The sequence below is a fragment of the Ruegeria sp. AI2 genome (assembly GCF_056541275.1).
This window is the reverse complement of record NZ_JBQFYB010000002.1, coordinates 167,133-224,459: the sequence shown is the minus strand read 5'-3', so window position 1 is coordinate 224,459 and position 57,327 is coordinate 167,133. Positions and strand designations below refer to the sequence as shown.

Sequence of the window (57,327 nt, the reverse complement as noted above, 5' to 3'; positions counted from 1 at the left end):
ATTCAGGTAATGGCCAGCGCCATAGGGGCGGATGATGATATAGCTGAACCAGGCCGGCGCATCGCTCGAGAAAAAGATATTGTCCGTGATGCTCATCGAACTGAACGAAAACCCGCTGGTATAGGTAGGTGCCGCATCGCGTTCGTTGGTCCATTCGATAAAGCAGTTGTCGACATAGTTCTCGGCAATGGTCGAAGTGTTGTAGGTGCCGATCATGATCAGCCCCGCGGTACGGACCCCCTGCGGGATGCCGTCGCCCTGAAAGAAATGGTTGCCCAGAACCAAATTAGTACCGCCGCCCAGAACGGCAAAATGCTTGAACCGTACCGCCCGATTGTGACGCAGCTTCACATCGTTCGAGTTGGTGTTCAGCCCGATGGAATTCCGGTCCGTCACGTCAAGCGCTTCTTCTGAGGACAAGAACTGGCAATTGTCGATCAGCAGCCCCTTGCACCCCGTCGCGGTCGAGGTCAGGCCCCGATCCTTCGGGCGACTGATAAAGCAATCTTTCAACGAAAACGTACTGCCCGAGGCCGCCAGACGAATGCCGCTGCACCGGCTGTTGCACTGAAACTCGATCTGTTCCATGCCGAATTTCCGCAACGTATCGAAACCGCTAAAATCCAGCAGGTATTTGAACGACTGAAAGGTAAAGGTCTGGGTACCGGCGGCGTCATAGATGGGCGCGCTCAGGGTCATCTCACCGGCACCTATGTTCTTCGAGCGCACGTAAACCTCACGCCCGACACCACTGCCCTCAACCAGCGATCCCACGGGAATATTGGCCACATTGGCGACATTGGTCAGGCGTGTCTTGTCCGACGGGTCATAAGTAGCGACAGAGGTGAAGGTTTCGGTGTCCCAGGCGGTACCGCTTTTGACATCGAACTGCCCGTTGCGGATCACGCGGCGCGTGGAAAAGCCGCTTTGCTTGTTGGGAACCGCAGCGGCCATGTCGATCGGCGCGGAAACGGAAATCTTGCGCCCGCCAAGATCCAGCGAGTCATGGTCCGAATTGTTCAGCAGAGCCTGAAACGCCTTCTTGAAAGCCAGCTCCTCATCTCCGAACGCCTCAATATATGCGGGCAGATGGAAATCCTTGGTCAGCAACAGCATCTTGTCATCCGGCATGGTGACGGTGCCTTCGAATTCAATCTCCGCATCGATGCTGGTGTTTTCCGCAAGGTGATAGATGCCTTGCGGAACAAAGACCCGGCGGCCACCGGCGGCCTGATCCGCCGCCTCAAACGCAACCGAGTCATCCGTCACACCATCACCAACGGCACCAAAGTCGCGCACATCGACCAGGCTGATCATCTCGCGCAGAAAGAACCCGGTGACATCGGTGATCTCAAGATCATCGACACGCACCAGCGCGCCGTTGGCCCCTTCGATATCCAGGCCGAAATGCCCGTAAAGGGCGGCAAGCCCCCAGGGCATGTCCACGCCCGGGCGCTGGCCGGTGCCGACAATCGCGGTGATCTCGTGAACCGTGCCATAGCCCGACAGCTGGGTGACAGGCCCCTGTTCCACAAGACCGGCCACATGCACATCGCCCGCGCCACCGGCCCAGGCTGCAATGCGTACCGACGGCAACGGGCCACTGATCGCCTTGACCCGGGCTTTGATCTGCAAATAGCAACCGGGCAGGATCGGCGTCTGCCCCATGTAACGCAGTTGCTGCGTTGTGTTGACCTTCAGGATTTCAAGGCAACCGGCAAAATCCGCATCCGCCGGAACAAACACCCCGGTGCCGGACCCGCCATATGTGGGCGACCCGGGCGTTCCGTCCCCCGCAGACCAGACGGTCAGACCATTCGCGAATTGAGGCGGCATGAACACGATGCCGTCGGTGATTGCCTTGTTCATTGAAAACCCTTTCCCAATCGCGTCGCGCAAATCCGGCGACGCGTTCAAACCCCGTGTTCAGGTCCGCCCCGAACGCGACAGTCTGGATATCTAAAAGGAATTAACCACGGCTCATCTCACCGTGACGGTGGTGTTGCCTCAGGCCGCAGGGTCAGCGGCACCCAACAGTTGCACCCCGTTGATCTTCCAGCCTTCCGTCAGCGGGATCATCTGATAGTCCAGAAGATGCACCCGCCCGTTACCGTCCGTAATCATCACCTTCTGCCACAGCGCGCCGTCAACCTCGCGCAGTTCCAGAAAACGCACATCGGCAGGACGCCAGACCATGGGATAGCCATTGCGCACCATCGCGCCGAAATTGTCGGGGTTTCGGAACAGACGCTGGATGCTGGGGCTGGCAAAGGTGAAGGCGGTCGCAAAGTCATCCGCCCGGAAGGCCTGTATCTGTGCCGCGATATTGGCCTCGATCTCGGCACTCTGCGCAAATGCGCCCGACGCCAGCCCGGCGCTCAGGGATAATGCAAGCAGTAGTCGACGCATGGGGCCACCTCCTGATCCAAGGATAGCCCCATGCCGGTTCAGGTCAAATCAGACCAGCTCTCCGGCCAGTGCCTTGTCGATCAGCGCGATGGTCTCGGGCACGCCGTAAAGCGCGATAAAGCCCCCGAAACGCGGCCCTTGCGAGGCCCCCAGCAGCACCTCATAAAGCGCCGAGAACCACCCTTTCATCGGATCAAACCGCTCGCGTCCGATGGCATAGACCACCGATTGCAACGCTTCATCCTCGGTCGGGCCATCATAGGCCTCAAGCGCCGCTTTCAGCGCTTCCAGCGCCTCGCGCTCCTGATCCGTCGGCGCGCGATGCTTGCGCGTCGGTTTGACGAAATCGTTGAAGTACCGCACGGCAAAACCGGCTGCCTTGTCCAGGTCGGGATGGCTCTCTGCCGTTGCCTCGGGCGCATAGCGGCGAATAAAGCCCCACAGCGCCTCCTTGTCTTCGGCACCGGAAACCGATGCCAGATTCAGCAGCATCGCAAAGGGAACGATCAGGGTCGATTCCGGCACGTCGCCGCCGTGGATATGCCAGACCGGGTTGTTCAACTGCGCCTTCAGGTCCTGCCCCGGATAGGCGCGCAGCTGCTGATGATACTCATCATAGGCTTTCGGGATCACGTCGAAATGCATCCGCTTGGCCGTCTTGGGCTTTTGGTACATGAAATAAGCCAGCGACTCGGTCGGTGCATAGGTCAGCCATTCGTCAATCGAGACACCATTGCCCGACGATTTCGAAATCTTCTGTCCGTTCTCGTCCAGAAACAGCTCATAGCTGAAATGCTCGGGCGCGCGGCCACCCAAGGCCCGGCAGATCCCGTCATAGATCTTTTCGTTGGTCGCGTGTTCCTTGCCGTACATCTCGAAATCAACGCCCAGTGCCGCCCAGCGTGCCCCGAAATCCGGCTTCCATTGCAGCTTCACGTTGCCGCCGGTGACGGGAACGGTCCATTCCTTACCGTCTTCATCATCGAAGGTGACGGTGTAGGTCTCGGCGCAGACTTTTTTCATCGGCACATACAGAACCCGCCCGGTTTCCGGGTGGATCGGCAGGAAGATCGAATAGGTCTGCTGGCGTTCTTCCCGCAGGCTTTTCAACATGATGGCCATCACGTCGTCATAGCGTTCAACCGCACGCTTCAGAATCTCGTCGAACTGGCCCGAGCGATAAAAGTCGCGCGCCGAATAGAACTCGTATTCGAACCCAAAGGTATCAAGGAACCGGCGCAGCATCGCGTTGTTGTGCTCGCCAAAGCTGTCATACTCGCCAAACGGATCAGGAACCGAGGTCAGCGGGCGCTGCAAATGCTCTTCCAACGCCTCAGGGTTCGGCACGTTACTGGGAACCTTGCGCATCCCGTCCAGATCGTCCGAAAAACAGATCAGCTTGGTCGGGATGTCCGACAGCGCCTCAAAGGCACGCTTGACCATCGTGGTCCGCGCCACCTCGCCGAACGTGCCGATATGCGGCAGGCCCGACGGGCCGTATCCGGTTTCAAACAACACATACCCCTTTTCCGGAGCACCTTTCTGATAGCGTTTGAGCAACCGGCGCGCCTCTTCAAAGGGCCAGGCCTTGGACGACATCGCGGTTTCGCGCAGTTCAGACATTTCAATGTGCTCCATTGGGGAAACGGTCGCGGCTGCACCACGCAACCCGACCGGCCCCTCCTATTGTGCCAGTGCAGCATGAGTCAATAAAGCACCGGTGTTTTCACCGCCCGGAACCCTGGAAAACCACCTTGTCACGGGGTTTTGCCGCCAATTGACTGTTCTGCCCGCCCTCAGCCTCTGATCCACGCCCCCTGCGCCGCCATCCCGCACCGGTTTTTCCATCCGCAGGCCTTACTCCAGCCACACTCATGGGGTGGATTTGGCGCGCGAAACATAAAAGACACGGGCGACAGGCTTTGACCTGACCCGGATATTTCGCGTGTTTGCACAGCGGTGCTACGATAGACAGACACCGGGAAACCTCCCCGGTCCAAAGGAAACGAGATGCGACGCGAAACCACCAACCTGATCCGCTTTGTGCTCGAGGATATCGTCCCGCCGATCCTGCGCGACAGCGCCGCCTTTCACTGGCTTGCGCGCCGTGTCTGGGGGGAACACATTACCCGGCTGGCGGCGTTCCGCGAACGCGCGCCTTTTCTAACGGACGAAGAATACGAAACGCTCTACCGGGAACACCCGCGCGTGCATGACGGAACCGACAATTCCGACGCTTGCATCGACCGGATCGCCAGCGACATTGTTGGCGACAGCATCTGCGACGTCGGCTGCGGCACCGGGGCCCTGCTGCAACGCATCCGCTCCCTGCGCCCGGGCATCACGGCCATGACCGGCGTCGATTTCGTTGTCGATGACGCTGAAGCCATCGAAAACATCAGATATGTTGCCGCCCGGATCGAAGACCTGCCTTTTGAGGACAACAGTTTCGACACGGTCATCTGCACCCATGTGATCGAACATCTGCTGGATTACCGCCGTGCCATCGCTGAATTGCGCCGGGTCGCGCGCCAGCGGGTCATCATCGTGGTCCCGCGCGAACGGGAATATCGCTACAGCTTCAACCCGCATTTCAATTTCTTTCCCTACACCCACAGCTTTCTGCGCGCCGTGCATCCCAGCCCCAGGTTTCACACCTGCGAGGATATCGGGCGTGACATCTATTACTGCGAGGATCGCCCGGCCGAAGAACCCACCGAAAAGCCCCTCAAGGATCAGGCTGCATGAGCGCAACTGCACCCACAGCGCTGATCTGGACCGGGCTGCTTCTCACACCTGTCATGATTTCGGTCGGACAGGTGCTGTTCAAACTTGCCGGCGGGCGGATCGACGGCCGCACCGCGACCGGGGCGATGGGGGTGTTGCATACCCTGCTCGATCCTTTCTTGCTCGTCGCTCTGGCGATTTACGGCACAGCAACGATACTCTGGATTTACGTCCTCAGGCATGTACCGCTGTCGCAGGCCTATCCGTTTATGGCCCTGAGCTTCATACTGGTTCCCCTCGCCTCGTGGCTGTTCTTCGGGGAAACGCTGGGGCTGCGCTATTGGATCGGGGCGGGCCTTTTGCTCAGCGGTATGGCGATTATGAACACCTGACCGGTTCAACCTGCCGCACAATGCGGATAAAACAAGATGTTGAACCTGCCCCGCCCCCCTTCTATCCTGCGCCATTGACGAACCCCAAGCAGGATGCCCCGAATGACCGAGCAAGTTCCCCACCCGATGTCCCCACAGGATTGCCTTGTGGCGATCATGGTTGCGATCTCGGCCTCCGACGAAACCATCCGAACCGCCGAGCTGGTCAAGATCGAGGTCGCCGTGAACATGTTGCCGGTTTTCGCCGGGTACGACATCGACCGGATGCGCCACGTGTCGCAGGTCGTGTTTGACCTGTTCGAACAGGAAGACGGGCTGGATGCGCTGTTCGGCCTGATCCGGGACAACCTGCCCGAACGCCTGAACGAAACGGCCTATGCTCTGGCCTGTGACGTCGCCGCCGCTGACGGAACGCTGGCCGAATCCGAACTGCGCCTGCTGGAAGAAATCCGGTACGAACTGAACATCGACCGCCTGCACGCGGCCGCGATCGAGCGCGGGGCCCGGGCGCGCCACACCGTCTGACGCCCGCTCCAGGCCGGTTTCAGGTTTCAGCTTCCGTAAAGTGATCCCCAGCGCTCCAGCAAGGCGCGCTGCAATTTCCGTGATCTGCTGTTCCAGCTGCGTGCGCCATCCGGGCGCTCACGCTGGGCGCGTGGGATCGTGGCGCGATGATCCACGTCGGCGGTGAATATCGCGAATGCCAGATCGACCCCGTCCGCAGTTGTCAGGAACCCACCCAACCCGGATACAAAGTTCAATGTCCCTGTCTTGGCATCAACCTTGATTGGGTGGTTCTTGACGGGCCGCCCGTTCCGGTCGGTCAGTGCAAAAGGTTTCATCAGGGGTCGCAACATCCCCGATTTCTGTGTAGCAACAAGGGCCGCAACCAAATCCGCCGGTACCATGCGCGAGGCATCGCTCAGTCCCGAATGATCGACCATGGCGATTCCGGTCACGCCGAAACGACTGGCGGCCCACCGGTTCATCTCGGCTGCTGATTCCGCCAAGGTGTGCGGGTCAACACCGCGCGCCCTGGTCGCGGCCAGCCCGACCATCTCGGCCGTCAGGTTGGTCGAGTATTTCAGCATCCCGCGCAGGACATGGTCCAAACTGTCGCTGCGATGCACCACAAGATCAACACCCCGCACGCTCTGGCGTGTCACCTGAACACGCTTCAAAACGATCCCGTTCGACCGCGCCAAGGTGCGAAACACATCACCCGCGTATAAAGCGGGCTTGCGCACCGGCAACCAGCGGGCCCCCCCATTGCCCAGCGCGCCCTTGGCCACGGTCCAGCGATCCTGCCGCGCGCTTGCCTGATAGGTATAGATCGGCAGGCTGCGATCCTCGACCCGCATGGCCGAGACATCCACCGCAGGCACATAACGCGCGCTGCGGGCATCCATGGTTATGTCATAGCCACTCCCTGCGCGTTTCCATTCGAAATGGACGCGGTTGAAGTTCAAGGAAATGCCGCTGACAGCCGGGCTATAGCCCACATGATCCGGCTGCCCGGGATCGATGCTGAACACATAAGGCAACGCCCCGTCGTAAACCCTGAACGCGCCGCGCACTTCGATAATCCCGGCCTCGCGCAAATTGGCCGCCATCGCGGCCAGCGCATCCGTATCCAGCAGCGGGTCGCCGCCCCCAACCAGAATCAAATCGCCGTGCAGAACGCCCTTCTCGATCCGGCCATCCGCCACCAGGCGAGTCTCAAACCGGTGTTCCGGCCCCAGAACATCCAGCGCATAAAGCGCGGTCATTGCCTTTCCAACGCTGGCCGGGGGCAGACTTGCGCCCTCGCCAAACACTTCCAGTTGCGCCCCGGTCGCCACATCCGCAACCGCAAACACAACTTCGCCTTTCAGGCCCGCTGCGGCCACCAATCGCTCGGCACCGCTTAATATGACCCCACGCGCCTGCGGCCTCAGCGATACAAGCGGCGCCTGCGCAAGGCCCGCTGCCGGGATCAGGGACGCCCCCAATCCCCCCAGAAACAAACGACGTGAAAAACGACCAGCCATAGCCGAATTAAAATCCCACAGATCAAAAGCACACAACCACTGTGTTAGATTATGCGCCCGTTGGGGCTATTCCGGCAACACTTCTGCGCCCCATTCGCCGCGCGTCCGGAGTTCGGTCGAACTGACATCGATCATCGGCACGTTCACGAAACACCACGCCGGGGCCTGTGCCTGCCCCAGAAGATGCCGCGCCTGCCCGTCGATCCGGTACTTCGCATAGACCCGCGCCGCAGGCGACATCCGGGCCGAGATCCGCTCGCCCGGCCGCGCCACCACGCCCACCGGCACAGTGTCCATGATCAGCCGCCAGTCTTTCCAGCGATGAAACTGCGCCAGATTATCCGCGCCCATCAGCCAGACAAACCGCACCTGCGGGTAAAGCCGCCTGAGCGCTGTCAGAGTGTCCGCCGTCGCCCGCGTGCCGACCAGCGCCTCGATATCCGTCACATCCACCTTCGGATGCTGCATCACCTGACGCGCCGCCGCCATCCGCCGCGCGATCGGCGCAGGCCCCCGCTCTTTCAACGGATTGCCGGGTGACACCAGCCACCACACCCGATCCAGACCAAAGGCCTTCATCGCCTCACGCGTTACATGCACATGGCCCCGATGCGGCGGATCGAATGACCCGCCGAACAGCCCAACGACCTGCCCTGGCCGCGCGTAAGGGATGTCGTACCGCTCCATAACCTGCTGATGTTCAGAACCGGGCCGCGTTGTCAATCAATCGGTTGCACGGCGTCGCCCAGCGCAACCCGCCCCGGCCTGACAACTTCGGCACACCATCCCCCATGCCCCCGCACGGCAGAATAGCCGCCCTTGCCCAGCGCCTCTTCCATCCGGCTGCACGGCGCACAGATCACGGTAAAGCGCAAAACGGCCTCGCCCACCTGCACCTCGCGCCCCTTGAGCGCGGCAAGGTTGATCCCCGAAACCACCAGATTGCGCCGCAGGATTTCGGGCGCAACCGGCCCCCGCCCCAAATAGGACCCAATCGCCCCCAAATGCTCCCGCTGGATCAGAGAAACCGCCCGCTTGCCCGCACGGCCCCGGTCGCCGTCGAGGCCATTGGGGGAGACCACCGCCTCCCTCACAACCTCCACCCCAACCCGCCGCTCGGGCCGGACGCCTATCCATTCGACACGTCCTGGCTGCGCCCAGCCTGATATCAGTTCCGCTAGTGCCACCACTTCATGCCCCTCATACAGCCCGGCAAACCTAGCCCATGCAGATACGGGACGAAATTCACAAAACCACCAGCTTGCCCCGCCCGCCCCGCTCGGATATCCAGCGTTTCAACCCAATTTCCCGACCCAGAGGACGCGACATGGCCGCCTATCAATATGTCTACCACATGCAGGGTGTCTCCAAGACCTATCCCGGTGGCAAGAAGTGCTTTGAAAACATCCACCTCAGCTTTCTGCCCGGCGTGAAAATCGGTGTTGTCGGCGTCAACGGCGCCGGTAAATCGACGCTGATGAAGATCATGGCCGGCCTCGACACCGATTTCACAGGTGAGGCATGGGCCGCCCAAGGTGCCAAGGTCGGTTACCTGCCGCAGGAACCGCAGCTGGATGAATCGCTCACCGTCCGCGAAAACGTGATGCTGGGAGTGGCCGCGAAAAAGGCCAAGGTCGACCGCTTCAACGAGATTGCCATGGAGATCGCCGAGAATTACTCGGACGAGCTGATGGAGGAAATGACCACCCTGCAGGACGCGATCGACGCGGAAAACCTCTGGGACCTCGACAGCCAGATCGACGTCAGCATGGAGGCGCTGCGCTGCCCGCCGGACGATGCCAACATCGCCAACCTTTCAGGCGGTGAGAAACGCCGCGTGGCGCTCTGCAAGCTGCTGCTCGAAGCGCCCGACATGCTGCTCCTGGACGAACCGACCAACCACCTGGACGCCGAAACCATCGCATGGCTGCAACAGCACCTGATCGACTACAAGGGTACCATCCTGATCGTCACCCACGACCGTTACTTCCTGGATGATATCACCGGCTGGATCCTCGAACTCGACCGCGGCCGCGGCATTCCGTACGAAGGCAACTATTCCGCATGGCTGGAACAAAAGGCCAAACGGCTGGAGCAGGAAGCCCGCGAGGACAAGTCCAAGCAGAAAACCCTGCAGCGCGAGCTGGAATGGATGCGTCAGGGCCAGAAGGCCCGTCAGGCCAAATCCAAGGCCCGGATCAACGCCTATAACGAGCTGGCCGAACAGTCCGAACGTGAAAAGCTGACCCGCGCCCAGATCGTCATCCCCAACGGCCAGCGCCTTGGTGGCAAGGTGATCGAGGTCGAAGGCCTGTCGAAACACATGGGCGACAAGCAATTGATCGAAGGGCTGGACTTCGCCCTGCCCCCCGGCGGCATTGTCGGCGTCATCGGCCCCAACGGCGCGGGTAAATCGACGCTGTTCAAGATGCTCACCGGTCAGGAACAGCCCGACAGCGGCACCATCACGCTGGGCGACACGGTCGAGCTGTCTTATGTCGATCAGTCCCGCGACGACCTGAAAGACAACGACACCGTGTGGGAGGCGATCACCGGCGGCGCCGAGATTATCCAACTGGGCGACGCGCAGGTCAATTCCCGCGCCTATTGCTCGTCCTTCAACTTCAAGGGCGGCGACCAGCAGAAAAAGGTCTCGCTGCTGTCAGGCGGTGAGCGCAACCGCGTCCACATGGCCCGCCTGTTGAAAGAGGGCGGCAACGTCCTGCTGCTCGACGAACCCACGAACGACCTCGACGTCGAAACCCTGCGCGCACTGGAAGACGCGCTGGTCGATTTCGCCGGCTGCGCCGTCGTTATCTCACACGACCGCTTCTTCCTCGACCGGATTTGCACGCATATTCTGGCCTTCGAAGGCGACGCACACGTGGAATGGTTCGAGGGCAACTTCGAGGATTACGAAGAGGATAAGAAGCGGAGGCTTGGACCGGACGCGCTGGAGCCCAAGCGGTTGAAGCATAAGAAGTTCGTTCGATAAATCGCAAAGCGATTTTCGAACGGGCGCGAGGCAGCGTCCGCATAGCGGGCGCGTTCGCGCTCCGTTGAATTGAGCGCAAGCGTAAACATCTATTGTAAATCCGCTGCACAGCTACTACATTTAGCGTTGGTAGCGGAGGTGCTCAAAACACCGCGTGGCGGACCTGAAGACCCACGGAGTGGACAACGTCAGCGTCTGCCCAGAAGCTGCAAGCGCTTAGCGGCGCTGTGTTGAAACCCTAGCGGGAAGTAAGCTAAGTCGGTCCGACAGGACTCGTGGCGGTGCCACGAATAATCTGAGCGGGTGGCCGTCGAAAGGTAGCTCCAAGTGATCATAGGAGCATACCAAACCGCTAAAAATTGGGGCGGTATATAAACACTGAGCGAAGTTTAACGCTCATCCGGATGAGCATCGCTGAGGTAAATTCCAATGCGGTTTTCATTCAAATTGAAAGGGCGAGTGTCTTATGCCGATGTTATTGGCACTATTGCACTCTTGCTAACGATACTCGGATTTTTCGTGTGACGTTGGGCGGTCTCTAGACCGCCCTTTCTTATTCCATAGCAAACGTAAGATGAGCACTCGCTCCCTTCACGCCAACTGGTAGGCCGGGCTTCAGCCCGGCACCCCTCAACACACCCACACCTTTACCAGCATCCGCCGATGAATGGCCTCAAAACCCTTCAATCGCCTTGAGGGGAATGGTGGATGCCGGGCTGAAGCCCGGCCTACGGGGGTGTTCTTTGTATCACGGCTCTCCGAATGCGCCGTCCGTCACACCGCCGCTCCATTCCGGATCAACCCGACCTGCGCGGATATCACGATGGATCGACGAATACGGCCAATCGGTTGGATGCGCCACCAACCCATGTTTGACCGGGGCTCCGCCCGTTCGTACCTCGAAACGTCCACCGGACGTTTCGCCACCTGCGGTGGATCGGCACTCACCCCCAACAATACGCCATATGATTACGATAATCCCGTTCGTCCCGAATGGTATGCTCCCAAAACCGACGCTGCCAAACCGCCCCTTCACGTTTGTTGGCCCGTAGGCCGGGCTTCAACCCGGCATATCTGCCAGAGGTCACAACAGGTAGATGCGTGAGTTCGGGTGCCGGGCTGAAGCCCGGCCTACGGTTTGCCTTGTTCACGCCCATGGTGAACCGCGCCTTGATCGCACCCCACCGTGTGGAATAATCCGCATCGCCCGGCGGCAAGGTCCACACCGCGTGCAGATGATCCGGCAACATCACAAACGCATCACACCAAAACGGGCGCTCCCGCTGCGCTTCGGCAAAAGCCGCGCGCAGATGTGCGACCTCGCGGGTCAACAGGTCCGATGACCGGTCGGCCAACGACACCGTAAAGAAATATCTGGCTCCGGGAATGCGGACGCGGCGATAATCACTCATGCGCGCAAGGTGGCGCAGGTATGACTACCAAGTGGTTAACACACGCCTTTTCAGGCCACTGCCGCAGGTCGGGTGGTCCGCCAACCTTCGGTGTCCCATATCACAGCATTCAAGGATGATTGCAGGTGCAGCGCTTATCCGAACCGGTTGCCGCGCAGCCGTCCGACACCGAACAGCCCTGTCAGCGCCCCAACCAGCAGCAGCCAACTGGCAGGAAGCGGCACGGCCGAGACGTTCACGTCCACCGGCGTTTCTTCGGGCCCTGGCTCATTGCACCACAGCTCGCAGAACTCGGGCCCGGAGTCCTCCACGACCTCCGTCCGTTCAGCCAGAATCTCGGGCAAACGCTTGGGTCCTCCTAGCTCGACAAGACGACGACGTCTTTCCTTACGGCGCGGCTTCTCCTTCGCGAAGACAGGTGTCTTCAACTCGTGTTCAACTTCGAACATGTTGTCGAATTTGAACCCGCCCTCACGCGCGCCCGGCATCGAACCCTCTGTCCCAAACGGAACAGTCAGGGCCTGCGCGGCTCCGGCCCAGCACAACAAGGTTATCGTACAGACAACTTTCATATCCGCCCCCACGGTTGCCTGAAAGTATAGCACCAGATCGCAAATTTTTCAAACATAGTGATTTATGAATAAAAACCGTCTGTTGTGAGCGGAACCCACGCTTAACCGGTCAGAACAACACTGGTCCTGAACACGTGCCTGCAACGAAAAAGTGTCACTCTCCCGCGCAGGCGTGGCACGTAGTGACCGCTCCGGATGGCTAACCGGGAAAGTGTGGGTCCGGGTTTTTCACCGCCGTCGCACGCGTCAACACACAGGGTGATCAGAGCGCCCGTGACGCTGTCAAACACCGCCAAATCAGCCTGAAACCCATCAGCGGATTCTTGTACAAATTGGGCTTTCTGCCCTCTGGCCTCTGTACAATCCGTACAAACCACTCTTGCCACAGGCTTACCTCAATGCCATATGCAAGGTGCTAACGTTTTTCTATTTCGACCTACTGTCTCCTTCTACGGCGCTCAGTCTATCGATCCAGACCTACGACGCCAGGCTGCCGCAACTCCGTGGGCAGCACCAAACAGGAGACACGGATATGCCAGCAGGCACCGTAAAATGGTTCAACACCACCAAAGGCTACGGCTTTATCGCACCCGAAGATGGCGGCAAGGACATCTTCGTCCACATCTCGTCCGTCGAACGCTCGGGCCTGACCGGTCTGGCCGACAACCAGAAAGTCACGTACGAACTGCGTTCGGGTCGTGACGGCCGCGAAAGCGCCGACAACATCCAGCTTGCATAAGCTGTTGAAAGGATGAGGGAAACCCCTCATCCTTTTGTTCAACCGCTGCCGTTTCGGTGGCTGTTTGATCACATCACGGATGCGTGATGCTTGCCCCAGAATTGACCAAATAACATATCATGATGAAACTGACTCTTAGGTTTCATTGGTCAATTGATGAGGGTTTCGATGTTTACACGCCGAGTTTTTCTGGCCGGAACAGCGGCCACGCTGCTGCCGGGCGTTGCCAGCGCCAAGAAGGCGGTCGAGTATGATCCGACACCGCAATTCGTGCGCATCAAAAAGCAGTTTCTGCCCGGGCAGCTGCTGGTCGCCCCCCGTTCATTCTATCTTTACTATGTCACCGAACCACGCAAAGCGATCCGCTATGGCTGCGGCGTCGGCAAGGCAGGTCTGGAATTCACCGGCACCGCTACCATCGATGTGAAGAAGGAATGGCCGACCTGGCGCCCGACCCAAGAGATGATCCAACGCGATCCGGTGGCCTACGCAAAATTCAAGGACAATGACTATGTCCAGCCGGGAGGTGGGGATAACCCTCTCGGCGCGCGCGCGATGTATTTGTTCCAGAACGGTGTCGATACCTATTTCCGAATCCACGGCACGACACAGCCACAAACCATAGGCAGGGCGGTGTCAAACGGGTGCATTCGGATGCTGAATGAACATGTCATCGATCTTTATAACCGGGTCCCCATCGGAACGGTTGTTACGGTCGTCTGATCGCTATCACGGGGATGGCTAACCTTCCCCGCCCGCCTGTGTCACGAGTTGCAGCACGGACGGACCCATTGCGTCGACGATCTTAGCCACCCCTGCCGCATTTGGATGAATGCCGTCCGATTGCATGAAGTGCGACACGGCCCCAGGGTCGCCCTCCGCTGCAAGCCCCTCGAAGAAACTGCTGAAAAACAGGACTTCAAACTCCTGCGCCAGCGCAGGGTACATGCCATCGAATGCCCGCTTGTATTCAGCGCCGTAGTTGCCCGGCGCATGCATTCCGATCAACAAGACAGGAATCTTCGCATCGCGTGCGACCCCAAGGATTTTGCGTAGATTGGCTTGCGAAACAGCAGGATCGATCCCGCGCAACACGTCATTCCCGCCTAAGGCAACGATCATTCCGTCCACATCGGGTGTCAGGGTCCATTCCACCCGTGCGGCACCACCCGCCGTTGTATCACCCGAGACACCGGCGTTGATAACCCGGACATCTGCGCCCTGCGCCTGCAACCAACGGTCAAGCTGGGGAACAAACCCGTTCTCCTCCACCAGCCCGTAGCCTTGCGTCAGCGAATCCCCAAGGGCTGCAATCGCCACCTGTTCGGCTGTGGCCGCAAAACCGCAGAAAACAAATGGACTTGCCATCAAAACCTTGCGCAATACGGTGATCACTCCATATCCCAAAAACCGCTCCTTTATCGGGAAGACCCATGACGCCTGCTGTTCTCGCTCTTCAGAATGCCGCTTTATCGCTGGATGGCAATGCCGGGCGGGTCGATATTTTGCATGATATTACGTTGACCGTGAACAGGGGGGAAACGCTGGGGCTGATCGGGCCATCGGGGTCGGGAAAATCGTCGCTGTTGATGCTGATGGGTGGGTTGGAACAGGCAACAAGCGGTCAAATATTGGCCTTGGATCAGAATTTGACAAGCATGGACGAGGACGCCCTGGCGCGGTTTCGGCGCGACAACATGGGCGTGGTGTTTCAGAATTTCCACCTGATCCCAACGATGACCGCGTTGGAAAACGTGGCGACACCACTGGAACTGGCAGGGCACAAAGATGCGTTTCACCGGGCTGAGACTGAACTGAATGCCGTGGGATTATCGCATCGCCGCGATCATTACCCAGCACAGTTGTCGGGTGGCGAGCAGCAACGAGTTGCCCTGGCGCGCGCATCGGCACCACGCCCCAAGATCTTGCTGGCGGACGAACCGACCGGGAATCTGGACGAGACAAACGGTGCCGCGATCGTTGATCTGCTGTTCGGGCTTCGGCGTAAATATGAAGCGACGCTGGTTCTTGTGACGCACAGCCGTTCACTGGCTGAACGATGTGACCGGGTGATCCGGCTGCGCGACGGCAGGATTGCCGACGAGATACGGCAGGAGGCCGCAGAATGAGCCTTCGGCTCGCCGCGCGGCTGGCCCGTCGAGAGCTGCGCGGGGGCCTGCGCGGGTTTCGCATCTTTCTGGCTTGTCTGGCCTTGGGCGTCGCAGCCATCGCAGCCGTCGGATCGGTGCGTCAGGCGATTCAGACCGGGCTGACCCGCGAAGGGGCATCCCTGCTGGGCGGCGATGCCGAGCTTGAGTTCACTTATCGTTTTGCCACTGAGGCCGAGCGCCTCTGGATGCAACAGGCATCCGAGCAGGTTTCCGAGATCGTCGATTTCCGCTCGATGGCGGTTGTGCCCCGAGCGGCTGGACCCGAACGTGCACTGACCCAGGTCAAATCTGTGGATAAGGCTTACCCGCTGGTCGGATCGGTCAAGCTGGAGCCGGACATCACGCTGGACGACGCCCTGAACGGCAGGGCCGGATTGCCCGGTGCCGTCATGGAACCCGTTCTGATAGACCGGCTTGGTTTGTCGGTCGGTGATCACTTCGCGCTAGGCACGCAAGAGTTCATTCTGATGGCCGCACTTCGGAATGAACCCGACAGCGCCGCGGCTGGTTTTGCCTTGGGGCCTCGTACAATGGTGCGTACCGAAGCGTTGCAGGCATCTGGCCTGCTGGAACCCGGAACGCTTTTTTCGACCAGGTACCGGCTGACCTTGCCCCAAAACGCGAACCTGTCGGAGGTGTCCGCGCGTGCCAGCGCGGCGCTTGAGGGCTCGGGAACGCGCTGGAGCGATGCACGCAACGGCGCGCCGGGCATATCGGAATTCGTCAACCGCCTGAGTGCTTTTCTGGTCCTTGTCGGGTTGTCAGGGCTTGCCGTCGGTGGCATCGGTGTGTCCGCCGCCGTGCGGGCCTATCTGAGCCAGAAAACGGAAACCATTGCGACATTGCGGACATTGGGTGCGGATCGCGCCACCATTTTTCAAACTTACATGATGCAGATCGGGGTGCTGTCCCTGACCGGCATTGTAATTGGGCTGGTGCTGGGCGGGGTGGCTCCGCTTTTGCTGGCGCCGCTGCTGGAATACCGGTTGCCGGTTCCGGCGGTGTTCTCGCTCTATCCGCGACCGCTGATCGAGGCCGCACTTTATGGCTTGCTGACAGCATTTCTGTTCACGCTCTGGCCGCTGGCCAGAACCGAAGATGTGCGCGCCGCAATTCTGTTTCGCGATGCGTTGAGCGCAGCTCGTCCCGTCCCACGGGCGGTTTACGTCGTGGCGACCGGGATTGGATTGGCGTCCCTGATCGCGATTGCGTCCTGGTTCAGCGGCTCTACTCGCCTAACCCTGTGGACCAGTGGCGGACTAGCGGGCGCACTGATCCTGCTGGCGCTCGCCGCCTATGCCATTCGCAAACTGGCACGGGCCGGAACACCTTTGGCGCGGGGCCGCCCTGCCCTGCGATGGGCCTTGTCCGCCATCTCTGATCCGCGTGAAGGCGCGGGGTCGGTGGTTTTGTCACTTGGTCTGGGTTTGTCAGTGCTGGCAGCGGTTGGGCAGATCGACGGCACGCTGCGCAATGCGATCTCCGGCAATCTGCCTGATGTCGCGCCCTCATACTTCTTTGTCGATATTCAAAAAGACCAGATGCCGGGTTTTACCGAACGGCTGCAAACCGATCCGGCTGTCAGCCGCATTGAAAGCGCACCAATGCTGCGAGGGATCATCACTCAGATAAACGGCCGCCCCGCGCGCGAGGTAGCCGGAGATCATTGGGTACTGGAGGGCGATCGCGGCGTCACCTATTCAGCCCTCCCCCCGAAAAATACGCGGGTGACAGCGGGGGAATGGTGGGCAGAGGATTATTCTGGTGCACCACAGATCAGCTTTGCAGCCGAAGAAGCCGAAGAGATGGGTCTGAAACTCGGTGATCAGATAACTGTCAACATCCTGGGGCGGGATATCACCGCAGAGCTGACCTCAACCCGAGAGGTGGATTTTTCCACAGCGGGTATGGGTTTTGTCATGTCGATGAACCCGTCGGCACTGGCGGGCGCGCCACACAGCTTTATTGCGACGGTATATGCAGAAGAACAGGCCGAGGCCGCCATTCTGCGAGATCTTGCAGGCCAGTTCCCCAACATCACGGCCATCCGAGTGCGCGATGCCATTGACCGGGTTTCGGGCCTTTTGGCAGGGATCGCCGCCGCAACCTCGTATGGCGCGGGCGTATCGTTATTGACCGGATTTCTGGTTCTGATCGGGGCGGCAGCCGCCGGTGAACCCGCCCGCAGATACGAGGCGGCAATCCTCAAGACGTTGGGGGCTGACCGTAGCCGCATCTTGCGCAGTTTTGGGCTGCGCTCGGTCTTGCTGGGCGCCGCGGCGGGCTGCGTCGCCTTGCTGGTCGGCATCCTGGGCGGCTGGGCTGTGGCCACGTACATCTTCGACACAGGTTTTACTGTGATCTGGTCTTCGGCCTTTGGCATTGTTCTGGCCGGTATCGGCGTTACGCTCTGCGCAGGTTTCGCCTTCGCACTGCGCCCTCTCTCGGCCCGGCCAGCCCGCATTTTGCGGGCCAGCGACTAAGGTCAGCGTACGCAGGCCACCGGCTGCAACAGCTTCAGCAACGGGTCGTTGTCACAAACCAGCGCATCCAACGACACTTCGTCCAGAGACGCATAAAAAACTTCCGCCGCATCCTGTAATGCCAGCCGCAGCCTACAGGCATCGGTCAAAGGACAGGTGTTATCCGCATCCGCAAAACACTCGGCGATGGGCAAGGCCCCTTCGACATGCCGAAACACCGCGCCGATCCGGATTTGACTTGCCGGGCGTGCCAACGACATACCGCCGTTGCGGCCGCGCTGAGTGCTCAGGTAATTCAACTGGCTTAACTGGTTGATCACCTGAGCCAGATGGTTTTCCGAGATGTTGCAGACTTCGGCGATCTCGGCTTTGGTGACCAGCCGGTCCGGGTGTGCGGCGCAATACATCAACAGGCGCACAGCGATATTCGTCCGTTTGGTAATCCGCATGAGGGCCTCCCTGAATAAAAGATGAAGCCTTATTGCATGTCGCGGAAAAAAGCGGTTTGACATACATCAATCGACCCAAAGGACACCTCTCGCATGGCCGACCCCTATTTCTTTGGCTATGGAAGCCTTGTGAACCTCGCCACACATGATTTCCCCGACCCCCGCCCGGCAAAGCTGAAAGGTTGGAAACGCGCATGGCGTCATACCGATCTGCGCCCGGTCGCGTTCCTGACAGCTGTCCCAGACCCGGAGTCTGAAATTGAGGGAATGATCGCGCATGTCCCAAGGAACGACTGGGCCGCACTAGATGAACGGGAATGGGCGTACGACCGAATTCCTGCGACGCATTCGATTTCACATCCACTGACACATGAAGTTGAAATTGCGGTCTACGCCGTCCCACAGGATCGGCATAACGAGCCCAGCAACCACCACCCACTGCTACTCAGCTACATCGATGTTGTTGTTCAGGGTTACTTGCGGGCGTTCGGAGAAGACGGAGCGGATCGTTTCTTTGAGACCACGACCGGCTGGAACGCCCCGATCTTGAATGATCGCGCCGAACCGCGCTATCCGCGCCACCAGCAACTCAAACCTGCTGAGCGTGATTTTGTCGATGACCGCCTGACCAGTTTGTCGGTTCGGATTGAGCAGCCGGCATAAAAAGGGTCGCGCCTAGGTACGACCCTTTTTGCTGGAATAGTAGCGGTTTACCCGCGCGCGCGGATCACCTGCAGCAACGGCAGCAACGCAGCCATTTCCGGGCCACGCTCTGCACCGGTCAACGCCTTGCGCAGCGGCATGAACAGACCTTTCCCCTTGCGGCCTGTTGCCTCTTTCACGGCATTGGTCCAGGCCCCCCAGGTGTCGCCATCAAACGGGGCTTCGGGCAGCAGCGACATGGCTTCAGCGATGAATTCGCGATCTTCATCCGCAACCAACGGCTCGGCACCATCACGGCACAGATCCCACCACCCTTTGAGGTCGGCCAAAGTGGTGATGTTTTCCCGCGCCATGGCCCAGAACGGTTCAGCCAGTTCGGCTGGTACCCCGGCATCCGCGACAGCATCGGCCACATTCGCCAGCGGCAGCGATTGCAGGTATTTGGCGGTCAGCGGGAACAGGTCCTGCACGTCGAACTTGGTCGGCGCGGCACCAAACCGGCTCACGTCAAAGCCGTCGATCAACTCGGCCATATCCGAGCGCAGCTCGACCGGATCGGACGAACCCAGACGCGCCATCAGGCTCAGCAGTGCCATCGGCTGCACACCCTGTTCACGCAGATCGCGCAGGGCCAGCGTACCCAGGCGTTTCGACAGTGCTTCGCCCTGCGGGCCGGTCAGCAGCGAGTGATGCGCAAAGCGCGGGCAATCCCCACCTAGTGCCTTGATGATCTGAATCTGGGTCGCAGTGTTGGTCACGTGGTCCGAGCCGCGCACGACATCTGTCACGCCCATTTCGGTGTCATCCACCACCGACGCAATCGTATAAAGTACCTGTCCATCACCACGGATCAGCACCGGATCAGAGACCGAGGCCGCATCGATCGAAATGTCGCCCAGAATTCCGTCGGTCCACTCGATCCGTTCGTGATCCAGCTTGAAACGCCAGACACCGTTGCCACGTTCGGCGCGCAGGGCATCCTTCTCGGCATCCGACAGGTTCAGCGCGGCGCGGTCATAAACCGGCGGCTTGCCCATGTTCAGCTGTTTCTTGCGCTTCAGGTCCAGCTCGGTCGGCGTCTCAAACGCTTCATAGAACCGCCCCATCGCGCGCAACTTGTCAGCCGCTTCGGCGTAGCGGTCCAAACGCTCGGATTGACGCTCGACACGATCCCAGTGCAAACCCAGCCATTCAAGATCCTGTTTGATGGCATCGACATATTCCTCTTTCGAGCGTTCGGGGTCGGTGTCATCGATGCGCAGGATGAACGTACCACCCGCCTTGCGGGCGATCAGATAGTTCATCAGGGCGGTGCGCAGGTTGCCCACATGGATGTAACCGGTGGGCGACGGGGCGAAACGGGTGGTTGTCATGGGTGTCTCCTGTTGGCGCGGCTCTTGTCACATGGGCGCGTTTTTGTCCAGCCGCCGCTTGATCCCTCAGGTGATTCAACGCGGTTCCACGGGCCATATCCTGCCAAGGTCGTCCAACCCGGCGCGGATGAGTTCCGACAGAACCTGCATGTCGATATCCGCCAGCGTGTTCACATACAGGCAGGACTTTCCCAGCTTGTGCTTGCCCAACCGGGCCAGAATGCCCCTAAAATCCGCGTAACCCGGCATGATATAGATCACCAGCGCCGACTTGCGCGGGGAAAATCCGGTTGCAAGAAAATCGCCCTCTCGGCCAGAGGCGTAGCGATAGTGATAACGGCCATACCCGACCATCGACGGGCCCCACATGACCGGATCAAACCCGGTGGTGGCCCGAAACAGTTCATCCAGAGCGCGCGCCTCCTCGGCCCGACGTTCTGATTGGACCGAATTAAGGAAATCTTCTACACTTTGATCCGTTGGAACGGTTTTGTTCTGCGATCGCGGCATGAACAAAAATTAACACCTATTGTTCATCCATGCACCCTACGTGGATGTCGTAACATCTGGTCAGAATCTCACACCGTTCTAGTTTTTTCTAAGGTGTTCTGACAGGGAGAACGATAATGACGATCAAACTTACGCGCCGCGCCGCTTTGGGAACTGCTGCCGCCTTGCCGTTTGCCACGGCAGCAGCGCCGGTATTGGCCGCAGGCTCTGACGCCAAGGCCAACTCGACCATCGCCAAATCCTTCAAGGTCGGCGACTTTACCGTCACGACCCTGCTGGATGGCAGCCTGCCGCGTGACGGCGCCAAGGATATCTTTGGCGGTGGCGCGTCTGATGAAGACTTTGCAAAGGTTTCGGCTGAGAACTTTATTCCCGCCGACACCGCCCAGTTCTTCTTTACCCCCTCACTGGTCAACACCGGATCGGAACTGGTGTTGTTCGACACCGGTCTGGGGCAAGGCGGCATTCAAGCCGCTTTGGCCGATGCAGGTGTCAGCCCGGATCAGATCGACGTTGTCGTGCTGACCCATATGCATCCAGACCATATAGGCGGCATGACAACGGATGGCGCACCGACCTTTGCCAACGCACGCTATGTGACCTCGGCAACGGAATACGATTTCTGGTCCGCGCAAGAGGCCGGAAACAATGTCGGTGATCTTGTGGCCGCAAAAGTCACGCCGCTGGCCGAGAAGATGAGCTTTATCGGTGATGGAGAGCAAGTGGCGTCGGGCATAACTGCGGTTGCGGCCCACGGCCATACTCCGGGCCATACGGTCTATCATCTGGAAAGCAACGGACAGCGCCTTCTGCTGACAGCGGATTTGGCCAACCATTACGTGTGGTCCTTTGCCCATCCGGAATGGGAGGTTCGGTTTGACATGGACAAGGCCGCCGCGACAGCCGCGCGCCGTAATGTTCTTGGCATGCTGGCAGCCGACAAGGTGCCGATGGTCGGCTATCACATGCCCTTCCCTGCCGCGGGCTTTGTCGAGACACGAGGCGAGGGCTTCCGCTTTGTTCCGGTCAGCTATCAGATGATGGGCTAAGCCCCTAGTAACCCGGATCCGGTCGCACCTTTGAGCCGTCGGTGAACCGAGACAGGCGGAACGCGGTCGGATCCACACAAGGGGTTGAATCAGTGACAAGGTCAGCCGTCAGGCGGCCGGCGCCGGGCCCGATGCCAAAGCCGTGGCCGGAAAAGCCCGTGGCGATATACATACCCGGCATGTCATCCACGCCCGAGATTACGGGAATGGCGTCGGGGGTAACATCAATCATACCCGCCCAACTTTGGACGATTTCACTGTCCTGCAAGGCAGGGAACCCTTTTCGTGCACTAGCCCAGGCTTGTCGCAAAAACTTCTGCGAAGGTTCAGGATCCAAAACCCGGCACAGCTCGAACGGGGTCACGTCGGTCGGCAACCATTTTCTGTTCTGACGGGCCTCGATAGCCCACTGTTTTGACCAGCGAAAACGAAGGGATTTCCATTCCTGCGCAAAGGCAAAACGAAACTGCAACCCCAGCCGGAAACTGTCTGGCACGATATCGACCGTGTTCTGATGCCCGGACGCGATGGTGTGCCCCCCATCTGCGCGCTTTCGGATCGCAAAATCATCCGACCATAGCGCAGTTTCGGGCCCATCTTTCACCGGAGAGGTCCGCAGAACTGTGTTCAGAACCTTAAGCTGCGGCAGGTTGATACCTGCATTACCCGCAAACAGACGCGACCACGCACCCCCCGCCAAAACCACGCGCCCGCAGGCGACCTTGCCGCGTTCGGTGAATACACCAGCAATACGCCCATCCTGAATGTCCACACTTCGCACAGCGCAGCCTGTCATGATCACAGCACCCAGACGACGTGCGGCTTCGGCGATGGCCGGGGCGGCCCATTGCGGTTCAGCCCGCCCGTCCTGCGGCATGTACAGAGCAGATGTCAGGCCGGTTTCGTGCCCGTGCAACAACTCTGCCAACTCGCGTCCCGACACCATTTTTGCTCCGGTCTGCACTCCTTCCACATGGCGCATCCAACGCTTCAGGTTGACTTCTCCCCGCTTGCCGGACGCGCCGAAAAGAATGCCGGACTGCGCATAGCCGGTATTGCCATCCAGGCGGGCATCAAGGGTCTGCCAGATCCGCAACGCCTCTTGCATCAGGGGAATTTCGCGGGGGTCACGCATGCCCAAACGCACCCACCCCCAATTGCGCGAGCTTTGTTCAGCTGCAATCTGCCCCTTTTCGCACAAAAGGACGGAAGCGCCGCGTTCAGCCAGTTCCAGCGCGGTTGAAACGCCGATTATGCCGCCGCCAACAACGACAACATCAACAGATTTGGGAAGGGCAAGATCGGATTCTACGGGGTTCGGTTTTGGTGCCGTCATAAATACGCATTACTCTGTCGCCTGAACCCGTATGGGGACCAAGACCCAGAAGTTTGGCAACACGAATTGTCGCAACGTCGGCACTATTTTTACGCCTGTGGCCCAGACGCCAATGGCAACGAGAATCCTCAACGCATCACGCTGCGCCGGACAGTTCCGCCCATTTCTGACGCAGCTTCGCGGTCAATCCGGTGTCTTTTTGCACGGTCTGCGCGGTTACGTCCTTCTGCGGCAACAAGCTTGGAAACTCAGCTCGAAGCGACGCTGCTGCCTGTTCGTCGGACAGCCGCTGTTCATTCAGAACACCGGCAATCGCCGCTTCCAGCTTTTCCTCATCCAGCTCCTGCGGCGGAGATTCCATCGTCCGCCGTTTCAAAAGAGCATGATGCGATCCTTGATATTCCTCATACATGTCAAAACCAAACCATTTACTCAGACATCCAACCCCGGATGCGTCACACTTCATCAAAATCAACTCGCGACTTTGAGAATTGCGTCGCACCCGCCCCACATAGGGCAATTTTCAAGCTAAAATGTGGCAGAAAGTTGGCGTCACAACAAGTCAGAGACCGGTTTTAGCGCCCGTGGCAGGCCCAAAACGAGAAATCTGAAAACAATCAAAAGGACGGAAACATTACTGTTTCCAATCCCGCGCGCGAATTGCGACAATCAGGGGCGATCTCGCCAGCGATTCACAATTGGATACCGCCGATCCAGCCAGAACGCGCGGTTGCTCAGGCGCGTGCCGGGGGCGGACTGAAACCGTTTATACTCGCTGATATAGACCAGATGTTCGACCCGCTGTGCATCTGCTTCGTTGTACCCTGCGGCGACACAGTCTGCGATCGATCCGTCCTGATCGACCAGGATCTCAAGTATTCCGTCCAGCACCGGGTAATCCGGCAGGCTATCGCTGTCTTTCTGATCTTCGCGCAGTTCCGCACTGGGCGGTTTGTCGATGACAGAGGGACGGATCACTTCGCCTGCAGGGCCCATCATCCAGTCGCGGTGATTGGCATTGCGCCAGCGGCAGGTTTCGAACACACGGGTCTTGTACAGATCCTTGATCGGATTATAGCCGCCGTTCATGTCGCCATAGATCGTGGCATAGCCCACGGCGACCTCGGATTTGTTGCCGGTGGTCAACAGCATTTCGCCGAACTTGTTCGAGATCGCCATCAACAGCAACCCGCGCAGGCGGGATTGAATGTTTTCTTCTGTCAACCCTTCATCCAGCCCTGCAAACAGCGGTGCCAAAGTGCTGGTGACGGCTGCGCGGCTGTCCGAGATCGGCACGTAGTCATAATGCACGCCCAGCGCTTTGGCGACCGCCTCGGCATCGTCAAGCGAGGCCTGACTGGTGTATTCCGACGGCAGCATCACGCAGCGGACATTTTCGGCCCCGATGGCATCAACTGCAATGGTCGCGACCAGCGCGGAATCGACCCCGCCGGACAAGCCCAGCAGCGCTTTTTTGAAACCGGTTTTTCCCATATAGTCGCGAAGGGACTGCACCATTGCGCGATAGTCCTGCTCCCACTCATCCGGTTGGGGCACGATTTCACCTGATGCGATCCGCCAGCCGTCTTCGCCGCGCTCAAGATCGACTTGCGAGAGCAGTTCGTCAAAAACCGGCATTCGGAACGCCAGTTCCCCGCCCGGGTTCAGGCCAAAGCTGGCACCGTCAAAGACCTGATCATCCTGCCCGCCAACCATATTCAAGTAGATCAGCGGCAAGCCGGTTTCGACCACGCGCGCGACCATATGGTTCAGTCGCACATCGTATTTATCCCGGAAATAGGGCGACCCGTTGGGGATCAACAAAAACTCGGCCCCGGTTTCCTCCAGCGTTTCTGCCACGTCCGGGTGCCAGCTGTCTTCGCAGATCGGGCTGCCAATCCGGAAATTCCCTACCGAATACGGCCCACCCAATGGACCCGCATCATACAAGCGCACTTCGTCGAACACCGTCTCATTCGGCAAGTGGTGCTTCAGAACCTTGCTGGTGATCCGGCCACTCTTCAGGATCAGGTAGGCGTTGTACAGCTTTCCATCGTCGACCCAGGGACCACCAATGGCAATTGCAGGACCTTCAGCGCATTTTGCGGCCAGCGCTTCGACCGCAGCCATGGCTGCGCGGTGGAATACCGGTTTGAGAACCAGATCCTGCGTGTTGTAGCCGGTGATGAACATCTCGGGGAAGGCCACCAGATCCGCGCCCGCTGCCTTGCCTTGTTCCCATGCCGCAACGGCCTTGGCCGCGTTGCCTTCGATATCGCCAACGGTCGGGTTCAGTTGCGCCAGAGTGATGCGGAAACGGTCGGCCATGCTGCCCTCTTGCCTCGTAAGTCCTATTGCCATTTAGCAGATCACCGCGCGAGTAAAAGACCAATGCGGCAAAAGCCGTTGCTCTGCCCGCAACGGTACCTTAGTTTTGCGAAAGAGATATCACCAGCGACGACCGGGCAGACAGGACCAGAAATGAACGTGATCCGAAACTCTATTTTGGCGGCAGGGATGAGCCTGACAGCTGCCACTGCTTTCGCGCAGGACGGGACCGTCATCGTCAAGGATGATGAAGTTGGCGGTGTCTATGAAGGCACTTATGAGAACGGGTTGCGGCACGGGACAGGAACGTATCGGCTGCCGAATGGGTTTGAGTACACGGGGCAGTGGGTAGAAGGCGAGATTCAGGGTCAGGGTACGACACACTACCCCGACGGGTCAGTCTACGAAGGCATGTTCGCCAAGGGTCAGCCCGAAGGGCGCGGCAAGATTATCTATGCCAATGGCAGCAGCTACGAGGGCGATTGGTCCAACGGGTCAATCAACGGCACCGGCATCGCTGAATTCACGAACGGCACGCGCTATGAGGGTGAATTCAGGAACGCCCAGCGACATGGCAAGGGCGTGCTGAGTTTTCCCGACGGATATATCTATGACGGCGACTGGGTCGACGGTGAGCGGCAGGGCAAAGCAAGGATCACCTATGCCGATGGCAGCGTTTACGAGGGCGACGTCAGCGCAGGCATGCGCGATGGCACTGGCACGCAGACGATGCCCGACGGAATGGTGTATTCAGGGGATTGGTCCGGGGACCAGATCACCGGGACGGGCAGCCTGACCTATTCCAATGGCGATGTATACGAAGGCGAACTTCAAGAAGGGCGCCGCCACGGCAAGGGCAAAGTGACCCACGCCCAAGGGGATGTGTACGAAGGCGATTTTGTCGACGACCGTCGCCACGGCAAAGGAACGTTCACCGGAACGGACGGCTTTGTGTATACCGGCGACTGGAACGCCGGGCAGATTGAAGGTCTTGGCGAAGTGACCTATCCGGATGGCTCTGTCTATGTCGGCGATTTTGTTGCCGATCTGGCCGAAGGAAACGGCAGCATCACCTATCCGGACGGATCGACCTATGAAGGCGAATGGATCGCGGGTGTTATCGAGGGTCAGGGCACGGCCACCTATACCAATGGTATAATCTACAAAGGCCAATTCAAAAACGCGCAAAGCCACGGCAAGGGTGTGGTTACGCGCGCAGATGGCTCGGTATATGACGGCGACTGGGTTGAAGGCGTGCGTCAGGGCAAAGGCAAGGCGACCTATTCCGATGGCACGGTCTACACCGGTGATTTCCTGAACGGAAAACGGCACGGCAAAGGGGAAATCGTAACCCCTGCCGGGTTCAAGTATACGGGCGACTGGTCGGACGGAAAAATCAACGGCGTGGGTACCGCCACCTACTCGAACGGGGATGTGTATGAGGGCAGCTTTGTCGACAATAAACGGCAAGGCAGTGGGACGATGCGCTATGCCAACGGCCAGGAGGAAAGCGGTGTCTGGGAAAACGGCGTGTTGCCAGATCAGACCTCGGACCAGCAGAGCGACGCTGACACCCCTGCCCCGCAACCCAACCCTGATGCAAATACTGAGGCAACCGGAACCTCGGACGGGTGAAGGCTCACCACGGGACCCGCTTACCGGCCCAATCATAGAACCCTCCGGTATCAGCGAGCGTTAACCCGCGTATCACGTTCAACAGGTTATCGGCGGCGGCTTCAGGTTCGACGGCAGGATGACGACCTAGGTATTTGTTCGTGAACTCTGTTTTTACCGTGCCGGGGTGAAGGGCGACGCAAATCGCCTGTTTATGTGTTCGGGCCAATTCAATTGCGGCGGTATGGACGACCTGATTGACCGCTGCCTTGGCCGCTCGGTAGCTGATCCAACCACCTATCCGATTATCCCCGATTGATCCCACCCGCGCCGAAAGCACCGCGAATACAGATCGTCTTTGTCGCGGCAACAGATGATACGCGTGGCTTAGCACCAATGCCGGACCAACGGCATTCAACGCAAACTGATCCATCATGGCGTTGGCTGAAATCGCCCGAATGGTCTTTTCCGGCACAGAGCCGTCTATCTCCAAGGCGCCCGAAGCCACCAGAATCAGATCAAACTGACCTGGTAGGTTTTCAAGCTTCAGCATCACCCCGTCCGGATCGGTCAGGTCAAAGCCGTCCTCCGACCGGGACAACCGCGTGACCGAAACGCCCTGCTCAACCAGCCGTCCGGTAACAGCTGCGCCTATCCCGCCAGAAGCACCAATTATCAATGCAGTTTCCATCCATGATCAGCTAGCGGCGCTGTGCAAACAATCAAGGCGGTCGAAACAAGGGCAGTTGCCAGAAGTTCGCGTATTGCAAATTGGTTCTTTTCATTCCCGGCGGGCTCTGTATAACCTCAATCCCATGATCAACCGCGCAGATATCCCTTGTGTCGACACCGCCCTTCGCGGTGCGTCGCTGCGTGGCCTACTGATCCTAATCCGCCTCTGAGCGTGCCATCCGGCGCGCCCGCTCAGAGGAGGACGCCAGCGCGCCATAGGCTTTAGGACAGAAGAAGAAAGAGAACCCCATGACCAACGTGACCGACCAAGACCGCGTCTTGATCTTCGATACCACTTTGCGCGACGGCGAGCAGAGCCCCGGCGCCACCATGACCCATGACGAAAAGCTCGAAATCGCCGAGCTGCTGGACGACATGGGCGTCGATATCATCGAGGCCGGTTTCCCCATCGCGTCCGAAGGCGATTTCAAGGCTGTGACCGAAATTGCACAGCGGTCGAAAAACAGCCGCATCTGCGGTCTGGCCCGTGCAAATTTTGCCGATATCGACCGCTGCTGGGAGGCGGTAAAACACGCCGAGAAGAACCGCATTCACACGTTCATCGGCACTTCGCCGCTGCACCGCGCCATCCCGAACCTGACCATGGACGAGATGGCCGACAAGATCCACGAAACGGTCAGCCACGCGCGCAACCTGTGCGAAAACGTGCAGTGGTCTCCGATGGACGCGACGCGAACCGAATGGGATTACCTTTGCCGTGTGATCGAGATCGCAATCAAGGCCGGGGCAACCACGATCAACATCCCGGATACGGTGGGCTATACCGCTCCGGTGGAAAGCGCGGACCTGATCAAGCGTCTTATCGAAACGGTGCCGGGGGCGGATGACGTGATCTTTGCCACCCATTGCCACAATGACCTTGGCATGGCGACCGCGAACTCGCTGGCCGCTGTGGCAGGTGGTGCCCGCCAAATTGAATGCACCATCAACGGTCTGGGCGAACGCGCTGGCAACACGGCGCTGGAAGAAGTTGTCATGGCACTGCGCACGCGCAACGATATCATGCCGTGGCACACTGGCATCGACACCACCAAGATCATGCACATCTCGCGTCGGGTTGCGACGGTCTCGGGCTTTCCGGTGCAGTTCAACAAGGCAATTGTCGGCAAGAACGCTTTTGCCCATGAAAGTGGCATCCATCAGGACGGGATGCTGAAAAACCGCGAAAACTTTGAAATCATGCGTCCTGAGGACATTGGTCTTTCGGGAACATCCTTGCCGCTTGGCAAACATTCGGGCCGCGCAGCCTTGCGCGACAAGCTCGAAACGCTGGGGTTTGAGGTGGGCGACAACCAGCTCAAGGATATCTTCGTCCGGTTCAAGGATCTGGCAGATCGCAAGAAAGAGGTGTTCGACGACGATCTCATTGCACTGATGACGCTGGACGAGGCTGACGACCACCTGCAACTGGTTTCGATGAAGGTGACTTGCGGCACGGGTGGTCAGGCGGAATCGACGGTCGAGCTGGAGGTTGAAGGCGTGGACAAAACCGCCACTGAACATGGCGACGGCCCGGTGGATGCGACCTTTAAGGCGATCCGTGCGATTTATCCCAACACGGCACGCCTTCAGCTTTATCAGGTTCATGCCGTAACCGAGGGCACGGACGCACAGGCGACGGTTTCCGTGCGCCTGGAAGAGGATGGAATGATCGCAACCGGCCAGTCGGCAAACACCGACACCGTCGTGGCGTCAGCAAAGGCTTATATCCACGCTCTCAACCGCCTGATTGTGCGCCGTGAAAAAGCTGGGCCGGGCGCGGATGCGCGCGAGATCAGCTATAAAGACCTGACGTGATTGCGTAAATCATCCGGGCAACCGCAAGTTTGGTTGCCCGGAAAATCCAACACGACCCACGGTGATGGATTGGGTGCTTTATCCCGACCAGCGTCTCGTCTGCAGCTAAAGCTGCGCGAAAAGCTTGGAAAGGCGGTTCATTTCGTCGCCGATACCGAACGGCGCGTTCACAACAAACATACCTGACCCAATCATCCGGTGCCCCTCACGCGCAGGCGGGAATGTCACTTCGTGGCAAATGGCTTTGGGGTAGTTTCGCGATTTGAGCGCCGCAGTCATCCCGGTATGTCGATTGTCCGTCAGGATCGGGTACCAAAGGGCAATCACGCCCACATTCCACTTGCGGTGCAGCTTGGCGATAATGCCGGGCAAGCGGTCATAATCGACTTTCACCTCGTAACTGGGGTCAATCAGCATCATGCCCCGGCGCGGAGCTGGAGGCAGCAAGGACTGCGCCAGATCGAACCCATCCTGCTGATAGACTTTCGCCCCAAACGGCGACATCGCCAACGACAGGGCCGCAAATTCCTGTGGGTGCAGTTCCGCGAGGTGCAAACTGTCCTGTTCCCGCAACATAGTCGCTGCAATCATCGGCGATCCCGGATAGGCCATGTCGCCGTACCGGGCCTGTACCTGCTTCAGGACCTGCGCCATCGGGTGGTCGGGCCCGAACCACCCTTCCCGCTGTGCACGACCGATCCCTGCCTCTGCCTCTCCTGTCCGAATGGATTCGTCTGCATCCAACCGGTACAACCCACGCCCGGAATGCGTTTCGATATAGCTGAGCGGCTTGTCCTTGCGTGTCAGATAATCCAGCACCCACGCCAGTAAAGCGTGCTTTTGGACATCCGCCAGATTCCCGGCGTGGTAAATGTGTTGATAAGAGAGCATTTTGCCTTCTAAAGTCCCATTCAATAAGGCGGAAAGGTGCTGATTGTCGCGGAATCAGCCCTTTTACCGGGCGTGATGGCACCCTATAAGTCATCCGTCCCGGAACCGTCGAGTCGCGGGCAGTAGAAAACCGACATTACAGGATCAGGGAAAACATGGGGATCTTTGGCAATCTGGGCGGCCTGTTCACAGCGGACATGGCTATCGACCTTGGAACAGCAAACACGCTGGTTTACGTCAAGGGGCGCGGTGTCATCCTGTCTGAACCTTCGGTTGTGGCCTATCACGTCAAGGACGGTGTGAAGAAAGTTCTGGCAGTTGGCGAAGATGCCAAGCTGATGCTGGGTCGGACGCCCGGTTCGATCGAAGCCATCCGCCCCATGCGCGAAGGTGTGATCGCGGATTTTGATACTGCCGAAGAAATGATCAAGCACTTCATCCGCAAGGTGCACAAACGCTCGACCTTCTCGAAACCCAAGATCATTGTCTGCGTTCCCCATGGCGCAACCCCGGTCGAAAAACGTGCAATCCGGCAGTCGGTCCTGTCAGCAGGTGCCCGTCGCGCGGGCCTGATTGCCGAACCGATTGCGGCCGCAATCGGGGCCGGCATGCCGATCACCGACCCGACCGGCAACATGGTTGTTGATATTGGCGGGGGCACTACCGAGGTTGCTGTTCTGTCGTTGGGAGACATTGTCTATGCCCGTTCGGTCCGCGTTGGTGGTGACCGGATGGACGAGGCCATCATTTCCTACCTGCGTCGCCAGCAGAACCTGCTGGTAGGTGAATCCACGGCTGAACGCATCAAGACAACCATTGGTACCGCCCGCATGCCCGACGACGGGCGCGGTCAGTCGATGCATATCCGGGGGCGTGATCTGTTGAACGGCGTGCCCAAGGAAATCGAGATCAGCCAGGCCCAGGTGGCCGAAGCGCTGTCAGAGCCCGTGCAACAGATCTGCGAGGCGGTTATGACCGCGCTTGAGACAACGCCCCCCGATTTGGCTGCGGACATTGTCGACCGTGGTGTGATGCTGACCGGCGGCGGCGCGCTGCTGGGCGATCTGGACCTGGCCCTACGCGAACAGACCGGCCTGGCGGTATCCATTGCGGACGAAAGCCTGAATTGTGTGGCTTTGGGCACCGGCAAAGCACTGGAATATGAAAAACAGCTGCGCCACGCGATTGACTACGAAAGCTAAGGCGCGCACCCTCGGAAGATAGGGTTATGTCGGCGCGAGCAGCACGGGAAGGTAACCTGTGGCAAAAGACCGATCACAGCGCGATGAGTACACGACCCCCCTGCGACGTTTGTTGCTGGGGATCGTTGTGCTGTGCCTGCTTGGTATCTTCCTTCTGTGGCGCATCGACAGCCCGCGCGTTGAACGGTTCCGCGCGCGGATCGTGGATACGGTTGTACCGTCGATGGAATGGGCCATGGTCCCCGTGACTGCCGCCGTCAATCTGGTGCGTGACTTCCAAAGCTATCAGCGCCTGAGCGAGCAGAACCGGGAACTGCGTAGCGAACTGCGCCTGATGCGCGCCTGGAAAGAGGCTGCTTTGCAGCTTGAACAGGAAAACGCGCGACTGCTGGATTTGAACAATGTCCGCCTTGACCCGCGTCTGACTTATATCACCGGCGTTGTCATGGCCGACAGCGGGTCGCCATTCCGGCAATCCGTTCTGCTGAATGTCGGAGAGCGTGACGGGATCGTGGATGGATGGGCCACGATGGACGGCATTGGCCTGGTCGGCAGGATATCAGGTGTTGGCCCTGACACGGCACGCGTGATCCTTGTGACGGATGCCACCAGCGCGATTCCCGCAACCATTCAACCTTCTGGCCAGACCGCGCTAATCAAAGGCGACAACAACCCCGCGCCCGCGGTGGAGTTTCTTGAAAACCGCGAGCTGGTTCGCCCCGGCGACCGGGTGATCACTTCGGGTGATGGCGGCGTGTTTCCTGCGGGCCTGCTGATCGGTCAAATTGCGGCAGATCCCGGGGGGCGCCTGCGGGTCCGCCTGTCGGCAGATTTCGAAAGGCTCGAATTTCTCAGGGTTCTGCGGTTTCACTCGGCTCCGCCCATTCAGGATCCGGGCAGTATAGTCGGGCCCACCCGCCCAGAGGCGGCGCTGACCCCGGATGAGGTCAGCGATGGATAGACCGGCCTCGCAAATCTGGGCCATGCGCAGCCTTTATGCCTTGCTGGCTTTTGCTGTGCTGTTTCTGCATCTGTTGCCGTTGGACGCTCAACCCGATCGTTGGCCTTTTCCCGACGTCCTGATTGCCCTGACTTTTGCCTGGGTGCTGCGGCGGCCCGATTACGTCCCGACTGTATTGGTTGCGCTTGTCATGCTGATGGCCGACTTTCTACTGCAACGTCCACCGGGCCTTTTGGCAGCGCTGACCGTAGTCGGGTCGGCCTATTTGCGGTCAGCGGCGTTGGGTATGAGGGATGCGGGATTTGCCGGAGAATGGATGTCTGTCGGCATTGTGATCACGGCGGTCATTTTGATGAACAGGGTCGTACTATCGGTGATGTCCGTGCAACAGGCCGCATTGGGGCCGGTCGTGATTCAGCTTGTGCTGACGGTCGCTGTCTACCCGTTGGTCGTGTTGCTTAGCCAAAGCGCGTTGGGGGTTCGCCGCATATCCGCTGCTGATGTCAGCGCTGTGGGAAGCCGGGCATGAAACAGCGTAAACCCAAATCCCAGGGCCTTGCCTATAAGCGCCTGCCACGCAGAGCGCTGTTGCTGGGTGGTCTACAGGCGGTGTTCATAGGCGGTCTGGCGGCACGAATGCGGTTCATGCAGGTCGAACAGGCCGACGAATACCGCCTGTTGGCCGAAGAAAACCGTATCAACATCCGGCTTATCCCGCCGACCCGTGGGCGTATCTATGACCGGAACGGCCAGATCATCGGCCAGAACTCACCTTCCTATCGCATCGTCATCGTGCGTGAAGACGCCGATGACGTGGAAAAAGTCATCGCCAAACTGTCGGAACTGATCCCTCTGAACGAAGATGAGATCGAGCGCGCCAGGACTGAAATGCGCCGCTCGGCGCCGTTTCTGCCGGTGACGCTGGCGGATCAGGTTACGTGGGAGGATATCTCGAAGGTTGCGGTCAATGCTCCGGCGCTGCCGGGCGTAACGCCCGAGGTCGGCCTGACACGGCAATACCCACGATACGAGGATTTCGCACATATCGTCGGCTATGTTGGCCCGGTCAGCGACTATGACCTCAGCAAGATAGAAGACCCTGAGCCGGTATTGCGCATTCCAAGGTTCCAGATTGGAAAGGTTGGCCTTGAGGCCAAGCAGGAAATCGAACTGCGCGGCAAGGCCGGTGCAAAGCGGGTCGAGGTCAACGCGACGGGCCGCGTCATGCGCGAGCTTGACCGGCAGGAAGGACAACCCGGCGCAGACCTGCAACTGTCCATCGACGCTGATCTGCAACAATATGCACAGGCGCGACTGGCGGGCGAAAGTGCAGCCGCAGTTGTCATAGACTGCGTAACCGGTGATCTGCGTGCGGTCGCCTCGGCACCCAGTTTTGATCCGAACCTGTTTGTTCGTGGCATTTCGGTCGCCGATTACCGGGCATTGACAGAAGACAAGTACCGTCCGCTAGCGAATAAATCCGTGCAAGGAACTTATCCTCCGGGATCGACCTTCAAGATGGTCACCGCGCTGGCCGCGTTGGAAGCTGGCGTAGTCTCTCCCGGCAACACCGTGTACTGCCCCGGACACCTGAAGGTCGGCAGCCGTCGCTTCCATTGCTGGAAGCGTGGCGGGCACGGAACGGTCGACCTCAACCTTTCGCTGAAACGCAGCTGCGATGTCTATTACTATGACGTGGCTCTGCGGGTTGGCATCGACAAGATCTCTGACATGGCCCGCACTTTGGGACTGGGGGTCAAGCATGACATCCCTATGTCAGCGGTGGCGGATGGGCTGGCCCCCAATCAGGAATGGAAGCAGCGCGCGCACGGTCAGGAGTGGCTTGTGGGCGATACGGCAAACGCGTCCATCGGCCAGGGATTCATGCTGGCTTCACCGCTGCAGCTTTCTGTGATGGCCGCCCGCATCGCCACCGGTCGCGCGGTCACGCCGCGCCTGGTGCGCTCGATCGACGGTGTTGAACAACCCTCGGGCGCCGGAGAACCACTGGGCCTTAATTCTTACAATCTGGAACAGGTCCGCAAGGCCATGTTCTCGGTCTCGAATGACAGGCGGGGAACGGCATATCGAAGCCGCATCATCGCGGATGAGTTCCGGATGGCGGGGAAAACCGGAACCAGCCAGGTTCGAAACATCACCAAAGCAGAACGGGCCGCAGGCGTGATCCGAAACGAGGACTTGCCGTGGGAGCGTCGCGACCACGCGCTGTTCGTTTGCTTCGCACCGTATGACAACCCAAAATATGCCGTGGCCGTGGTTGTTGAGCATGGCGGTGGCGGGTCCACAGCCGCAGCCCCGGTTGCACGCGACATCATGCTGCAAGCTCTTTATGACGGCACTCCGCCGCTTGAGGCATACCCGGTTGCCGACCGCGAACGCATCAAGGAACAGCAAAAACGGCTGGAGGGCGACAAGCGCCCCAAAGCGCGACCGGATGGAAAGGACCGCGCATGAGCTATCTTGAATATGCCGTCAAATCCACGCCGTCGGGGTTTCGCAAGTTCTTGTATATGAACTGGCCGCTGACGTTGCTGCTGATCAGCACCGCCAGCGCGGGCTTTCTGATGCTGTACTCCGTTGCAGGCGGTTCGTGGACGCCCTGGGCCGAGCCGCAAATGGAACGTTTCGGGCTTGGCCTGACAGTGATGTTCATCATCGCACTGGTTCCGATTTGGTTCTGGCGCAACATGTCGGTGCTGGCCTATCTCGGCTCGGTGGCTTTGCTGGTATTTGTTGAACTGTTCGGCACCATCGGCATGGGTGCACAGCGCTGGATCGACCTTGGGTTTATGCGCCTGCAACCCTCAGAGGTCATGAAAGTCACGCTGGTCATGTTGCTTGCAGCTTATTACGACTGGCTTCCCTCGCACAAAACGTCTCGTCCGCTTTGGGTTCTTATTCCGGTTGTCCTGATCATCTTGCCTACCTTGCTGGTTCTGAAACAGCCCGATCTTGGCACATCCATCCTGCTTCTGGCCGCAGGAGGTGGGTTGATGTTTCTGGCAGGGGTTCACTGGGCCTATTTTGCCGCCGTTATTGCTGCTGTCGTGGGCCTGATCGCCGCTGTGTTCAACAGCCGTGGGACCGACTGGCAATTATTGAAGGACTATCAGTTTCGGCGCATCGACACCTTTCTGGACCCGTCCACCGACCCATTGGGGGCCGGATACCACATTACCCAGTCCAAGATTGCCTTGGGGTCCGGGGGATGGAACGGGCGTGGTTTCATGCAAGGCACGCAGTCCCGCCTGAACTTCCTGCCCGAGAAGCATACCGATTTCATTTTCACGACGTTGGCCGAAGAGTTCGGATTTGTCGGGGGAACGACCCTGTTGACCCTTTATGCCTTGATTCTGGTTTTCTGCATGGTCACGGCCCTGGCAACCAAGGACCGGTTTTCATCTCTGGTCACGCTGGGTATCGCGCTGAACTTCTTCCTGTTTTTTGCCGTCAACATGTCAATGGTAATGGGCATGGCCCCTGTCGTGGGTGTACCACTGCCAATGGTCAGCTATGGTGGCTCGGCCATGCTGGTTCTGATGGCAGCCTTTGGCATCGTCCAAAGCGCCCATATTCACCGCCCCCGTTGATCTGAAAGGGCTCTGATGTCTGTGAACGTCCTGTTTTCCGCGCGCCCTGCCCTTTGGCCGGTGTATCAGCCGCTGCTGACACAATATCTTGATGAGGCGGGTCTGGACGTCCAGCTAGGAACCGAGTTCGAACCGGATCAGGTCGATTACGTTGTTTACGCCCCAAACGGAGGGGTACAGGATTTCAGACCTTTCACGCGCCTGAAAGCGGTGCTGAGCCTTTGGGCCGGTGTCGAAAAAATCGTGGGTAACGAAACACTGATCGTTCCATTGGCGCGGATGGTGGATCACGGTCTGACGCAAGGCATGATCGAGTGGGTGGTTGGCCACGTGTTGCGCTACCATCTGGGGATGGACCGGCACATCACGGTACAGGACGGTGTCTGGACCCCAGATGTCCCACCGCTGGCGCAAGAGCGCAACGTTTGTATTCTGGGGCTTGGAGCATTGGGCGAAGCGGTGGCCCGCGCGCTGACCGCGCTTGAGTTTCGGGTCTTGGGCTGGAGCCGTACAGCTAAGGACATCCCCGGTGTAACCTGCCTGCATGGTGCCGAAGGGCTGCGCCAGGCGCTTTCTCACGCCGAAATCGTAGTCTTGTTGCTGCCCGATACGCCTGCCACTGAAAACGCGCTGAATGCGGAAACGCTGGCCCTGCTTCCCAAAGGTGCGCGTATCATCAACCCGGGACGCGGGCCGCTGATTGATGATGATGCACTATTGGATGCCCTGAACTCGGGCCAGGTGGGCCACGCAACGCTGGATGTGTTCCGTGTCGAGCCCTTGCCCACCAATCACCCCTATTGGGCGCATCCGAATGTCACCGTGACCCCGCATATCGCGTCCGAGACCCGCCCGATCACTGCCGCACAGGTCATTTGCGAAAACATCCGGCGCGGGGAATCCGGCGAGCCCTTTGTGCACCTGGTCGACCGCACGCTGGGCTACTGACGTCACGCCGCAATCAGACCGCGGCCTTTCAACAGGGCATCCACTCCCGGCAATCGCCCCCGGAACGCCAGATAAAGATCCTCTGCCTCGCGCGAACCGCCGGTGGACAAGATATTGTCTTCCAGCGCTTTGGCCCGTTCAGGATCAAAGGCACCACCTGCTTCTTCGAAGGCGGCAAAGGCGTCAGCATCCATCACCTCGGACCACATATAGCTGTAGTAGCCCGAGCTATAGCCATCGCCTGCAAATACATGCGCAAAGTGAGGCGTGGCATGGCGCATTCCAATGGCTTGCGGCATCCCCAGCCCGGCTAGAACCTCGGCCTGTTTTGCCATCGGGTCTGCCGGGGCGTCGCCATCGTGGAAGGCCAGATCGACAAGGGCCGAGGCGACATATTCCACCGTCTGGAATCCCTGGTCGAAATTGGCGGCATTCAGCACTTTTTCAAGCATCTCCTGCGGCATCGGTTCGCCCGTTTCGGCATGGGTGGCAAACTCGGCCAGAACTTCGGGCACTTCCAACCAGTGTTCATAAAGCTGGCTGGGCAGTTCGACAAAATCGCGCGCAACCGAAGTCCCCGAGATGCTTTCATAGGTCACATTGGACAGCATCTGGTGCAAGGCGTGGCCAAACTCGTGGAACAGGGTGCGTGCATCGTCATAAGACAGCAGCGCCGGATCACCCTTGGCGAAGTTGCAGACATTGATGACAATCGGTGCCTGTTCTTTCGGGAATCTGGCCTGTGCCCGCATCGCGCTGCACCAGGCACCTGATCGCTTTGACCCCCGTGCAAAGTAGTCACCGATGAACACGGCGACATGCCGACCGTTGCGCGTAACTTCCCACGCGCGGCAATCCGGGTGATAAAGCGGCACGTTCAAAGGCTTGAATTCCAGCCCGAACAGGCGGTTTGCACAAGCAAACGATGCCTCGATCATCCGGTCCAGTTGCAGGTAGGGTTTCAGTTCCGCCTCATCCAGATCATGTTCCGCCTTGCGCCGCTTTTCAGCGTAATAGCGCCAGTCCCATGCTTCCAGCGGGCCGTTGACACCGTCTTTCTGCATCATCTGGGTCAGGATTTCCGCGTCCGCATCGGCGCGGGCCTTGGCAGGTTCCCACACCTGCATCAACAACTCACGTACCCGGTCCGGAGTACGAGCCATTTCAGTTTCCAGCTTGTAATCGGCGAAGTTGTCATAGCCCAACAGCTTGGCGCGTTCCTCACGCAAGCCCAGAATCTCAGCTGCGATGTCGCGATTGTCGGTCTCGCCACCATTCGCCCCGCGGGCAGCCCAGGCGCGATAGGCTTTTTCGCGCAGATCCCTACGGGGTGAAAACTGAAGAAACGGCACGATCAGCGACCGGGAGAGGGTAACAACCGGCCCCACGGCGCCCTTTTCCGCACCAGCAGCCCGTGCCGCATTCACAACGAATTCCGGCAGGCCCCACAGATCTTCTTCGGTCAGGTTCATGAACCAATCCCGCTCATCCGCCAGCAGGTTCTGGGTAAAGGATGTCCCCAACGAGGCGAGGCGCGACTTGATTTCTTGTATACGAGCGTCTTTGTCCCCGTCCAACGCCGCGCCTGCACGAACAAAGCCCCGATGGGTAAGCATCAGAACGCGTGCCTGTTCCTCGGTCAGGCTCAGGTTTTCGCGCCGCGCCCAAAGGTTTGCAACGCGTTCAAACAGCGCCTTGTTCGAGGAAATTCCCGAGAAATGCGCCGACAGCTTGGGTGAAAACGCGCGCTGCAACTCTTCCCGCTTGGGGTTGCTGTCTGCGCCTGCAACAGTGAAGAAGACCGACAGAACCTTGTCCAGCTGCTCGCCCGCAGCCTCAAGGGCTTCCACCGTGTTCGCGAAAGTAGGGGCCTCTGCATTTGCTGCAATCGCGTCGATCTGCGCGTTATGCGCAGTCATCGCCTGATCCAAAGCCGGTGCAAAATCTTCGTCCGAAATATCGGCGAAAGGGGCTATTTCGAATGGGGTGGTCCAGTCGGACAGGATCGGGTTGGTCATGCGGATCTCCTTTGACCCTATAGCTAGTTCGCCATGGCCGGGTGTTCCAGAACCCCCAAGCCCACGTTGAGATAGGTTAATTGCTTGCGGTACCGCAGATGGGGCAATCGGCACGGCGGGTCAGCGTGATCTTGCGGCTTTCACCGTAAAGGGCGTCGTAGATCAGCATCTCGCCCCGCAGCGCCATGCCAGCGCCCGTGATCACCTTTATCGCCTCAACCGCCATCATCGATCCAACAACACCCGGCAACGGGCCAATCACACCTGCCTCGGAACAGGACGGGGCCAGACCGGGGGCCGGGGCTTCGGGAAAGATACACTGATAGCACGGGCTGCCATTGGCTGGGTCAAACACGCTGAGCTGCCCTTCCCACTGCGACAAGGCCCCCGAAATCAGTGGCTTGCCCAGCGCGGCGGCAGTCCGGTTAGCCAGATAGCGGGTCTCAAAATTGTCCGTGCCGTCAAGGATCAGATCGAAGTCGGCAAAAAGTTCTGCCGCGATTTCATCGCTCAATCTGCGATGAAAGGGCAGAACTACCACATTCGGGTTCTGCGCCTCCATCGCTTGCTGGGCGGAAAAGACCTTGGGCATATCAATATCTGCATCGCGGTGGATCACCTGCCGCTGCAGGTTCGCATTCTCGACTATGTCGTCGTCAATGACCCCGATTGTACCCACACCTGCGGCCGCCAGATATTGCAGCGCCGGGGCGCCCAAACCTCCCGCGCCGATCACCAGAACACGGGCTTGTTTCAACTTTTTCTGACCCGGCCCGCCCAATTCGCGCAGCACAATGTGACGGGCGTACCGGTTCAGTTCGGTTTCGGTGAAACGGTCAGAGGGCATGGCGGCTTCCGGTTTGGAGGCCTGCACCGCTCGGTTCCGCAGGGCCTTCAACACACGGCCATATAACAAAACGATGGCCGCGAAACCTGCAAGGATCAGCCACAGCGCCGCAGACCCACCGGTTGCTTCGCGCAGGGGATGCCCATCCGGCAAGATCAGATGAGACAGGATCACCCCGACCAACAACACACTCACCGACACCACGCGCGCCGATTTAGACGTGCCGGCGATATAGCCAACGCCCCATAGCCCCGCTGCCAGAACAAGAACCAGCAGCATCAGCCGCGCCCGGTCGAGCCGAAACCGCCAGCCCCGCGATCTGTTTCACCCAATGCCTCAGCCAGTTCGAATGCCGCCTGCACGACAGGGGCAACTACCAGCTGCGCGATACGATCACCATGGGCAATCTCGAACCGTTCCTGACCGGCATTCATCACGATCACCCCCAGAGGTCCGCGATAGTCACTGTCAATAGTGCCCGGCGTATTGGGTAGCGTGATCCCGTGTTTCAGTGCAAGGCCCGAGCGGGGCCGAACCTGAACCTCGTATCCCTGCGGGATTTCAATGCGCAGACCTGTCGGTACTAGCGCCCGCTGTCCGGGCTCCAGCATGATCGAAGCCCCCTCGGGCAAGTTGGCACGCACATCCGCGCCAGCAGCACCCGCAGTTTCGTAGGACGGAAGCGCCACGGCGGGGTCTGCCCCGTCTTCGCGGATCACTCGAATTGCCACCATGGTTTTGCCTTTCCTTCAGCCCGCCAACGCGTCTGCGATCCTGCTTGCCAACCGCCGCGCAACCTCGGTCTTGCCCATACGCGGCCATTCCTCGGCTCCGCTGTCCGAGATCAGGATAACCGCATTCTCGGACCCGCCCATGATCCCGGTGGAAGGGCTGACATCGTTGGCGACAATCCAGTCACAGCCTTTGCGCAGTCGCTTGGCGGTGGCGTGTTCAATCACGTCATCAGTCTCGGCCGCAAAGCCGACAACCAAAGGTGGGCGCCCATTTTCCATCCGCGAGACGCGTTTGAGAATGTCGGGGTTCTCGGCAAATTCCAGAACCGGCAGACCGTCGCGGCTTTTCTTCAGTTTCTTGTCCGACGCACTGGCCACGCGCCAATCTGCCACCGCAGCCGCAAACACGCCCGCGTCGACGGGAAGCGCCGCATCAACCGCGTCCGACATCTGTTGCGCGGTCTCGACCGGCACGACCTGCACACCCGCCGGAGGCGGTACGTCTGCGGGGCCTGTGACAAAGATCACCTCGGCCCCCAAATCCGCAAGCGCCTGTGCCACGGCCGAGCCCTGCGCCCCGGAAGAGCGGTTCGCGATATACCGGACCGGATCAATCGGCTCATGCGTCGGGCCCGAAGTTACCAGCACGCGCTTTCCCACCAAGGGTCCTGCCGCAAGCTGCGCCTCAACCGCCGCGACGATTTCCAGCGGTTCCGACATGCGTCCCGGCCCATATTCACCGCAGGCCATATCACCTTCGTTTGGGCCAACAAAGCGCACGCCATCCGCTTGAAGCTGCATCAGGTTGCGTTGTGTCGCCGGGTGTTCCCACATGCGTACATTCATCGCGGGTGCACACAGAACAGGCGTGTCTGTCGCCATCAGAAGGGTCGATGCCAGATCATTTGCCAACCCCCCGGCCATCTTGCCCATCAGGTCTGCTGTTGCGGGGGCCACGACGATCAGATCGGCGGAGCGTGACAGCTGGATATGGCCCATCTCGGCCTCGGCGGTCAGATCAAACAGATCGCCATAGACCTTTTCTGAGGCAAGTGCAGACACGGACAGAGGTGTTACAAATTCCTCTGCCGCACGCGTCAGCACAGGCGTCACAGCTGCGCCGCGTTCACGCAGCCTGCGGATCAGGTCCAGCGATTTGTAGGCCGCGATGCCGCCGCCGATGATCAGCAGAATGCGTTTGGATGACAGCATGTTCAGCCCTTCCTGTCCCGGTCGGCCCCGACATTAGGCAAGCCCAGCAGGTTGTTCCAGCGATTAATTCTGAACCTGAAACGCCGCACAGGGATCTTCACGCTCGACTGTGGGGCTGTCGATTACGATATCAAAGTCACCGTCGATGATGTCGTCCTCGGACTGTCCGACCGAGACCACCTTCCATCCGGGTTGAAGGCGTTCAAGAAATGTCGGGATACCTCGGTCTTTGCGCGCATGTCCGTTCCCAGTGATCACGGCAACCGGGCCGCCGGTTTCTTCCATCGCGCGCATCACCGCACGGGCCAGAACCGCATCGCGCAAACGCTGGATCGCGACCATCTGCGGTAACATTTCCGGCGGGAGAGCATCGCAATGCGCGGCCATTTGATCCGCCTCGCGCGCTGCCTGCTCCTCGGGCGTCAGCGGTACAGTCAAACCATAGCGCGCCGCGTCTGCACCCAGCGCCGTGGCGGCCCCGCGTTCCATCGCGGCCCGCGCGGCAGCACGCGGCACCATGGCCCCGTAGACCGGCGCGCCTGAGGCCTTGAACACCGGATAATACAGCCTGAGCGGTGGCCAACCACTTTCTGCCCATTGCAGAATACGGCTCAACTCTTCCGGGTTGGACACCGCTTTTTGCGCCAGCCGTTGCGCGCCTTCTTCGGTGACCATCTCCCAGACAACGCCCGAGGGTGAGATTTCCTTTATCGCTTCGGCTTGAATGAGGTGGTGGCGGGGATTGTCGTGAACCTCACCCAGAATTACCACATCTGCATCCCGCATCGCGAGAGCCGCATCATCGGAAATAAGATCTTCCGCCAGTCCGGGTCGCGCCGCTGTCACCGTAAGGCCCAGAACACACGCAAGAATCGCAAGCTGTTTCATGCGATGAAGTGTTGCACCTCGTTCGACTGGGCTTCAAGGTTCTTGCGCATTTTTGCGAACGCTGCGGCCTCAAGCTGTCGCACCCGCTCCTTGGACAGTCCCAACTCGACGCCGAGACTCTCCAGTGTCCGCGCAGGCTCGCGCAGTTTGCGTTCGCGCACAATGAACCGCTCGCGGTCATTCAGTGCGTTCATCGCGATCAGCAACCACTGGCGCAACTGTTCGGTGTCGTGGGTGTGTTCAACTGCTTCGGCGGCCTGTTCGCGTTCATCTTCCAGCGCATCGATCCATTCACGCCCGTCTTCGTCGGCGGATTGCACCGCGTTCAGGGAAAAATCCGACCCTGACAGCCGACCTTCCATCAGTTCCACATCGCGCAGAGGAACGCCAATCTCTGTGGCGATCATCTGATGCAACTGATGGCGATCCAGTTCAAGACCTTCGGTCGCGGCCTCGCGTTCCAGCCGGGCCTGAACCCGACGCATGTTAAAAAACAGCGATTTCTGCGCCGAGGTGGACCCCGTTCGCACCATGGACCAGTTCCGCATCACATAATCCTGAATGCTCGCCTTAATCCACCACACCGCATAAGTCGAAAACCGCACCCCACGATCAGGGTCGAACTTGTCTGCGGCCTTCATCAAACCCAGACCGGCCTCCTGGATAAGGTCATTCATCGGCGCGCCATAGCGTTTGAACTTGGCCGCCATCGAAATTGCCAGCCGCAAATACGCTGTGATCAGGCGGTGCAGCGCCTGTTCATCACGCTGGTCACGCCAGGCATAGGCCAGCCTCAGTTCCGTTTCCGCATCCAGCAACTCGGCCTTCATCGCTTGCCGGGACATCGAAAAATCTGTCGCGTTGTCCAGTGCCATAAACCTCTCCCCTGATTTGCAGGCGTTGGCCGGGCTTGCCATGCCGACCTATGACCGATACGCAAAACGGCACCAATTGGATCATCTTTAGGTAAGTACTGTGGCGTCAGATTTAACCTTAATTCTGGGCGGAGCTGCTTCAGGCAAGTCGGTATTTGCCGAAGATCTCGTTGTTTCCAAAGGGAAAAATCGAGTTTATCTAGCGACATCACAAGTGTTTGATGAAGAGATGCGGCAGAAGGTTGATCGCCATCTGGAACAGCGGGGCGGCGGTTGGACCACGATTGAAGAGCCCCTTGACCTGAGGCCGGTGCTGTCCAGCCTGTCCTCGGATCAGGTATGTCTGGTCGATTGTGCCACCATGTGGCTCAGCAATCACTTGCTGGCCGAAACTGATCTGGGCGCAGTCCAAACTGACCTGCTAAAGGCCCTGCGCGCATGCCCCGCGCAGATTGTGATCGTGTCGAACGAAGTCGGTCACGGTATTGTTCCGGATAACGCGCTTGCCCGCCGCTTTCGCGAAGCGCAGGGTCGGCTGAACATCGCACTTGCGGCGCAGGCTGATCTGGTGGTGCAAGTGACCGCCGGGTTGCCGTTGGTCCTGAAAGGGCAGCTACCGTGACACGACTACATCTTGTTCGCCACGGGCCCACGCATGCAAAGACGATGGTTGGTTGGTCCGATCTGCCTGCTGATCTAAGCGATACAGCGGCGCTGAAGCGCCTGCACGACCATTTGCCATTCGATGCACTTGTGATTTCGTCCGACCTGTCGCGCGCGATTGACACTGCTTCGGCCATTCAGGGCCAGCGTCACCGTCTGCCACATCATCCAGACCTGCGGGAAATCCATTTCGGTCAGTGGGAGCTTCGCGGGTTTGCCGATATTGAAGCCGAAGACCCCGAGCTGGCTTTTGCCTATTGGGACAACCCCGGTGATGTCCGCCCACCGCAAGGTGAAAGCTGGAATGAGGTTCGCGACCGGGTCGATTCCGCGATCGACGCGCTTATGTCCGCGCATACGGGCCGCGATCTGGTGATCGTCGCGCATTTCGGCGTGATCCTGACACAAGTGCAGCGCGCCCTTGGTCTGGACGGGCAGCAGACCTTTGCGCATCGGATCGACAACCTTTCGGTGACGGATATCGCTGTCAACGGCGGGGCGTGGACTGTCGGGTCGATCAATCACCTTCCGTGAACAGGTCCAACACAAATCACTGATTTACCGGTCCGCAAAGCTGAGGCATCGTCCGCGCATGACTTATGACCTTTATATCGGCGATCGCCTCTTCTCCAGCTGGTCAATGCGCGGCTGGTTGATGCTTGAGAAATTCAACCTGCCCTATCGCAGCCACATGATCGGCCTCTATTCCGGCACTATGGCGCAAGACATGGAACCGCTGGCCCCTGCTCGCCTTGTTCCCGCCTTGCGCCTGCCGGATGGAACGGTTGTGGGGGAAAGCCTGGCAATGGCCGAAACCCTGGCCGAACGCCACCCCGATGCCGGGTTGTGGCCTTCGGATGCCGCAGCCCGGGCAACCGCCCGCTGGCTATGCGCCGAAATGGTAGCCGGATTCAGCGCCCTGCGTGGAGAATGCGCCATGCAGCTGCGCAACGTGTGGCAAGGCTTCGCGCCGTCTGAGGCGACTTTGTCAGACCTTGAGCGGGTTGAAACACTCTGGGCACATGCGCGGAGCGTGTCAGGGGCAGACCAAGGCCCGTTATTTGGTGCCTATTCACTGGCAGACGTCTTCTACACACCTGTAGCAGCGCGGATCGTCGGATATGGGCTGCCGGTGTCAGAGGTGAACCGGGCTTATTGCATGGAATTGCTCTCTGATCCCATCGTCAGACAGTGGCGCGCCATGGGATTGACCGTTGAGTACGACACCTTCCCCTACGCGCAGGATTTGCCGTCCAGCCCTTGGCCAGTCGGGGGTGTTTCTGCTGCGAAGCCGGTTTCAGGTGGTCCGTCAATCAACGCCGCCTGCCCGTATTCCGGCAAGCCTGTCACCGATTTCTTGGAGCTTGACGGGCAATGCTGGGGGTTCTGCAACCCATTCTGCCGGAACAAAACTGTGGCCGACCCCGAAGCATGGCCCAAATTCGCGGCCATGCGCGCAGCCGTTAACGACTCTTAAACCAGAACCGTGGCAGCAACGTCCTGTTAACCAAAACAGGACTGCCATGGTCGCCCGCGCCCACACCGTTGCTTTTCAAGGGGTTGATGCCCGCCCGGTCGAGGTGCAATGCGCGGTCTCACCCGGACTGCCAGCCTTTTCCATCGTGGGCCTGCCCGACAAAGCCGTGTCCGAGGCGCGTGACCGCGTCCGCAGCGCGCTGAACGCGATGGCCATCGCGCTGCCGTCCAAGCGGATCACCATCAACCTGTCCCCTGCTGACCTTCCCAAAGAAGGCAGCCATTTCGACCTGCCCATTGCGGTGGCGCTTTTGTCCGCGCTCGATATCATCCCAGCCGATGCCGCAGAAAGCACCGTTGCATTGGGAGAGTTGTCGCTCGACGGTTCTCTGGTTCCGGTTGTCGGTACCTTGCCTGCCGCCATGACGGCAGCTTCAGAAGACCGCGCCTTGCTTTGTCCGCGCGCCTCCAGCGCCGAGGCGGCCTGGGTAGATGCCACTCAAGTGATCGGCGCCGGATCACTTGGAGAGGTCGTGCGCCATTTCTCGGGCCAATCCCCTTTGCCAGCGGCGCAAGCTGGCGAAGTGAACCTGACACCGTCCAACCGCGACCTGCGCGATGTGAAAGGGCAGGAGCGCGCCAAACGCGCCCTGGAAATCGCCGCCGCCGGACGTCACCACTTGATCATGATCGGCACGCCGGGATCGGGCAAATCCATGCTGGCGGCGCGGCTTCCCGGAATTTTACCGCCGCTTACTGCCGTGGAAGCCCTGGAGACGTCGATGATCCAATCGCTATGTGGGTTACTGGATGAAGGCGGAATAAACCGCACTCGCCCGTTCCGCGAACCGCACCACACGGCCTCGATGGCGGCCATAGTTGGTGGTGGGAAAGGGGCCAAACCGGGCGAAATCTCATTGGCCCATAATGGTGTGCTGTTCATGGATGAATTCGCCGAATTTCCACGCACCGTTCTGGAAACCCTGCGGCAACCCATTGAAACCGGCGAAGTCATGGTGGCGCGCGCGAACGCCCATGTGAAATACCCCTGTCGTTTCATGCTGGTCGCCGCCGCCAACCCTTGCAAATGTGGCTATCTGACCGATCCGTCCCGTGCCTGTTCGCGGGCACCGGGATGTGGCGAAGATTACCTGAACCGAATCTCGGGCCCGTTGATGGACAGGTTCGACCTGCGGATCGAAGTTCCGCCCGTGGGCTTTACAGACCTCGATCTGCCCCCTTCGGGCGACAGTTCGGCGACGGTTGCAGCACGTGTCGAAAGGGCGCGAGCCATTCAGGCAGACCGGTTTTGTGACACGCCGGAGTTACGACAAAACGCTGATGCAGAAGGCAAAATACTGGAAGAGATCGCCACGCCCGATGCCGAAGGAAAAGAGCTGCTGTTGAAAGCCGCAGATCGTTTCGGCCTGTCAGCCCGGGCCTTTCATAGAATCCTGAGGGTGGCGCGCACCATCGCCGATCTGGACGGCGCGACCGATATCCACCGCCAACACGTGGCCGAGGCACTGAGTTTTCGGATCTCTGCCCGGGTTATGGCCTAAAGCTTGGCCTCGATGGCCTGCCAGATCTTTTCGGCAATATTTACCCCGTCAAACCGTTCCAGCTCCTGAATGCCGGTCGGTGAAGTCACGTTAATCTCGGTCAGATAGTCGCCAATAACGTCAATTCCGACAAAGACCTGACCCTTTTCCTTCAGCAGAGGCCCAATCGCCGCGCATATCTCAAGATCGCGTTCGGACAAGCCGATCTTTTCCGGACGTCCGCCAACATGCATGTTCGACCGCGTTTCGCCTTTGGCGGGTACCCGGTTGATTGCGCCGACCGCTTCGCCATCCACCAGGATCACCCGTTTGTCGCCATTGCTGACATCCGGCAGGAATTTCTGCACGATCAAAGGTTCGCGCGAGAATCCGGTGAACAGCTCATGCAAGGAAGTCAGGTTGCGGTCATTGGCATCAAGCCGGAACACACCCGCGCCGCCATTCCCGTAAAGCGGCTTGAGGATGATATCGCCGTGCTTTTCCTTGAACGCCTTGATCGTCTGCAAATCACGCGCAATCGTTGTTGGCGGGGTCAGGTCGGGGAAATCCAGCACCAGCAGCTTTTCCGGGTAGTTGCGCACCCAGAACGGATCGTTGACGACCAGCGTCTGACCCTTGAGACGATCCAGCAAATGCGTGGACGTGATGTAATGCATGTCAAAAGGCGGGTCCTGACGCAGCCAGACGACATCGAAATCGGCAAGATCCACCTCACGTTCGGGACCCAGAACCGCAGGATCTCCGGCAACCCTTTGCACAGTCATGTCGTGACCTCGCGCGGTGATGCGACCCTGCTGATAGGCCAAATGATCCGGACCATAGAAAAACAAAGAGTGCCCGCGCGCCTGTGCCTCTTCCGCCAGGCGGAATGAGCTGTCGGCGTTGATTTCCACGGCCCCGATCGGGTCCATTTGAAAGGCGATTTTCATGGCATGTCCCTCAGTTTCCCGCCAGATACATGGACCAGCACGCCTGTGGGTTCAATGGGGCTTAGCCAAAACCAAAGGCGTTTTCGATGATTTGAACCGCGCCAGAACAATCAACAAGCGCCGCGTCAAAGCGCACGTTTGTCAGCTGCCCGTCCGGCTCGTTTTCCAAGAACTGCGCGGCAGAGGCGTAAATCCGTTCGATCTGCTTGCGGCTGATCCGGGCAGCGGCCTTTTCAAAGCTGGTGCTTTTTTTAACTTCGATGAACACAAGCCCTTCGCCGTCGCGTGCAATAAGGTCGATCTCTCCGCCAGCGCCCCGCCAGCGACGATGCGCTATGGCAAAGCCCCGAAGTTCGTAATCTGCGGCAACCTGTGACTCTGCGGCCTGTCCGGCGTGGTAAGAGATCGAACCCTGTTGTTCACGCCGCCCCATGTCATCCCTTGCCCAATTTCAATGCTTTCTGATAAATCGGTCGGCGCGGCAGGTCGTACATTTCCGATACAAGATCCGCTGCATCCCGAACCGAGTGATTTTCCAAAGCTCGTTTCAAAGCTTCTTCTAGATCAGATTCGTTAACACTTTGCGAATGACCGCGGTCCACCAGCAGGACAATCTCGCCCTTGACGGTCTTGTCCCGATACTCCTCTGCCAGTTCGGACAGGCTGCTGCGACGGACCTCCTCAAACTTTTTCGTAAGCTCTCGACAAAGCGCAGCCTGCCGTTCAGGCCCCAGGCATTCTGCCAAGTCTGACAGACAGGCGGCAACGCGTTTCGGAGATTCGTAGAACACCAATGTGCCGGGGATGTCCTTCAACGCCTCGATACGGGTGCGGCGTGCTTTGGATGCGTTGGGAAGGAAGCCTGCAAAAAAGAAGGCGTCCGTGGGAAGCCCCGCCAACGTCAGGGCCGTTACAACGGCAGACGCGCCCGGGGCGCAGGTCACGGTATACCCGGCTTCGGCGGCCTGCTTGCCCAAATCATAGCCCGGATCGGCAATTAGCGGCATTCCTGCTTCGGACGCGTAGGCCACCGATTGCCCTTGCGCCAGCGCCTCCATGATCTTGCCGCGTGCGCCTGCGCCGCTGTGGTCGTGATAGGCTTGGATTCGCCGGCCTTCCAGCGGGATGCCATGTATTTCTATCAAGCGACGTAAACTGCGGGTGTCTTCTGCCGCAATCACATCGGCTGAGGCCAAAACATCCAAGGCCCTGAGCGTAATGTCGCGTGCTGTTCCAATCGGAGTGGCAACAAAATACAGGCCCGCAGCCAACTTGATCTTTTGGAAATTCAAAGCTGGACCCTCACAGCGTGACGTTTATTATCGCGGCTCAACAGAACAGAAGCATTCGCAGCCGCCGGATCAGGGAGTTTTCATTTAGATGTTTACCGTTTGCAAGCCCGTAAGCAAGCTGGCGAAAGTCGCCGCTGCCCTGACGACCGCAGCGTTTCTTGCTGCCTGTGAACCAGGTGGTCTTGGCGGAGGTCCCTCGATCAATACCGCAAAGCCGGTTCCTGTCGCCTTGCTGGTTCCCAGAGGATCTGCGCAATCTGGTGATGCAGCGCTGGCGCAAAGCCTTGAGAATGCCGCGCGTCTTGCGATGTCGGATTTGCCGAATGTCCAGATCGACTTACGCGTTTATGACACGGCCGGAAACCCGAACACGGCGACAGCCGTTGCACAGCAGGCTGTTGCGGACGGGGCAAAAATCATCATTGGTCCGGTATATGCCCAAGCAGCGAATGCTGCCGGATTGGCGGTGCTGAGCAAGAACGTCAACGTTCTTTCGTTTTCAAACAACGCCAGCATTGCAGGCGGCAACGTCTTTGTATTGGGCCCGACCTTTGACAACACGGCCAACCGGCTGGTGAATTATGCGGGCAGTCAGGGCAAGGTCAACACGGTGGTCGTGCACAGCAACGACGCCGCAGGACAGTTGGGCCGGTCCGCAATCGCCAATGCCATAGCGAACAGCCGGGTCAACAATGCAGGGACCGTCGCTTACGACCGGTCGCAACAGGGCGTCATCAATGCGGTTCCCACGATCAAGGCCACTGTCGATTCGACGGGCGCGGATTCGATCTTCCTGACGGCGACCACGGCGGGGGCATTGCCGCTGTTCTCGCAATTGCTGCCAGAGGCCGGTGTTTCTCCGGCAACCACGCAATTCATTGGCCTGACACGTTGGGATATCCCGCCGCAAACTCTGGAGCTTCCGGGGGTTCAGGGGGGGTGGTTTGCGCTGCCTGACCCGTCCAAGGCACAAGCCTACCGTCAGCGTTACAACGCAACCTACGGCGAAGCACCGCACCCGATCAGCGGTTTGGCCTACGACGGTATCGCCGCAATTGGCGCCTTGGTCAGCCAGGGCAAATCAGACGCCCTGACCGCTTCGGCCCTGACACAGAGCGCCGGTTTCCAGGGCGTTGGCGGCATCTTCCGTCTGCGCCCGGACGGCACCAACGAACGCGGTCTGGCGGTTGCCACGATCCAGAACAAACAGGTGGTTGTGATTGACCCTGCCCCGCAAAACTTCTCTGGCGCCGGTTTCTGATCTGACTGGCGCGATCAACGTGCCCGAAAGCGCGTTGATCTGCCCCGCCGGAGACATCTTCGACAGCACTGCCGTCAATGATGCACTGGCTCAGGCCTTTGAGGTCTGCCCGGACAACACCAAAATGCGGTCCGAGACGGTGCGCGTTCTACGCGAGGCTCAAAAGTCTGGCCGCGCGGCCATTGCAGAGGCATTTGGCGAACGTCCTTTCGACGCGCGCGCACTCACGCGCTCATATACATACCTGACAGATCAACTGGTTGGGACGGCGATGCTGGTCTCAAGCACACGCCTGCATCCGCTTGCAACACCCACCCAAGGTGAAAAGATCGCCGTTCTGGCTGTTGGCGGCTACGGACGCGGGGAAATGGCACCGTTTTCAGATGTCGACCTGCTATTCCTCACCCCCTACAAGATCACCGCCTGGGCCGAGAGCGTCATCGAGTCGATGCTTTATATCCTGTGGGATTTGCGACTTAAGGTCGGGCATTCGTCACGCACGATCAAAGATTGTCTGCGGTTGGGTGCCGAGGATTTTACGATCCGCACAGCGATGTTGGAGCAACGCTATCTGGCCGGCGACAAGGTACTGGCGGACGGGTTGGACCGAAGGCTGAAAGACGAATTGTTCAAGGGAACCGAACGCGAGTTCATCGAAGCCAAGTTGCACGAACGTGATGAACGCCACCATAAACAAGGCGAGCGTTACATGGTCGAACCCAACGTGAAGGAAGGCAAAGGCGGCCTGCGTGACCTGCAATCCCTCTACTGGATCGCGAAATATGTCTATGGCGTTCAGGACGTGGCCGAACTGGTGCCTTTGGGGTTGTTCACCCCCGAAGAGTTCAAGACCTTCGTTCAGGCCGAGGAATTCCTTTGGGCTGTGCGATCACACCTGCATCTAGTCACCGGTCGCGCGACCGAGCAGCTTACCTTTGACATGCAGGTCGAGGTCGCCGCGCGCATGGGGTACGAGGACCGCGCCGGGCGTCGCGCGGTCGAAGTGTTCATGCAGCGGTATTTCCGCGAAGCCACCCGCGTAGGTGAGTTGACGCGCATCTTCCTGACCAAACTCGAAGCGCTGCACATGAAAGGTGCGCCGCTGCTGGAACGCATTTTCCGCAGGCGTCGACGGGTCAAGGCAGGGTACAAGGTGGTTCACGGTCGTCTGGATCTGGTGGAACCTGAGAAATTTCTCTCCGACAAAGTGAACCTGCTGCGCCTGTTCGAAGAAGGTTTGCGGACAGGTATGCTGATCCATCCTGATGCCATGCGGCTGGTGAGCGCGAACCTGCATCTGATCGATGACGAAATGCGCGGCGACAAGGAAGCTCAGCGCATTTTCCTAGATCTGATGTTGAAACACGGCAACCCGGAACGCGCATTGCGACGGATGAACGAGTTGGGCGTGCTGTCCGCTTTCCTGCCCGAGTTCGAGCACATCGTGGCAATGATGCAGTTCAATATGTATCACAGCTATACGGTGGACGAGCATACGATCCAGTGCATCGTCAATCTTGCCCAGATCGAACGCGGAGAGCTGGTCGAATCTCTGCCTCTGGCCTCTTCGATTCTGAAAGGCGGGGTCAATCGCAAGGTGCTGTATGTCGCGCTTCTTCTGCACGACATTGCGAAAGGTCGCCCCGAAGACCACTCGATTCTCGGGGCACAGATCGCGCGCAAGGTGGCGCCTCGGCTCGGCCTGAACAAATCGGATTCCGAAACCGTTGAATGGCTGGTGCGCTATCACTTGCTTATGTCCGATATGGCCCAAAAACGCGATATCTCCGACCCTCGGACAGTGCGCGATTTTGCCAAGGCCGTTCAGACAACCAAACGGCTGGATCTGCTGACGGTTCTGACGGTTTGCGACATTCGCGGCGTTGGCCCGACCACCTGGAACAACTGGAAGGCCACTCTGCTGCGCGCCCTGCATGCTGAAACAAAGCGTGCACTGGAAACCGGTATGGAAGATCTGAACCGGGCAAACCGGGGGGCCGAGGCCAAAACAGCACTGCGCCGCGCTTTGGACAACTGGTCCAAGGCTGACCTCAAGGTCGAGACCGGGCGCCACTACGCCCCGTATTGGCAGGGCCTGAATCTTGCGACGCATATCGAGTTTGCCGAGATGCTGCACGCGCTGGAACAAAGCGGCGATCCCGGCGCGATGGAAATTCGCCTACAACCTGATGAAGACCGTGATGCGACGCGGGCCTGTTTCGCGATGGGCGATCACCCCGGTATTTTTGCCCGCATCGCCGGGGCACTGGCTCTGGTTGGCGCGAATGTCGTCGATGCCCGCAGCTATACCACCAAAGACGGCTACGTAACGGACGCGTTCTGGATACAGGACGCCGAGGGGCACCCGTTCGAGGCATCGCGCCTTCCACGCTTGACCCAGATGATTCACAAGACCCTGCGCGGCGAAGTCGTCGCCAAGGAAGCGCTGAAGTCACGTGACAAGATCAAGAAACGCGAACGCGCTTTCAACGTGCCAACACATATCACGTTCGACAATGAGGGCTCTGAAATCTACACGATCATCGAAGTAGACACACGCGACCGCCCCGGCCTGCTGTTTGACCTGACCCGGACCCTGGCCGCGGCGAACGTTTATATCGCCAATGCCGTGATTGCGACCTATGGCGAGCAGGTGGTCGATACGTTCTACGTCAAGGACATGTTCGGCTTGAAGTATTACTCGGAAAGCAAACAGCGCGGACTTGAGGCGAAGCTGCGCACGGCAATCACCGAAGGCGCTGAGCGTGCGGCCTCATGAAGCAAATACGCTTGTTCTCGGGCTTGTTCACGGTCGGTTTCTGGACGCTCGCCAGCCGAATTCTGGGGTTTCTGCGAGAGATACTGCTGACGGCCTATATCGGGCCGGGCCCAGTGATGGATGCCTTTGTTGCTGCCTTTCGCCTGCCCAACATGTTCCGCCGCTTTTTCGCCGAGGGGGCATTTAACGCGGCCTTTGTGCCGATGTTTTCCAAACGACTGGAAGCAGACGAAGACCCTCAGGGTTTTGCGCAGGACGCGTTCAATCTTTTGGCCGTGGCTGTTCTTGCGCTGGTCGGGCTGGCCATGGTTTTCATGCCCGGTCTGGTCTGGCTGACCGCCGAAGGGTTTTACGGCGATGAACGGTTCGATCTGGCGGTGGACTATGGATATGTTGTGTTTCCATACATCCTGTTCATGTCTCTGGCTGCCTTGTTTTCAGGCGTTCTGAATGCAACCGGGCGGTTCGCGGCGGCGGCAGCCGCACCTGTTCTGCTGAACATCTTCGCTTGCACCGCCCTGATTGCCGGTGCCATGTCCGGCGGCGAGGTGATCCGGTGGTTGATCCCTGTCATTCCAGTGGCCGGTGTCGCGCAGCTGGCGCTGGTCTGGATCGCAACCGAACGCGCCGACATCCGCATCCGCCCCAGCATGCCGCGCCTGACGCCTGAAATGCGACGGATGGTACGTATCGCGGTCCCGGCCGCGCTGGCGATGGGGGTCACACAGGTTAATCTCGTTGTCGGGCAATTGGTTGCATCGAAAACCGAAAATGCCGTCAGCTGGCTTTTTGCCGCAGACAGGCTCTACCAGTTGCCTTTGGGTGTTGTGGGCATTGCTGTCGGCATAGTCTTGTTGCCGGACCTGTCCCGCCGTTTGCGTGCGGAGGACAAAGAGGGCGCACGCAATGCCTTTTCCCGGGCCGGTGAGTTCACACTGCTGCTGACGCTGCCTTCGACTGTGGCCTTCGTGGTTATGCCAACCCCCCTCGTATCGGTGCTGTTCGAACGTGGTCAGTTCGGCCCCGAGGATACGGCCGCCACGGCCCTTGCGGTTGCCATCTATGGGGTCGGGCTTCCGGCCTTCATGTTGCAAAAATTGCTGCAACCGCTGTTCTTTGCGCGCGAGGATACGCGTTCCCCGTTTCACTACGCAGTTGTTGCGATGATCGTGAACGCTGCTCTTGCGTTTGGTCTGTTTCCACTGGTGGGCTGGATCGCGCCAGCAATTGCCGCATCGACTGCGGGGTGGGCGATGGTGGTGCTACTGGCTTTCGGCGCACGACGTATGGGTGAAGAGGCGCGCTTTGATGTCCGGTTCAAAAAGCGCGCGGGCCGGATTGTGGCCGCTTCGCTTGGGATGGGCGCGATATTATACGCAGCGCTCTACCTGTTCGGGTGGGCATTGGATGTTCCCGGCTGGCGCTATCTGGCACTGCTGGTCCTGATCATGGTCGCTGCCGTCTCATATTTCCTTCTGGGCCATATCTTCGGCGCTTTCAAACTGTCGGAGTTCAAACACGCCCTGCGCCGGTCCTGATCAATCCCGGCGAATGCGGCCGACGATCCGGGACCACGCGCCCGGTGCAACAAGAAAAGACAAGCCAAAACCGGTGGCAAACCCACCCAGATCAGCAACCCATTCCCAGTTGCCGCCAAAGATCAGGCCGAAAAGAAATTGTATGCCCATAAGGACGGCAATCAATTGAAATGCCCGTGCTTGGTTTGCACCTACAAGTGACAGTTTGCGCCACAACAACCACGTAAATGCGCCGATCAGACCGTACACCGGCGGGAACCCTCCGATCAGCGGATAGCGCGGGTCCAGTAACACGGCGTAGGCCAATGCGCCGCCAATGCCCGACACGACAAAAATCAGCAGCATTGGGAAACCGCCGAACACTTCGCCAACCATTTTGCCCATCGCCAGCACGAAAACACAGACGAAAATCGCCTGCGTGAAATTGGCGGATACAAAGGGGTAGGTCACGAAGCGGATGACATGTTCGAATGGCCAGCGCCCGTTCAGAACCATCCAGTCGAAAATATCCGCAGAGAACGCATAATGCTGGATCGCATCCAGCCGCCAGCCCACCGCTGCTGGCCCTCCGACCAGCCCGCGTGATCCCAGCGTGAAGGCAATTTCTATCCCGATGATGAACAGAACCAGCGCCACCACAGCAGGTGGCAGAGGGTTCACAGGCGGTGTGTAATGCTCACTGCTCATTGGGCTGGCCTTTCGCGGCTGTTGACGTCCCTTTGCCTCATGGGTAAGCGACGGGGGCTGATTTTTCCAGACAGGAGTTCCCTTTGATGACTGAGTCCCAATTCACGCCACGCGTGTTTTCCGGTGCGCAGCCTTCGGGCAATTTGCATCTCGGCAACTATCTCGGGGCGCTTCGGAACTGGGTGAGAATGCAGAGCGAGGAATTTGAGACTATCTATTGCATGGTCGATCTGCACGCGATCACCGTCTGGCAAGACCCAACCGAGTTGCAGCATGCAACGCGGGAGCTTTGTGCCGGTTACATCGCTTCCGGTCTAAACCCGGAAAAATCAATCTTGTTCAACCAAAGTCAGGTGCCGGAACACGCGCAACTGGCCTGGATATTCAACTGTGTCGCGCGCATGGGTTGGATGCAGCGCATGACCCAGTGGAAGGACAAGGCGGGCAAAAACCAGCAGAACGCTTCGCTTGGCCTGTTTGCCTACCCTGCTCTGATGGCAGCCGATATTCTGATCTATCACGCAACCCATGTGCCAGTTGGAGAAGACCAGAAACAGCATCTGGAGTTGACCCGCGACATCGCCATAAAATTCAACAACGATTTTGGCGTCGATTTCTTTCCCATCACCGAGCCGGTGATCGAAGGGTCAGCCACAAGGGTCATGAGCTTGCGGGATGGGTCCAAGAAGATGTCAAAGTCCGACCCCTCGGACATGAGCCGGATCAACCTGACCGATGATGCCGATGCGATCGCCAAGAAAATCCGCAAGGCCAAGACCGACCCTGACGCTTTGCCGTCGGATGTCGAAGGTCTGGAGGGCCGCCCCGAAGCGCGCAATCTGGTCAATATTTACGCAGCACTCAGCGACCAGAGCATCGACCAGGTTCTGGCCGAAGTTGGGGGCAAGCAGTTCGGTGATTTCAAACCGATGTTGGCTGATCTGGCAGTCGCCAAGCTGGCCCCAATCTCGACTGAGATGTCGCGTCTTATGGGGGAACAGGCCGAGATTGACCGGATTCTGGCTCACGGAGCCGAGCGCGCGCGTCAGATCGCCGCTCCGATCCTGCAAAAGACCTATGAAATCGTCGGTATGGTCGGATCAGCATCACGCTGAATGCACTGGACCTTCGCCTGACGCCCACCTAGGGTC

The 57,327-nt window shown here is 59.2% G+C and carries 53 protein-coding genes (1 of these 53 cut by a window edge); 26 read left to right on the top strand and 27 right to left on the bottom strand.

Annotation, left to right across the window (positions count from 1 at the left end):
* From ACR0LL_RS08580 to ACR0LL_RS08570, 3 genes are all read right to left on the bottom strand, one after another.
* A protein-coding gene (locus ACR0LL_RS08580) for a glycosyl hydrolase family 28-related protein (RefSeq protein ID WP_480585712.1) crosses the window boundary here: on the bottom strand, positions 1-1,869 show its 5' portion. Its footprint begins 420 nt before the window's first position; the window shows 1,869 of its 2,289 coding nt (coding positions 1-1,869); the start codon lies at positions 1,867-1,869; the stop codon falls past the left edge of the window.
* 138 nt (positions 1,870-2,007) lie between these two features.
* Positions 2,008-2,409, bottom strand: coding sequence for a DUF4864 domain-containing protein (locus ACR0LL_RS08575; protein WP_480475250.1), 402 nt, complete (start codon positions 2,407-2,409; stop codon positions 2,008-2,010).
* 48 nt (positions 2,410-2,457) lie between these two features.
* Positions 2,458-4,032 (bottom strand): lysine--tRNA ligase, encoded by a 1,575-nt coding sequence (locus tag ACR0LL_RS08570; RefSeq protein ID WP_480486734.1) that lies wholly within the window; start codon positions 4,030-4,032, stop codon positions 2,458-2,460.
* 387 nt (positions 4,033-4,419) lie between these two features.
* Between ACR0LL_RS08570 and ACR0LL_RS08565 the strand changes: the two genes are divergently transcribed.
* From ACR0LL_RS08565 to ACR0LL_RS08555, 3 genes are all read left to right on the top strand, one after another.
* Entirely contained in the window at positions 4,420-5,157 is a 738-nt protein-coding gene (locus ACR0LL_RS08565; RefSeq protein ID WP_480585710.1) for a class I SAM-dependent methyltransferase, read from the top strand.
* Positions 5,154-5,528, top strand: coding sequence for an EamA family transporter (locus ACR0LL_RS08560; RefSeq protein ID WP_480585708.1), 375 nt, complete (start codon positions 5,154-5,156; stop codon positions 5,526-5,528). The genes ACR0LL_RS08565 and ACR0LL_RS08560 overlap by 4 nt, the downstream gene beginning before the upstream one ends.
* Positions 5,529-5,630: 102 nt before the next feature.
* Positions 5,631-6,053, top strand: a complete 423-nt coding sequence (locus ACR0LL_RS08555) for a tellurite resistance TerB family protein (RefSeq protein ID WP_209507905.1) — start codon at positions 5,631-5,633, stop codon at positions 6,051-6,053.
* Between the two features lie 26 nt (positions 6,054-6,079).
* On the opposite strand, the gene dacB is transcribed toward ACR0LL_RS08555, so the two are convergent.
* The 3 genes from dacB to ACR0LL_RS08540 all read right to left on the bottom strand — a co-directional run bounded on the left by dacB (position 6,080) and on the right by ACR0LL_RS08540 (position 8,748).
* Positions 6,080-7,558: a D-alanyl-D-alanine carboxypeptidase/D-alanyl-D-alanine endopeptidase gene (gene dacB, locus ACR0LL_RS08550; RefSeq protein ID WP_480585706.1), complete on the bottom strand. Its 1,479-nt coding sequence runs from the start codon at positions 7,556-7,558 to the stop codon at positions 6,080-6,082.
* Between the two features lie 66 nt (positions 7,559-7,624).
* Positions 7,625-8,245: a nicotinate-nucleotide adenylyltransferase gene (locus ACR0LL_RS08545; RefSeq protein ID WP_209507910.1), complete on the bottom strand. Its 621-nt coding sequence runs from the start codon at positions 8,243-8,245 to the stop codon at positions 7,625-7,627.
* A 32-nt stretch (positions 8,246-8,277) separates the two neighbouring features.
* Positions 8,278-8,748, bottom strand: a complete 471-nt coding sequence (locus tag ACR0LL_RS08540) for an MOSC domain-containing protein (RefSeq protein WP_480585705.1) — start codon at positions 8,746-8,748, stop codon at positions 8,278-8,280.
* Between the two features lie 137 nt (positions 8,749-8,885).
* On the opposite strand from ACR0LL_RS08540, the gene ettA reads away from it, so the two are divergent.
* Entirely contained in the window at positions 8,886-10,553 is a 1,668-nt protein-coding gene (gene ettA / locus ACR0LL_RS08535; protein WP_480585702.1) for an energy-dependent translational throttle protein EttA, read from the top strand.
* A 944-nt stretch (positions 10,554-11,497) separates the two neighbouring features.
* On the opposite strand, the gene ACR0LL_RS08530 is transcribed toward ettA, so the two are convergent.
* Positions 11,498-11,965: an REP-associated tyrosine transposase gene (locus ACR0LL_RS08530; protein WP_480585700.1), complete on the bottom strand. Its 468-nt coding sequence runs from the start codon at positions 11,963-11,965 to the stop codon at positions 11,498-11,500.
* Between the two features lie 134 nt (positions 11,966-12,099).
* Positions 12,100-12,570: a hypothetical protein gene (locus ACR0LL_RS08525; protein ID WP_480585697.1), complete on the bottom strand. Its 471-nt coding sequence runs from the start codon at positions 12,568-12,570 to the stop codon at positions 12,100-12,102.
* A gap of 499 nt (positions 12,571-13,069) precedes the next feature.
* Here ACR0LL_RS08525 and ACR0LL_RS08520 point away from each other — a divergent pair, with 499 nt between their 5' ends.
* Both ACR0LL_RS08520 and ACR0LL_RS08515 read left to right on the top strand, forming a co-directional pair.
* Entirely contained in the window at positions 13,070-13,276 is a 207-nt protein-coding gene (locus ACR0LL_RS08520; RefSeq protein WP_209506380.1) for a cold-shock protein, read from the top strand.
* 168 nt (positions 13,277-13,444) lie between these two features.
* Positions 13,445-13,999 carry a L,D-transpeptidase gene (locus ACR0LL_RS08515; RefSeq protein WP_267367020.1) on the top strand — a complete coding sequence of 185 codons (555 nt, stop codon included), beginning with the start codon at positions 13,445-13,447 and terminating at the stop codon, positions 13,997-13,999.
* Positions 14,000-14,017: 18 nt separating this feature from the next.
* Here ACR0LL_RS08515 and ACR0LL_RS08510 read toward each other — a convergent pair whose 3' ends face one another.
* A complete protein-coding gene (locus tag ACR0LL_RS08510; RefSeq protein WP_480585852.1) occupies positions 14,018-14,644 on the bottom strand; it encodes an arylesterase in 627 nt (208 codons plus the stop codon).
* Positions 14,645-14,709: 65 nt separating this feature from the next.
* On the opposite strand from ACR0LL_RS08510, the gene ACR0LL_RS08505 reads away from it, so the two are divergent.
* Positions 14,710-15,405 carry an ABC transporter ATP-binding protein gene (locus tag ACR0LL_RS08505; protein ID WP_480585693.1) on the top strand — a complete coding sequence of 232 codons (696 nt, stop codon included), beginning with the start codon at positions 14,710-14,712 and terminating at the stop codon, positions 15,403-15,405.
* Positions 15,402-17,930: an ABC transporter permease gene (locus ACR0LL_RS08500; protein ID WP_480585690.1), complete on the top strand. Its 2,529-nt coding sequence runs from the start codon at positions 15,402-15,404 to the stop codon at positions 17,928-17,930. Before ACR0LL_RS08505 ends, ACR0LL_RS08500 begins: the two co-directional genes overlap by 4 nt.
* 2 nt (positions 17,931-17,932) lie before the next feature.
* Here ACR0LL_RS08500 and ACR0LL_RS08495 read toward each other — a convergent pair whose 3' ends face one another.
* The gene (locus ACR0LL_RS08495) at positions 17,933-18,379 is read right to left on the bottom strand and encodes an RrF2 family transcriptional regulator (RefSeq protein ID WP_267366061.1); all 447 of its coding nucleotides are present in this window, start codon (positions 18,377-18,379) and stop codon (positions 17,933-17,935) included.
* A 93-nt stretch (positions 18,380-18,472) separates the two neighbouring features.
* Here ACR0LL_RS08495 and ACR0LL_RS08490 point away from each other — a divergent pair, with 93 nt between their 5' ends.
* Positions 18,473-19,042, top strand: a complete 570-nt coding sequence (locus ACR0LL_RS08490) for a gamma-glutamylcyclotransferase family protein (protein WP_480585688.1) — start codon at positions 18,473-18,475, stop codon at positions 19,040-19,042.
* A 47-nt stretch (positions 19,043-19,089) separates the two neighbouring features.
* Here ACR0LL_RS08490 and gltX read toward each other — a convergent pair whose 3' ends face one another.
* Both gltX and ACR0LL_RS08480 read right to left on the bottom strand, forming a co-directional pair.
* Positions 19,090-20,415 carry a glutamate--tRNA ligase gene (gene gltX / locus ACR0LL_RS08485; protein WP_480585685.1) on the bottom strand — a complete coding sequence of 442 codons (1,326 nt, stop codon included), beginning with the start codon at positions 20,413-20,415 and terminating at the stop codon, positions 19,090-19,092.
* Positions 20,416-20,490: 75 nt separating this feature from the next.
* Positions 20,491-20,925, bottom strand: a complete 435-nt coding sequence (locus tag ACR0LL_RS08480) for a DUF1801 domain-containing protein (RefSeq protein ID WP_480585682.1) — start codon at positions 20,923-20,925, stop codon at positions 20,491-20,493.
* Between the two features lie 116 nt (positions 20,926-21,041).
* On the opposite strand from ACR0LL_RS08480, the gene ACR0LL_RS08475 reads away from it, so the two are divergent.
* Positions 21,042-21,974, top strand: coding sequence for an MBL fold metallo-hydrolase (locus ACR0LL_RS08475; protein ID WP_480585680.1), 933 nt, complete (start codon positions 21,042-21,044; stop codon positions 21,972-21,974).
* A 4-nt stretch (positions 21,975-21,978) separates the two neighbouring features.
* Here ACR0LL_RS08475 and ACR0LL_RS08470 read toward each other — a convergent pair whose 3' ends face one another.
* From ACR0LL_RS08470 to ACR0LL_RS08460, 3 genes are all read right to left on the bottom strand, one after another.
* Positions 21,979-23,310, bottom strand: coding sequence for an NAD(P)/FAD-dependent oxidoreductase (locus tag ACR0LL_RS08470; protein ID WP_480585678.1), 1,332 nt, complete (start codon positions 23,308-23,310; stop codon positions 21,979-21,981).
* Between the two features lie 136 nt (positions 23,311-23,446).
* Positions 23,447-23,671, bottom strand: coding sequence for a hypothetical protein (locus tag ACR0LL_RS08465; RefSeq protein ID WP_245220582.1), 225 nt, complete (start codon positions 23,669-23,671; stop codon positions 23,447-23,449).
* A gap of 308 nt (positions 23,672-23,979) precedes the next feature.
* Positions 23,980-25,638, bottom strand: coding sequence for an NAD+ synthase (locus ACR0LL_RS08460; protein ID WP_480585675.1), 1,659 nt, complete (start codon positions 25,636-25,638; stop codon positions 23,980-23,982).
* 153 nt (positions 25,639-25,791) lie between these two features.
* Here ACR0LL_RS08460 and ACR0LL_RS08455 point away from each other — a divergent pair, with 153 nt between their 5' ends.
* Positions 25,792-27,273, top strand: coding sequence for an MORN repeat-containing protein (locus ACR0LL_RS08455; RefSeq protein WP_480545929.1), 1,482 nt, complete (start codon positions 25,792-25,794; stop codon positions 27,271-27,273).
* Positions 27,274-27,277: 4 nt separating this feature from the next.
* On the opposite strand, the gene ACR0LL_RS08450 is transcribed toward ACR0LL_RS08455, so the two are convergent.
* Positions 27,278-27,943, bottom strand: a complete 666-nt coding sequence (locus ACR0LL_RS08450; protein WP_480545928.1) for an SDR family NAD(P)-dependent oxidoreductase — start codon at positions 27,941-27,943, stop codon at positions 27,278-27,280.
* Between the two features lie 290 nt (positions 27,944-28,233).
* On the opposite strand from ACR0LL_RS08450, the gene ACR0LL_RS08445 reads away from it, so the two are divergent.
* Positions 28,234-29,802, top strand: coding sequence for a 2-isopropylmalate synthase (locus tag ACR0LL_RS08445; RefSeq protein WP_267365497.1), 1,569 nt, complete (start codon positions 28,234-28,236; stop codon positions 29,800-29,802).
* A gap of 105 nt (positions 29,803-29,907) precedes the next feature.
* Here ACR0LL_RS08445 and ACR0LL_RS08440 read toward each other — a convergent pair whose 3' ends face one another.
* Positions 29,908-30,693 (bottom strand): 23S rRNA (adenine(2030)-N(6))-methyltransferase RlmJ, encoded by a 786-nt coding sequence (locus tag ACR0LL_RS08440; RefSeq protein WP_480585671.1) that lies wholly within the window; start codon positions 30,691-30,693, stop codon positions 29,908-29,910.
* Positions 30,694-30,848: 155 nt separating this feature from the next.
* Between ACR0LL_RS08440 and ACR0LL_RS08435 the strand changes: the two genes are divergently transcribed.
* Genes ACR0LL_RS08435 through ACR0LL_RS08410 form a run of 6 tightly spaced genes read left to right on the top strand, consistent with a single transcriptional unit; the run spans position 30,849 to position 37,415 of the window.
* Positions 30,849-31,895, top strand: coding sequence for a rod shape-determining protein (locus ACR0LL_RS08435; RefSeq protein ID WP_039523195.1), 1,047 nt, complete (start codon positions 30,849-30,851; stop codon positions 31,893-31,895).
* 58 nt (positions 31,896-31,953) lie between these two features.
* Positions 31,954-32,856 carry a rod shape-determining protein MreC gene (mreC, locus tag ACR0LL_RS08430; protein WP_209506411.1) on the top strand — a complete coding sequence of 301 codons (903 nt, stop codon included), beginning with the start codon at positions 31,954-31,956 and terminating at the stop codon, positions 32,854-32,856.
* Complete coding sequence (locus ACR0LL_RS08425; RefSeq protein WP_480483238.1) at positions 32,849-33,385, top strand: rod shape-determining protein MreD; 537 nt, start codon at positions 32,849-32,851, stop codon at positions 33,383-33,385. The genes mreC and ACR0LL_RS08425 overlap by 8 nt, the downstream gene beginning before the upstream one ends.
* Complete coding sequence (gene mrdA, locus ACR0LL_RS08420) at positions 33,382-35,331, top strand: penicillin-binding protein 2 (RefSeq protein WP_480585668.1); 1,950 nt, start codon at positions 33,382-33,384, stop codon at positions 35,329-35,331. Before ACR0LL_RS08425 ends, mrdA begins: the two co-directional genes overlap by 4 nt.
* A complete protein-coding gene (gene rodA / locus ACR0LL_RS08415) occupies positions 35,328-36,467 on the top strand; it encodes a rod shape-determining protein RodA (RefSeq protein ID WP_209506418.1) in 1,140 nt (379 codons plus the stop codon). Before mrdA ends, rodA begins: the two co-directional genes overlap by 4 nt.
* A gap of 15 nt (positions 36,468-36,482) precedes the next feature.
* The gene (locus ACR0LL_RS08410) at positions 36,483-37,415 is read left to right on the top strand and encodes a 2-hydroxyacid dehydrogenase (protein WP_480585665.1); all 933 of its coding nucleotides are present in this window, start codon (positions 36,483-36,485) and stop codon (positions 37,413-37,415) included.
* 2 nt (positions 37,416-37,417) lie between these two features.
* Here ACR0LL_RS08410 and ACR0LL_RS08405 read toward each other — a convergent pair whose 3' ends face one another.
* From ACR0LL_RS08405 to ACR0LL_RS08380, 6 genes are all read right to left on the bottom strand, one after another.
* Positions 37,418-39,433, bottom strand: coding sequence for a M3 family metallopeptidase (locus ACR0LL_RS08405; RefSeq protein ID WP_480585662.1), 2,016 nt, complete (start codon positions 39,431-39,433; stop codon positions 37,418-37,420).
* A gap of 76 nt (positions 39,434-39,509) precedes the next feature.
* A complete protein-coding gene (locus ACR0LL_RS08400) occupies positions 39,510-40,559 on the bottom strand; it encodes a HesA/MoeB/ThiF family protein (protein ID WP_480585659.1) in 1,050 nt (349 codons plus the stop codon).
* Positions 40,559-41,014, bottom strand: coding sequence for a dUTP diphosphatase (gene dut, locus ACR0LL_RS08395; RefSeq protein WP_267365417.1), 456 nt, complete (start codon positions 41,012-41,014; stop codon positions 40,559-40,561). The genes ACR0LL_RS08400 and dut overlap by 1 nt, the downstream gene beginning before the upstream one ends.
* A gap of 15 nt (positions 41,015-41,029) precedes the next feature.
* A complete protein-coding gene (gene coaBC, locus ACR0LL_RS08390) occupies positions 41,030-42,226 on the bottom strand; it encodes a bifunctional phosphopantothenoylcysteine decarboxylase/phosphopantothenate--cysteine ligase CoaBC (RefSeq protein WP_480585655.1) in 1,197 nt (398 codons plus the stop codon).
* 63 nt (positions 42,227-42,289) lie between these two features.
* A complete protein-coding gene (locus tag ACR0LL_RS08385) occupies positions 42,290-43,114 on the bottom strand; it encodes a ChaN family lipoprotein (RefSeq protein WP_480585652.1) in 825 nt (274 codons plus the stop codon).
* On the bottom strand, positions 43,111-43,989 hold the full coding sequence (locus tag ACR0LL_RS08380) for an RNA polymerase factor sigma-32 (protein WP_480585649.1): 879 nt from the start codon (positions 43,987-43,989) through the stop codon (positions 43,111-43,113). Before ACR0LL_RS08380 ends, ACR0LL_RS08385 begins: the two co-directional genes overlap by 4 nt.
* 100 nt (positions 43,990-44,089) lie before the next feature.
* On the opposite strand from ACR0LL_RS08380, the gene cobU reads away from it, so the two are divergent.
* Genes cobU through ACR0LL_RS08360 form a run of 4 tightly spaced genes read left to right on the top strand, consistent with a single transcriptional unit; the run spans position 44,090 to position 47,690 of the window.
* A complete protein-coding gene (gene cobU / locus ACR0LL_RS08375; RefSeq protein ID WP_480585647.1) occupies positions 44,090-44,611 on the top strand; it encodes a bifunctional adenosylcobinamide kinase/adenosylcobinamide-phosphate guanylyltransferase in 522 nt (173 codons plus the stop codon).
* On the top strand, positions 44,608-45,186 hold the full coding sequence (locus ACR0LL_RS08370) for a histidine phosphatase family protein (protein ID WP_480506763.1): 579 nt from the start codon (positions 44,608-44,610) through the stop codon (positions 45,184-45,186). Before cobU ends, ACR0LL_RS08370 begins: the two co-directional genes overlap by 4 nt.
* A gap of 58 nt (positions 45,187-45,244) precedes the next feature.
* A complete protein-coding gene (locus ACR0LL_RS08365) occupies positions 45,245-46,129 on the top strand; it encodes a glutathione S-transferase (RefSeq protein WP_480585644.1) in 885 nt (294 codons plus the stop codon).
* 46 nt (positions 46,130-46,175) lie between these two features.
* On the top strand, positions 46,176-47,690 hold the full coding sequence (locus ACR0LL_RS08360) for a YifB family Mg chelatase-like AAA ATPase (protein WP_480585641.1): 1,515 nt from the start codon (positions 46,176-46,178) through the stop codon (positions 47,688-47,690).
* Here ACR0LL_RS08360 and gshB read toward each other — a convergent pair.
* From gshB to rsmI, 3 genes are all read right to left on the bottom strand, one after another.
* Positions 47,687-48,619, bottom strand: a complete 933-nt coding sequence (gene gshB / locus ACR0LL_RS08355; protein ID WP_480585638.1) for a glutathione synthase — start codon at positions 48,617-48,619, stop codon at positions 47,687-47,689. The genes ACR0LL_RS08360 and gshB overlap by 4 nt on opposite strands.
* Before the next feature lie 61 nt (positions 48,620-48,680).
* Positions 48,681-49,052 (bottom strand): YraN family protein, encoded by a 372-nt coding sequence (locus ACR0LL_RS08350; RefSeq protein WP_480585635.1) that lies wholly within the window; start codon positions 49,050-49,052, stop codon positions 48,681-48,683.
* Between the two features lies 1 nt (position 49,053).
* Positions 49,054-49,911, bottom strand: a complete 858-nt coding sequence (rsmI, locus tag ACR0LL_RS08345) for a 16S rRNA (cytidine(1402)-2'-O)-methyltransferase (protein ID WP_480585632.1) — start codon at positions 49,909-49,911, stop codon at positions 49,054-49,056.
* An 88-nt stretch (positions 49,912-49,999) separates the two neighbouring features.
* Between rsmI and ACR0LL_RS08340 the strand changes: the two genes are divergently transcribed.
* The 3 genes from ACR0LL_RS08340 to murJ are packed head-to-tail and all read left to right on the top strand — an operon-like array spanning position 50,000 to position 55,489.
* On the top strand, positions 50,000-51,172 hold the full coding sequence (locus ACR0LL_RS08340) for a penicillin-binding protein activator (RefSeq protein ID WP_480585629.1): 1,173 nt from the start codon (positions 50,000-50,002) through the stop codon (positions 51,170-51,172).
* Entirely contained in the window at positions 51,132-53,951 is a 2,820-nt protein-coding gene (locus ACR0LL_RS08335; protein WP_480585627.1) for a [protein-PII] uridylyltransferase, read from the top strand. The genes ACR0LL_RS08340 and ACR0LL_RS08335 overlap by 41 nt, the downstream gene beginning before the upstream one ends.
* The gene (murJ, locus tag ACR0LL_RS08330) at positions 53,948-55,489 is read left to right on the top strand and encodes a murein biosynthesis integral membrane protein MurJ (protein ID WP_480538971.1); all 1,542 of its coding nucleotides are present in this window, start codon (positions 53,948-53,950) and stop codon (positions 55,487-55,489) included. The genes ACR0LL_RS08335 and murJ overlap by 4 nt, the downstream gene beginning before the upstream one ends.
* Here murJ and ACR0LL_RS08325 read toward each other — a convergent pair whose 3' ends face one another.
* Positions 55,490-56,176, bottom strand: coding sequence for a rhomboid family intramembrane serine protease (locus tag ACR0LL_RS08325; protein WP_480585624.1), 687 nt, complete (start codon positions 56,174-56,176; stop codon positions 55,490-55,492). It lies immediately after the preceding gene.
* An 86-nt stretch (positions 56,177-56,262) separates the two neighbouring features.
* On the opposite strand from ACR0LL_RS08325, the gene trpS reads away from it, so the two are divergent.
* Entirely contained in the window at positions 56,263-57,291 is a 1,029-nt protein-coding gene (trpS, locus tag ACR0LL_RS08320) for a tryptophan--tRNA ligase (RefSeq protein WP_480585621.1), read from the top strand.
* Positions 57,292-57,327 lie beyond the last annotated feature (36 nt).

Coding starts and splice junctions, on each gene's coding strand:
- ACR0LL_RS08400 (WP_480585659.1), bottom strand. CDS start 40,559: ATGCTGCTGGTTCTTGTTCTGGCAGCGGGGCTATGGGGCGTTGGCTAT.
- ettA (WP_480585702.1), top strand. CDS start 8,886: ATGGCCGCCTATCAATATGTCTACCACATGCAGGGTGTCTCCAAGACC.
- coaBC (WP_480585655.1), bottom strand. CDS start 42,226: ATGCTGTCATCCAAACGCATTCTGCTGATCATCGGCGGCGGCATCGCG.
- gshB (WP_480585638.1), bottom strand. CDS start 48,619: ATGAAAATCGCCTTTCAAATGGACCCGATCGGGGCCGTGGAAATCAAC.
- ACR0LL_RS08445 (WP_267365497.1), top strand. CDS start 28,234: ATGACCAACGTGACCGACCAAGACCGCGTCTTGATCTTCGATACCACT.
- ACR0LL_RS08380 (WP_480585649.1), bottom strand. CDS start 43,989: ATGGCACTGGACAACGCGACAGATTTTTCGATGTCCCGGCAAGCGATG.
- ACR0LL_RS08510 (WP_480585852.1), bottom strand. CDS start 14,644: ATGGCAAGTCCATTTGTTTTCTGCGGTTTTGCGGCCACAGCCGAACAG.
- ACR0LL_RS08575 (WP_480475250.1), bottom strand. CDS start 2,409: ATGCGTCGACTACTGCTTGCATTATCCCTGAGCGCCGGGCTGGCGTCG.
- ACR0LL_RS08555 (WP_209507905.1), top strand. CDS start 5,631: ATGACCGAGCAAGTTCCCCACCCGATGTCCCCACAGGATTGCCTTGTG.
- ACR0LL_RS08515 (WP_267367020.1), top strand. CDS start 13,445: ATGTTTACACGCCGAGTTTTTCTGGCCGGAACAGCGGCCACGCTGCTG.
- ACR0LL_RS08440 (WP_480585671.1), bottom strand. CDS start 30,693: ATGCTCTCTTATCAACACATTTACCACGCCGGGAATCTGGCGGATGTC.
- ACR0LL_RS08405 (WP_480585662.1), bottom strand. CDS start 39,433: ATGACCAACCCGATCCTGTCCGACTGGACCACCCCATTCGAAATAGCC.
- ACR0LL_RS08340 (WP_480585629.1), top strand. CDS start 50,000: ATGTTTACCGTTTGCAAGCCCGTAAGCAAGCTGGCGAAAGTCGCCGCT.
- ACR0LL_RS08560 (WP_480585708.1), top strand. CDS start 5,154: ATGAGCGCAACTGCACCCACAGCGCTGATCTGGACCGGGCTGCTTCTC.
- ACR0LL_RS08495 (WP_267366061.1), bottom strand. CDS start 18,379: ATGCGGATTACCAAACGGACGAATATCGCTGTGCGCCTGTTGATGTAT.
- ACR0LL_RS08350 (WP_480585635.1), bottom strand. CDS start 49,052: ATGGGGCGGCGTGAACAACAGGGTTCGATCTCTTACCACGCCGGACAG.
- ACR0LL_RS08470 (WP_480585678.1), bottom strand. CDS start 23,310: ATGACGGCACCAAAACCGAACCCCGTAGAATCCGATCTTGCCCTTCCC.
- ACR0LL_RS08490 (WP_480585688.1), top strand. CDS start 18,473: ATGGCCGACCCCTATTTCTTTGGCTATGGAAGCCTTGTGAACCTCGCC.
- ACR0LL_RS08385 (WP_480585652.1), bottom strand. CDS start 43,114: ATGAAACAGCTTGCGATTCTTGCGTGTGTTCTGGGCCTTACGGTGACA.
- trpS (WP_480585621.1), top strand. CDS start 56,263: ATGACTGAGTCCCAATTCACGCCACGCGTGTTTTCCGGTGCGCAGCCT.
- ACR0LL_RS08480 (WP_480585682.1), bottom strand. CDS start 20,925: ATGCCGCGATCGCAGAACAAAACCGTTCCAACGGATCAAAGTGTAGAA.
- ACR0LL_RS08570 (WP_480486734.1), bottom strand. CDS start 4,032: ATGTCTGAACTGCGCGAAACCGCGATGTCGTCCAAGGCCTGGCCCTTT.
- ACR0LL_RS08360 (WP_480585641.1), top strand. CDS start 46,176: ATGGTCGCCCGCGCCCACACCGTTGCTTTTCAAGGGGTTGATGCCCGC.
- ACR0LL_RS08500 (WP_480585690.1), top strand. CDS start 15,402: ATGAGCCTTCGGCTCGCCGCGCGGCTGGCCCGTCGAGAGCTGCGCGGG.
- ACR0LL_RS08520 (WP_209506380.1), top strand. CDS start 13,070: ATGCCAGCAGGCACCGTAAAATGGTTCAACACCACCAAAGGCTACGGC.
- ACR0LL_RS08530 (WP_480585700.1), bottom strand. CDS start 11,965: ATGAGTGATTATCGCCGCGTCCGCATTCCCGGAGCCAGATATTTCTTT.
- ACR0LL_RS08410 (WP_480585665.1), top strand. CDS start 36,483: ATGTCTGTGAACGTCCTGTTTTCCGCGCGCCCTGCCCTTTGGCCGGTG.
- ACR0LL_RS08450 (WP_480545928.1), bottom strand. CDS start 27,943: ATGGAAACTGCATTGATAATTGGTGCTTCTGGCGGGATAGGCGCAGCT.
- ACR0LL_RS08425 (WP_480483238.1), top strand. CDS start 32,849: ATGGATAGACCGGCCTCGCAAATCTGGGCCATGCGCAGCCTTTATGCC.
- ACR0LL_RS08365 (WP_480585644.1), top strand. CDS start 45,245: ATGACTTATGACCTTTATATCGGCGATCGCCTCTTCTCCAGCTGGTCA.
- ACR0LL_RS08475 (WP_480585680.1), top strand. CDS start 21,042: ATGACGATCAAACTTACGCGCCGCGCCGCTTTGGGAACTGCTGCCGCC.
- ACR0LL_RS08435 (WP_039523195.1), top strand. CDS start 30,849: ATGGGGATCTTTGGCAATCTGGGCGGCCTGTTCACAGCGGACATGGCT.
- mrdA (WP_480585668.1), top strand. CDS start 33,382: ATGAAACAGCGTAAACCCAAATCCCAGGGCCTTGCCTATAAGCGCCTG.
- dacB (WP_480585706.1), bottom strand. CDS start 7,558: ATGGCTGGTCGTTTTTCACGTCGTTTGTTTCTGGGGGGATTGGGGGCG.
- dut (WP_267365417.1), bottom strand. CDS start 41,014: ATGGTGGCAATTCGAGTGATCCGCGAAGACGGGGCAGACCCCGCCGTG.
- ACR0LL_RS08465 (WP_245220582.1), bottom strand. CDS start 23,671: ATGGAATCTCCGCCGCAGGAGCTGGATGAGGAAAAGCTGGAAGCGGCG.
- gltX (WP_480585685.1), bottom strand. CDS start 20,415: ATGACAACCACCCGTTTCGCCCCGTCGCCCACCGGTTACATCCATGTG.
- rodA (WP_209506418.1), top strand. CDS start 35,328: ATGAGCTATCTTGAATATGCCGTCAAATCCACGCCGTCGGGGTTTCGC.
- ACR0LL_RS08455 (WP_480545929.1), top strand. CDS start 25,792: ATGAACGTGATCCGAAACTCTATTTTGGCGGCAGGGATGAGCCTGACA.
- ACR0LL_RS08545 (WP_209507910.1), bottom strand. CDS start 8,245: ATGGAGCGGTACGACATCCCTTACGCGCGGCCAGGGCAGGTCGTTGGG.
- ACR0LL_RS08565 (WP_480585710.1), top strand. CDS start 4,420: ATGCGACGCGAAACCACCAACCTGATCCGCTTTGTGCTCGAGGATATC.
- ACR0LL_RS08460 (WP_480585675.1), bottom strand. CDS start 25,638: ATGGCCGACCGTTTCCGCATCACTCTGGCGCAACTGAACCCGACCGTT.
- ACR0LL_RS08325 (WP_480585624.1), bottom strand. CDS start 56,176: ATGAGCAGTGAGCATTACACACCGCCTGTGAACCCTCTGCCACCTGCT.
- ACR0LL_RS08505 (WP_480585693.1), top strand. CDS start 14,710: ATGACGCCTGCTGTTCTCGCTCTTCAGAATGCCGCTTTATCGCTGGAT.
- murJ (WP_480538971.1), top strand. CDS start 53,948: ATGAAGCAAATACGCTTGTTCTCGGGCTTGTTCACGGTCGGTTTCTGG.